Annotated in this window: 36 protein-coding genes and 1 pseudogene (1 of these 37 only partly in view); 34 read left to right on the top strand and 3 right to left on the bottom strand. The window is 43.3% G+C overall.

Going from position 1 to position 44804, the window contains the following annotated elements:
* The 6 genes from UQ64_RS32075 to UQ64_RS11590 all read left to right on the top strand — a co-directional run.
* On the top strand, window positions 1-1229 hold a 1229-nt coding region (locus tag UQ64_RS32075; protein ID WP_245237932.1), incomplete at its 5' end, for a galactose-binding domain-containing protein.
* 232 nt (window positions 1230-1461) lie between these two features.
* On the top strand, window positions 1462-4074 hold the full coding sequence (ppsA, locus tag UQ64_RS11605) for a phosphoenolpyruvate synthase (protein WP_060623617.1): 2613 nt from the start codon (window positions 1462-1464) through the stop codon (window positions 4072-4074).
* A 226-nt stretch (window positions 4075-4300) separates the two neighbouring features.
* Window positions 4301-4678 carry a VOC family protein gene (locus tag UQ64_RS11600; protein ID WP_060623616.1) on the top strand — a complete coding sequence of 126 codons (378 nt, stop codon included), beginning with the start codon at window positions 4301-4303 and terminating at the stop codon, window positions 4676-4678.
* 166 nt (window positions 4679-4844) lie between these two features.
* A complete protein-coding gene (locus UQ64_RS32865) occupies window positions 4845-5060 on the top strand; it encodes a FadR/GntR family transcriptional regulator (RefSeq protein ID WP_060623615.1) in 216 nt (71 codons plus the stop codon).
* A 72-nt stretch (window positions 5061-5132) separates the two neighbouring features.
* The gene (locus UQ64_RS32860) at window positions 5133-5264 is read left to right on the top strand and encodes an FCD domain-containing protein (RefSeq protein WP_425339585.1); all 132 of its coding nucleotides are present in this window, start codon (window positions 5133-5135) and stop codon (window positions 5262-5264) included.
* Window positions 5265-5309: 45 nt separating this feature from the next.
* Complete coding sequence (locus UQ64_RS11590; RefSeq protein ID WP_060623614.1) at window positions 5310-6092, top strand: ABC transporter ATP-binding protein; 783 nt, start codon at window positions 5310-5312, stop codon at window positions 6090-6092.
* A 72-nt stretch (window positions 6093-6164) separates the two neighbouring features.
* Here the strand turns inward: UQ64_RS11590 and UQ64_RS11585 are convergent, their stop codons facing one another.
* Window positions 6165-7142, bottom strand: a complete 978-nt coding sequence (locus UQ64_RS11585) for a biotin--[acetyl-CoA-carboxylase] ligase (RefSeq protein ID WP_060623613.1) — start codon at window positions 7140-7142, stop codon at window positions 6165-6167.
* A 247-nt stretch (window positions 7143-7389) separates the two neighbouring features.
* On the opposite strand from UQ64_RS11585, the gene UQ64_RS11580 reads away from it, so the two are divergent.
* Window positions 7390-7941, top strand: a complete 552-nt coding sequence (locus tag UQ64_RS11580; RefSeq protein WP_060623612.1) for a biotin transporter BioY — start codon at window positions 7390-7392, stop codon at window positions 7939-7941.
* A 125-nt stretch (window positions 7942-8066) separates the two neighbouring features.
* Here the strand turns inward: UQ64_RS11580 and UQ64_RS30020 are convergent, their stop codons facing one another.
* Window positions 8067-8390, bottom strand: a complete 324-nt coding sequence (locus tag UQ64_RS30020; protein WP_209445758.1) for a hypothetical protein — start codon at window positions 8388-8390, stop codon at window positions 8067-8069.
* A 175-nt stretch (window positions 8391-8565) separates the two neighbouring features.
* Between UQ64_RS30020 and ltrA the strand changes: the two genes are divergently transcribed.
* The 22 genes and pseudogenes from ltrA (at window position 8566) to UQ64_RS11465 (ending at window position 37807) form a co-directional block, all read left to right on the top strand.
* Entirely contained in the window at window positions 8566-9828 is a 1263-nt protein-coding gene (ltrA, locus tag UQ64_RS11575) for a group II intron reverse transcriptase/maturase (protein WP_060623611.1), read from the top strand.
* A gap of 148 nt (window positions 9829-9976) precedes the next feature.
* Window positions 9977-11410 (top strand): AcpB/EbpR/MafR family transcriptional regulator, encoded by a 1434-nt coding sequence (locus tag UQ64_RS11570; protein ID WP_060623610.1) that lies wholly within the window; start codon window positions 9977-9979, stop codon window positions 11408-11410.
* Between the two features lie 161 nt (window positions 11411-11571).
* Window positions 11572-12279, top strand: a complete 708-nt coding sequence (gene deoD, locus UQ64_RS11565; RefSeq protein ID WP_060623609.1) for a purine-nucleoside phosphorylase — start codon at window positions 11572-11574, stop codon at window positions 12277-12279.
* Window positions 12280-12323: 44 nt separating this feature from the next.
* Entirely contained in the window at window positions 12324-13628 is a 1305-nt protein-coding gene (locus tag UQ64_RS11560) for a purine/pyrimidine permease (RefSeq protein ID WP_060623608.1), read from the top strand.
* 15 nt (window positions 13629-13643) lie between these two features.
* Window positions 13644-14825, top strand: coding sequence for a NupC/NupG family nucleoside CNT transporter (locus UQ64_RS11555; protein ID WP_060623607.1), 1182 nt, complete (start codon window positions 13644-13646; stop codon window positions 14823-14825).
* A 214-nt stretch (window positions 14826-15039) separates the two neighbouring features.
* Entirely contained in the window at window positions 15040-16743 is a 1704-nt protein-coding gene (gene treC / locus UQ64_RS11550; protein ID WP_060623606.1) for an alpha,alpha-phosphotrehalase, read from the top strand.
* A gap of 50 nt (window positions 16744-16793) precedes the next feature.
* The gene (gene treP / locus UQ64_RS11545; RefSeq protein ID WP_060623605.1) at window positions 16794-18764 is read left to right on the top strand and encodes a PTS system trehalose-specific EIIBC component; all 1971 of its coding nucleotides are present in this window, start codon (window positions 16794-16796) and stop codon (window positions 18762-18764) included.
* Window positions 18765-18927: 163 nt separating this feature from the next.
* A complete protein-coding gene (gene treR, locus UQ64_RS11540) occupies window positions 18928-19647 on the top strand; it encodes a trehalose operon repressor (RefSeq protein ID WP_060623604.1) in 720 nt (239 codons plus the stop codon).
* Window positions 19648-20226: 579 nt separating this feature from the next.
* Window positions 20227-21672: an MFS transporter gene (locus UQ64_RS11535; protein ID WP_060623603.1), complete on the top strand. Its 1446-nt coding sequence runs from the start codon at window positions 20227-20229 to the stop codon at window positions 21670-21672.
* 117 nt (window positions 21673-21789) lie between these two features.
* Window positions 21790-22140, top strand: coding sequence for a metal-sensitive transcriptional regulator (locus tag UQ64_RS11530; RefSeq protein WP_060623602.1), 351 nt, complete (start codon window positions 21790-21792; stop codon window positions 22138-22140).
* Between the two features lie 132 nt (window positions 22141-22272).
* Window positions 22273-23196: a hypothetical protein gene (locus UQ64_RS11525; protein WP_082651081.1), complete on the top strand. Its 924-nt coding sequence runs from the start codon at window positions 22273-22275 to the stop codon at window positions 23194-23196.
* Window positions 23197-23429: 233 nt separating this feature from the next.
* Entirely contained in the window at window positions 23430-23687 is a 258-nt protein-coding gene (locus UQ64_RS11520; RefSeq protein ID WP_060623601.1) for a glutaredoxin family protein, read from the top strand.
* Window positions 23688-24199: 512 nt separating this feature from the next.
* Window positions 24200-24388 carry a hypothetical protein gene (locus UQ64_RS11510; RefSeq protein WP_060623599.1) on the top strand — a complete coding sequence of 63 codons (189 nt, stop codon included), beginning with the start codon at window positions 24200-24202 and terminating at the stop codon, window positions 24386-24388.
* A 208-nt stretch (window positions 24389-24596) separates the two neighbouring features.
* The gene (locus UQ64_RS11505) at window positions 24597-25394 is read left to right on the top strand and encodes an AraC family transcriptional regulator (protein ID WP_245237931.1); all 798 of its coding nucleotides are present in this window, start codon (window positions 24597-24599) and stop codon (window positions 25392-25394) included.
* 208 nt (window positions 25395-25602) lie between these two features.
* Window positions 25603-26907 carry an NtaA/DmoA family FMN-dependent monooxygenase gene (locus UQ64_RS11500; RefSeq protein WP_060623597.1) on the top strand — a complete coding sequence of 435 codons (1305 nt, stop codon included), beginning with the start codon at window positions 25603-25605 and terminating at the stop codon, window positions 26905-26907.
* Between the two features lie 25 nt (window positions 26908-26932).
* On the top strand, window positions 26933-27982 hold the full coding sequence (locus UQ64_RS11495) for an NAD(P)/FAD-dependent oxidoreductase (protein WP_060623596.1): 1050 nt from the start codon (window positions 26933-26935) through the stop codon (window positions 27980-27982).
* A 25-nt stretch (window positions 27983-28007) separates the two neighbouring features.
* On the top strand, window positions 28008-28952 hold the full coding sequence (locus UQ64_RS11490) for an ABC transporter substrate-binding protein (RefSeq protein ID WP_060623595.1): 945 nt from the start codon (window positions 28008-28010) through the stop codon (window positions 28950-28952).
* A gap of 133 nt (window positions 28953-29085) precedes the next feature.
* Window positions 29086-31008, top strand: coding sequence for an AraC family transcriptional regulator (locus UQ64_RS11485; protein ID WP_060623594.1), 1923 nt, complete (start codon window positions 29086-29088; stop codon window positions 31006-31008).
* Window positions 31009-31228: 220 nt separating this feature from the next.
* Window positions 31229-32041, top strand: a pseudogene (locus UQ64_RS11480) (amidohydrolase family protein); the annotation flags it as partial.
* 332 nt (window positions 32042-32373) lie between these two features.
* Window positions 32374-32862, top strand: coding sequence for a YfbM family protein (locus tag UQ64_RS11475; protein ID WP_060623593.1), 489 nt, complete (start codon window positions 32374-32376; stop codon window positions 32860-32862).
* 409 nt (window positions 32863-33271) lie between these two features.
* A complete protein-coding gene (locus UQ64_RS11470) occupies window positions 33272-36565 on the top strand; it encodes a chitinase N-terminal domain-containing protein (RefSeq protein ID WP_060623592.1) in 3294 nt (1097 codons plus the stop codon).
* Between the two features lie 249 nt (window positions 36566-36814).
* Entirely contained in the window at window positions 36815-37807 is a 993-nt protein-coding gene (locus tag UQ64_RS11465) for an alpha/beta fold hydrolase (protein WP_245237930.1), read from the top strand.
* An 81-nt stretch (window positions 37808-37888) separates the two neighbouring features.
* On the opposite strand, the gene UQ64_RS31255 is transcribed toward UQ64_RS11465, so the two are convergent.
* Window positions 37889-38524, bottom strand: a complete 636-nt coding sequence (locus UQ64_RS31255) for a TetR/AcrR family transcriptional regulator (protein WP_167348471.1) — start codon at window positions 38522-38524, stop codon at window positions 37889-37891.
* A gap of 79 nt (window positions 38525-38603) precedes the next feature.
* Here UQ64_RS31255 and UQ64_RS11455 point away from each other — a divergent pair, with 79 nt between their 5' ends.
* The 5 genes from UQ64_RS11455 to cydD form a co-directional block, all read left to right on the top strand.
* Window positions 38604-40451 (top strand): zinc-binding metallopeptidase family protein, encoded by a 1848-nt coding sequence (locus UQ64_RS11455; RefSeq protein WP_060623591.1) that lies wholly within the window; start codon window positions 38604-38606, stop codon window positions 40449-40451.
* A gap of 61 nt (window positions 40452-40512) precedes the next feature.
* Window positions 40513-41364 carry a GNAT family N-acetyltransferase gene (locus UQ64_RS11450; protein WP_060623590.1) on the top strand — a complete coding sequence of 284 codons (852 nt, stop codon included), beginning with the start codon at window positions 40513-40515 and terminating at the stop codon, window positions 41362-41364.
* A gap of 499 nt (window positions 41365-41863) precedes the next feature.
* Window positions 41864-43225, top strand: a complete 1362-nt coding sequence (locus UQ64_RS11445) for a cytochrome ubiquinol oxidase subunit I (RefSeq protein ID WP_060623589.1) — start codon at window positions 41864-41866, stop codon at window positions 43223-43225.
* Window positions 43222-44238, top strand: coding sequence for a cytochrome d ubiquinol oxidase subunit II (locus UQ64_RS11440; RefSeq protein WP_060623588.1), 1017 nt, complete (start codon window positions 43222-43224; stop codon window positions 44236-44238). Before UQ64_RS11445 ends, UQ64_RS11440 begins: the two co-directional genes overlap by 4 nt.
* A 68-nt stretch (window positions 44239-44306) precedes the next feature.
* Window positions 44307-44804, top strand: the start of a protein-coding gene (gene cydD / locus UQ64_RS11435) for a thiol reductant ABC exporter subunit CydD (RefSeq protein WP_060623587.1). The gene runs 1335 nt beyond the window's last position; only the first 498 of its 1833 coding nucleotides appear in the window; its start codon is at window positions 44307-44309; its stop codon lies beyond the right edge, outside the window.

Raw genomic sequence — 44804 nt, 5'->3', positions numbered from 1 at the left:
CACAGAACAAGCCAGGCCTGAAGGTTGGTCTTGCTTTCGCAGACCATCCCGACCAATTTGTCTTCCTTAACGTGAAGGATAAAGCCTCGTCAGGCTGGACTACCGAAATATTGAATTTAACCCCATACAAAGGGAAACGTATTGTTGCGGTGTCACTATACTTTGATACAAAGGACACGATTAAGAATTACAACATTCAAATTGGCCAGCTCTCTATCCAAAATACCAATGAGTCCATTAAACCGCTGTCGGCGGTTCGCGAACTTAAGGTTACTCAATCCGATTTCCGTAATGGAATTTATGGAGATGCTAGATTACAGTGGAAGCAGCTTGATCAACAGGTGAAGCAATACGAAATCTATCGTGTACTGCCAGATGGCAGTGAAGTGCTAATGGGTGCAACAACAAATCATGTGTTCTACGTTCCTGAGATGAGAAGAATAGACAAGGAAACGGTCACAGAATTGAAGGTCGTAGCGATTAATGGAAGATACGAGCAAGGTCAGTTCTCCAGCGTGAAGATTAGCTGGCCGGCTTATCCGAAGCCAATTGCAGGATTCAAGGCCGATCGGACCCTAGTGGCACCAGGGGAGAGCGTAAACTTCACTGACCTGTCGACAGAAGTGACAGAAGGATGGTCATGGAACTTCGAAAGCGGAAGCCCAGCTGTTAGCACCTCGAAGAACCCGTCTGTTACGTTCAATCAGGAAGGCGTGTATAGCGTGACACTGACTGCAACTAACAGCTCGGGGCAGGACACAATTACGAAACAGGCACTCATAACAGTAAGCAAGGAAGCTGGTGCGGTGAAGAATTTAGCACTTGGCAAAACTGCAACAGCCGATCATGCATGCGGTGACAAGGAGGGCGCACCAAATGCCGTTGACGGTAAAGTGACGGATAATAGCAAATGGTGTGCACTTGGAAATCTGCCTCATTGGCTACAAGTCGATCTAGGAGCCGAGCATCAAATCAGCACTTTTATCATCAAGCATGCTGAGAGTGGAGGAGAATGGTCTGGCTTTAATACTAGCGATTATACCATTCAGGTGAGCAACGACGGAACGAACTGGACGGATGTCGTAAATGTGCAAGGAAACTCGGCAGCTGAGTCGACAGACGCAATTGCGTTGGTGAAAGCTCGTTATGTAAAATTAATAACTCTTAAGCCCACGCAAGGTGCCGATACAGCAGCACGAATCTATGAGTTTGAAGTCTACGGGATGTAATTAAGTTCGAACTGTGGTTTTTGAATAATAAATCATAGCGGTAAACAAAAAAAGAACCTGAGTAGTTTCTCAGGTTCTTTTATATTGCATATAAAAAGACACGATGATATAATCGGATCACGACTACGAAAAAATATAAAGGCATAGATAATGCATTCTATATTTATAATATACCATGCAGCTAAACTCTTGTCAAATTTTTTCTCATTTTAATGGTTAGGAGAGATATTGTATGAGTTCATTGGTTCTCGGTTTTCAGGAAATAGAAACAACACAGCTTTTGCTCGTTGGCGGAAAAGGGTTGAATTTAGGGCGATTATCGACTATCGAAGGAATAAAAGTACCAGAAGGATTTTGTGTTACAACAGTGGGCTACCAAAAAGCCATCCAACAGAACGAAAAGTATCATACCTTATTAGATCAACTATCCATGCTAAACGTAGACGATCGAGAGCAAATTGGTGAAATCAGTAAGAGGATTCGACAACTCCTTATGGAAGTAGAAATTCCTTCCGATGTTGTGACAGCAGTTACTCACTATCTCTCCCAGCTTGGTGAGGAACATGCATATGCAGTGCGTTCTAGTGCTACTGCGGAGGATTTACCGCATGCTTCATTTGCGGGTCAACAAGACACCTATTTAAATATCATCGGCCAAGAAGCAATTTTACAACATATCAGTAAATGTTGGGCGTCTCTATTTACGGACCGCGCTGTAATCTACCGAATACAAAATGGTTTTGATCACAGTCAAGTTTATTTATCCGTTATTGTTCAAAAGATGGTTTTTCCTCAGGCTTCAGGGATTTTATTCACAGCTGATCCGATGACTTCTAATCGAAAGCTGCTATCTATTAATGCCAGTTTTGGACTCGGCGAAGCTCTGGTCTCTGGCTTGGTATCTGCCGATTGTTATAAAGTACAGGAAGAGGAAATCGTCGATATGATGATAGCAACCAAAAAAATGGCTATCTATGGCTTAAAAGAAGGTGGAACAGAGACCCGGAAAATCGATCTCCATCAGCAAAAGATTCAAACACTTACGGAACAGCAAATTTTACAACTGGCTCGAATAGGTAGAGAGATTGAAGCTTATTTTGGTTGCCCGCAAGATATTGAATGGTGTTTGGACCTTGATACTTTTTATATTGTTCAGAGTCGGCCGATCACTACTTTATACCCGATCCCTGAAGTAAATGATCAAGAAAAACACGTTTACGTATCTGTCGGTCATCAACAAATGATGACGGATCCCATGAAACCACTAGGGTTGTCTTTTTACCTGTTAATCACTCCTGCACCTATGCGTAAAGCTGGTGGAAGGTTGTTTGTTGATGTTACACATATGCTGGCCTCACCTGTCAGCAGAGAAAATTTCTTAAATACCCTTGGAAAATCCGATCCGCTCATAAAAGACGCACTTATGACCCTAATTGAGCGAGAATATATAAAATCGTTACCAGATGATAGAAAAGAACTGAGCCCTGGCAATAGCTGTAAAAGTAGGTCGTCTGAAGGTTTTCAAGCACTAATCGAAAATGATCCGGCAATCGTTTCTGATTTGATTAAGAACAGTCAAACATCGATAAAAGAATTAAAACAAAACATCCGAACGAAATCAGGAGCAGATTTATTTGATTATATTCTCGAAGATCTCCAGGAATTAAAGAAGTTCTTATTTGACCCACAAAGTACAAAGGTTTTTATGACCGCTATGAACGCTTCGTCATGGATCAATGAAAAAATGTACGAGTGGTTAGGTGAAAAAAACGTAGCAGATACGCTTTCTCAATCTGTACCAAACAACATTACTTCGGAAATGGGTCTGGCGCTACTAGATGTTGCAGATGTGATTCGTCCTTATCCGGAAGTAATTGATTATTTACAACATGTAAAAGATGATAACTTTTTGGATGAACTGGTTAAGTTTGATGGTGGACAGGAAACTCAAGACGCTATCTATGCTTATCTCAACAAATACGGAATGCGGTGTGCCGGTGAAATTGATATTTCAAGAACTCGTTGGAGTGAAAAACCAATTACACTGGTCCCTATGATTCTCAGTAATATCAAAAACTTTGAGTCTAATGCTGGCAATCGGAAGTTTGAGCAAGGGCGACAGGAAGCTTTAGATAAAGAACAAGAATTATTAGATCGATTGAAGCAATTACCGGATGGTGAACTAAAAGCTGAAGAGACAAAACGAGTGATCAGTTTAATTCGGAATTATATCGGTTATCGTGAATATCCAAAATACGGCATGATTAATCGCTACTTCGTTTATAAGCAGGCTTTACTGAAAGAAGTCGAACAACTAGTAGAAGCGGGTATTATTCATGAGAAAGAAGATATATTCTATCTCTCTTTTGAAGAACTTCACGAAGTCGTACGCACAAATTCACTGGATTATCAGATCATCAGTAAACGAAAAGTAGATTACATTTTTTTTGAAAAACTAACTCCGCCTCGTGTAATCACGTCTGATGGTGAAATCATTGCGGGTAAGTACAAACGAGAAAATCTGCCAGACCAAGCGATTGTTGGTCTACCTGTTTCTACCGGAGTTATAGAAGGAAGAGCACGTGTCATCTTAAACATTGAAGATGCTGATCTGGAAGATGGAGATATATTAGTCACCGCCTTTACTGACCCTGGCTGGACATCATTGTTTGTATCTATTAAAGGCCTGATCACCGAAGTTGGCGGATTGATGACCCATGGAGCCGTTATCGCTCGTGAATATGGCTTGCCAGCAGTTGTCGGAGTGGAAAATGCAACCAAGCTGATAAAAGACGGGCAACGGATTCGCGTGAATGGAACAGAAGGGTATATCGAAATATTGTAGAGGTATTTAAAAATAAAAATAATTATCTATGTTCTCTTTCACTTATCTGAAATTCGGTTTAATGTAGGAAAAGAAAGTAAATAATATGGGGATATGTACAACCTCCGGAGACAATGGCATCTTGAATTTTACAAAGAGAAGTTCAATCAATATTCCTTGACGTGAATATTCGCAATGAGGTATATTTTAAAAGCAGTAAATAATCCGACTAAGGAGAGTATAAATTATGATTAATAAAATTGGACAGATTATGTTATATGTGAATAATCAAGAAGAAGCTAAAGATTTCTGGACAGAAAAGCTAGGGTTTGAGGTGATTTTGGACGAAACTAATGGCCCAATGAGATTTATCGAGGTTGCTCCTAAAGGTGCAGCCACTAGCATTGTTCTTCACAATAAAGAGCTCGTAGCCCAAATGAATCCTGAAATGAATCTCGGAACACCTTCTTTAATGTTCTTTTCGGATAACTTTGATCAATTGAATCGTGAATTGAAAGACAAAAATGTTACGGTAGGCGATATTGTAGAAATTCCCGGTGGAAGAGTTTTCAATTTCGCAGACAGTGAAAACAACTACTTTGCTGTAATGGAAAAAGGTCAATAAAATAAAGTGAAACATGTAAGAGGGCTATAGTTTAATAAGATACATCAGCAGCTAATCAAAATGATTAGCTGTTTTTTTCATCCCTTATCTGACATCTAAAACTTTAAATTCTCACTTGTTAAGTAAAGAATATCATGTTATTCTGCAAAAAAGTGGAGATGATCAGATGTTTGAAAAGGGATCGTTCCGCCCCGTTCAATCCACTAAGTTAGTGGACGATGTTGTGAATCAAATACAACAAAAAATTTCAACAGGGATAATCTCACCAGGAGACAAATTACCTCCAGAACCTGAATTAATGCAATTATTCAATGTAGGGCGATCAACGATAAGAGAAGCAGTCCGTGTGTTAGTTCATGCTGGACTATTGGAGAAAAGGTAGGGGTTTGGAACTTACTTAAAATCCTGTCCTATTATTCAAGAACCACTTACCCATTGTTTACATCGTGCAGAATTGATCGAGGTCTTCGAAGCTCGAAAAATGATTGAATTAGAAATCGTAAGATTAGCGGCTCTACGACATGATGACACTGATTTATTCAACATGCGAAAACATTTGGATACTAGAGATATAGCTTCTTTCTGAGCTTTAAGTTCAATTTAGACATTCATAAGGAGGGGGAATTGGGGCATGATTATATCACTCCAAAATGTATCATGGCAACGTGATACAACCATGATCTTGCGCGATATGAATTGGGAAGTGAAGCAAGGACAACACTGGTGTATCGTCGGACTAAATGGATCAGGCAAGACGACAATGCTAAACGTAGTGAACGGTTATATATGGCCGACGACTGGGCAAGTCGAAGTGCTAGACCATCGCTTCGGCGATGTGGATCTTAGGGAGCTACGTAAACGAATCGGTTGGGTCAGCACCTCCCTACAGCAGAAGTTATACGGTCATCAGACTGCACTGACTATCGTCCTCAGCGGAAAATTCGCGACCATCGGTTTATATGACAAGACGAATGAAGAGGATCAAAAGCAAGCCGAAGAGTTGATGGGATTTCTAGACTGCTCATCCTTAGCCGCTCGTACATACGATACCTTGTCGCAAGGTCAGCGTCAGAAAGTTCTCATTGCACGCGCACTTATGGCCAATCCAGATCTATTGATCCTTGATGAGCCATGCACAGGACTCGATATTTTTGCCCGAGAACAGCTGCTGCAAATGATCGAGAAGATTACGAAGCAACCCGGCGGACCAACTTTACTGTATGTATCGCATCATATCGAAGAGATAACGCCATGCTTCACACATACGCTGTTAGTGAAGAACGGCGAAATCTACAAAGGGGATGAGACGGAAAACTGCTTGCAGGCGGATGTGTTGAGCGATTTCTTCGATACCCCCGTAGAAGTCCAGGAGCATCACAATCGCAAGTGGCTTACACTTGCCGGTGATAAGTAGGATACGCTGAATGAACATTTTATTTGAATACAAAAGGTGTCTAGCCATTGCTAGGCACCTTTTGTTATTGAGCTAAATTTTAATGCTGACTTCTCCGCTTGAAAGATATTCCTCGTCACCATTTTCATATCTGACTTTCAAATGGCAATCGTTATCGATATCAATGGCTGTTGCCTTAAGTTGTTCATTATTCTTTATCACTGTCACGGGTTTGCCAAGTGAAATCAACCGTTTTCTATATTCGGAAAGAAACAATCTGTCCGTTAAATGCTCATAAAATCCCATGAAATGGTTTAGCACTTCTGCTACCAGTCGGTTGCGGAGATCACCATAAGAATTGTTTTCAGAAATTACAGATGTAGCAATTTCGGTAAGATCGTTGGGAAAGCCTTGGGAAGGTAACGCTACATTGATACCAATGCCGAGAACAGCATAATCAAGCCAGCCGTTTTCCAGTGACACGGATGCTTCGGTAAGGATCCCGCACACTTTTTTACCTTCCATGAAAACGTCATTAACCCATTTAATCTGTGTTTCATTACCGGATACGCTTTCGATAGAAAGGGCAACAGCAACAGCTGCGCAAGTGGTTAGCAGAGCGGAATCTGTTGCTGACAACTTGGGACGCAGCAGGATACTCATATAGATCCCCGTTCCCGGCGGAGAAAAGAATTTTCGGCCCATTCTCCCGCGGCCAGCGGTCTGTTCTTCCGAGAGGATCACCTTACCTTCAGCTTCTCCACTTGAAGCAAGGCTTTTTACAGCTTCATTCGTTGAAGCTAGTGTCTTAAAGACTTCTACACGTAACTTTTGCCCCTGGGTATCCAGATATTTTGAAATTGCACTGGCAGATAAGATATCTGTTTGAGGTGACATGGAATATCCTTTATTGGTTACAGCTTGTATGGAATATCCGTCTGTCTGTAACGATTTTATGGCTTTCCAGACAGCGCTGCGCGTCACGGATAACTGAACGGCTATTTCCTCGCCGGAAAAATATTCACCCTTATTACTGTCGAGCAAGGCAAGAATATGTTCTTTTACTGTCATGAACTTAAACCTCCAAAAGTATCACTCTCCGACCAAAACCCATCGAATATATTAACATCCAACGATTGCGACTGAATACTCTAATTCTATATAACAACTGGAAAAACTCAAGCTTGGTATTTCATTCTATTGTAAACCAAGAATAATATTGTGGTTTACAATAGAAGATATCTCTATTATAATTCAGCTTACTGGACGTATCTACTAACCAGAATACAATCATTTATATCCAATGGAGGTCAATTTTTTGAAGACAAAAGAACTTATTTATGCTGCATTATTCGCAGCACTTATTGCGGTGCTGGGCATGATTCCACCCATCCCCCTTGGCTTCATCCCCGTTCCGATCACTGCCCAGACGCTTGGCGTCATGTTAGCTGGAAGTTTTCTGGGGAAACGGATGGGCGCGCTCAGTCTAGTCATTTTCATCATTCTGGTAGCCATTGGACTGCCTGTACTGACTGGTGGTCGCGGCGGAATCGCGGTGCTCATTGGTCCTTCTGCAGGATACATATTTAGCTTCCCGATCGCGGCCGGTCTTATCGGCTGGTATTCTGAAAAAATCTGGTCGAAGGTCCGAACTTGGAAGCTGATAACGATCAACTTGATCTTTGGTGTATTACTAGTGAGTCTGATTGGCGCCCCTATCATGGCATTGATAACCAATACATCGATCTGGGCTGGTCTTGTCGGAGCATTGGCCTTTCTTCCGGGAGACATCATCAAAGCCGTTATTGCAGCCGTCATAACGATGCAGCTTAAACCAATCAGCCCTATTGAAGAAAAAGCGCAGATGTGATATGAAAATTTGAATATTTTTTTTCTTGAAACTCGGGTAAATGAAACCCGAGTTTTTTTATGTGCGCCCAGCATGGGCGCTATCTATAGGGTTGAAGTCCCGAATGGCGAAGGCAGTAGTAGCCATTAGTCTAAGGCAAGGGTGTCCACTGTGAGGTGGAATCTGAAGGAAGCCGGCGGCAAATCTCCGGTCTGAGGAACACGAACTTCATACAAGGCTAACGTAGGCTGGATGAGGTTGCATAACAAACCAAAGTCCATACTGTCAAAGGCATACGAGAGTAAATGAAGCAGATAGATGGAGAGGAAGATAGCGTCCTTACCTGGGGAGATCTGTGCGGTAGGCGAAGCCACTTCGTAACCCTGCTTGTGAGAGCAGGCTGAACGCACAGAAGTCAGCAGACGCCATAGTACGCAAGCTGTTGCAACAGCTGCGGAAGGGCTGAACATGAAATAGGTATTTGTACATCCAGGCGTTCAAGATGAGTAATGAAAGCAGAAAAAAAATCCGAAAGGACCTGACTGAAGAAGGAAACGGTGAATCCCGTGGGGGAGCTTCAGCAGGGCAGAATTCATCTCTGGCACAAGAGGAAGATACAAATCACGTAAAGAGAGGTAAAAAAAAATGTTGGAGCAACTGTTGTCACGGGAAAATCTTCTGCAAGCCTTAAAGCGTGTTGAAGCGAATAAAGGAAGTCATGGCGTAGATGGGATGTCCGTAAAATCCTTACGAGAACACATCGTACAAAACTGGCAAACCTTGCGACAAGCGATAGAAGAAGGAACCTATGAACCGAGCCCCGTGCGTCGAGTCGAAATCCCGAAACCCGGTGGCGGAGGCGTTAGGTTATTAGGAATACCTACCGTGACAGACCGAATGATTCAACAAGCAATCGTTCAGGTACTAACCCCATTGTTTGATCCAGAGTTTTCTGACCACACTTATGGATTTCGTCCGAGAAGGCGAGGACATGAGGCGGTAAGGAAAGCTAGAGAATTCATGAAAGAAGGCTATCGATACGTCGTTGACCTGGACTTGGAGAAATTCTTTGATCGCGTCAACCATGACCGACTGATGATGAAGATTTCGGCTAAAGTGAAGGACAAGAAAGTTCTCCTGCTGATTCGAAAATATCTTCAGTCAGGAGTGATGGAGAACGGGTTAGTAAAACCGACAACAGAAGGGACACCGCAAGGAGGTCCACTCAGTCCGTTATTATCTAACATCGTGTTGGACGAGCTCGACAAGGAACTCGAGAAACGTGGACACCGCTTCGTTCGTTATGCGGACGACTGTAACATCTATGTGAAAACACCAAGAGCAGGAGAGCGAGTGAAGGCATCCATCACTGTATTCATTGAGACAAGACTAAAACTAAAGGTGAACCAAGCGAAGAATGCGGTGGACCGCCCATGGAGACGAAAATTTCTTGGGTTTAGCTTTAGTCACGATAAAGAGCCGAAGGTGAGGATAGCGAAGCAGTCCTTGCAGAGAGCGAAAACTCGAATTCGGGAGATCACGTCCCGGAAGAAAGCGATGCGAATGGAAGAGAGAATCCAGGAGCTCAATCGATACTTGATGGGATGGCAGGGATATTTTTCGCTGGCGGATACGCCAAGTGTCTTTAAAAGGATGGATATGTGGATTCGAAGGAGATTGCGAATGTGTCTCTGGAAGCAATGGAAGAACCCGAGAACCAAAGTCAAAAGGCTTATATCTTTAGGCGTGCCTAAGGACATAGCATATGAGTGGGGAAATACTCGGAAAGGGTACTGGCGAATTGCAGGGAGTCCAATTCTGCAACGTGCATTGAATAACCAATATTGGGAATCCAATGGATTAAAGAGTGTATTGGACAGATACAACTCCTTACGGAATATTTCATGAACCGCCGTATACCGAACGGTACGTACGGTGGTGTGAGAGGCCGGGGGCTCGCCGCCCCCTCCTACTCGATTGAAAAATAATATGGTTATAGATGTGAATTTGTTTATACTATAAAAATTAAAATGAAATTGAAATAGGGTGGATAACAATGGATAAGGGATTTAATTTAGCTAGCCAACTATTAACGCTGCTTGATACGGAACAAAGATGGTTTACCTTAGCCGAAGTGGAAAAAAGTTTAGGGATCTCAGATAAGACAATACGGAAGATGGTGGAGGAAATCTGTAAGCAACTACCCTCTACTGTAACCATTGAAGTTTCTAGAGGTAAGGGAATCGTTCTTCTACGTGATGGGCAAAGTACGATAAGTGAAGTGATTTCTTCTATGTTCAGACAAACCATTTTTTATCGGCTGATGAATTTATTGTTTACGAATGTTGGTCGAATGTCTGTGGAGGAGCTTTCTGAAGCCATGTTTATGAGTACCTCATCTTTGAAGAAGCTGATTGTGGAATTAAATAATAATGATCTAAAAGCGTATAAGTTACGCATTAGTTACTCTACACCTGTGATCAAAGGGAATGAAATGAATATTCGATATTTTTATTGGAATTTATATTGTGATGCATATGAGTTTACAGGATGGCCCTTTGTGAATGTCAATTTTGCTTATATAAATCAGTTGATCACAAATATAGAGAATGAGAATAACATTGTATATTTTATCAATTCCAAAAGGAGATTGTCCTTTTTGTTGGCAATTGTAATAGAAAGAGCTGTTAAAGGAAATTGTGTAATAATCGACGAAAATGCATACCCCTGGGAAAAGGGGATGTTTTATATACCCGTGAGAGCCATAGCAGAGCGCCTTGAAGAAAAGCTGTCCATCGAATTTCCAAAGAGTGAAATATTCTTTATGCAATCCATGGTTAGTCTCAGCCAATATCATTATTATGAAGGGTCAGAGATCACTCCGATGAAAGAAGTCGAATTACATAAGGATAAAGAAGAATATCAAATGGGGAATCTGCTTCTAATGTTGTTGGCAAAGGTATACCCGAACTTGGATGTGCATGAACGATTTATCTTGGAGATTTACGGGTTCTTTGACAAGCTATTAATCGAAAATGCCATTCCGGAATGGATGATGATTTCAAAAAGTCATTTAACAACATATGTAGAGCAGGAGTGCCAGCAAATTTATCAAGAATTGCAAACCTGTATGCAAACGTGGAATAAAACTTACCCTTCCGTTCTATATAATCATTTTCATTTAACAAAGCTAACCTTAATTGTTCGTTCAAGTTTACGTTACAAGAGTAAGAGGGCATTCTTAGTGATCGGGGAAGAATTTTCAATTCGTCATTACATAGCAGATTTGATAAAGAAGGAAATAGGGGATCAGCTGATCCTTAATACATCCATAATGAAGGGGCTAACTGACGAGATCATGCAGCAAAATAATATTGATTTTGTCATTAGTAATATCCCGGTTGCACTAAAGACCGTACCTGTTGTTATTATTTCTACGATCCCCTCTAAAAGAGATTTGGACAATATTCGTAAAGAATTGCTTTTATAATTTGACCAATTATTTTCCGTTACCTACGTAAGTTTTTGGTCTAGTTTGAAATGTTAAAAAACCTTATGCTCAATCTAGTTTCAAAACTGATTTTACTTGAGGGCAAGTGGAAAGCGATTTCGGTAAACCTCAGTTTACTATTAAAAGTTGGAGGAAGAACTATGAGTAGGCATTTAGGTGCAAATAAGGGAGAAATAGCAGAGCGCGTTTTGCTCCCAGGAGATCCTTTACGTGCAAAGTTTGTAGCAGAACACTTTTTAGAGGAGGCTAATTGCTATAACGAAGTAAGAGGGATGTATGGATACACTGGATTATACAAGGGCGTGCCTATGTCGGTTCAGGGGACAGGGATGGGAAATCCATCGATGAGTATTTATGCTACAGAATTGATCGTCGATTATGAAGTTAAAAAATTGATTCGCATTGGTACATGTGGGGCGATGCAGGAAGAAATCAAAATACGCGATATTATATTAGCCCAAGCAGTGTCTTCAGACAGTAATATGACGGAGAAGATCTTTCATGGTTGTAATTTTGCATCTACAGCAGATTTCTCATTGTTAATGAAAGCGTATCAACAAGCACAAGCTAAAAATGCAAATGTTTTTGTTGGTAACATCTATAATTCCGATGAATTCTACCGTGAAAATTTAGATCGACTTCACAAGTTTATGGATTTCGGTGTATTAGCGGTAGAAATGGAAAGCACAGCCCTATACACTTTAGCCGCTAAATATGGTGTAAAAGCGTTATCGATTTTGACAGTGGGCAGTCAATTATTAAGACAGGAACACCTAACTCATAAAGAAAGTGAACATTCCTTTTATGAAATGGTAGAAATTGCTCTTAACACAGTCATTGATGGCTGATTTATTCATTAGAGCATGGTGTTAGAAAAGAGAGTGAGAAAGAAATGAAGGTAATACTGTCAGGATTGCAGTGGATGATTTTTATGATCGCTGGTGCAATTGCTGCACCCATTGCTATCGCAGATTTATATAACTTAACGCCCCTTGAGACCTCTGGCCTCATTCAGAGCACCATGATTACTTTAGGGATAGCTGGATTTTTACAAGGCCTGATGGGTCATAAATTCCCTATTCATGAAGGTCCGGCAGGGTTATGGTGGAGCATTTTTACTATTTACGCAAGTTTAGTGGGGGGACTATATTCTTCTAACAATGCTGCTTTACAAGCTTTAAGTGGGGCTATGATCATTAGCGGTGTGTTATTTATCCTCATATCAGCATTTAAGCTAATGGATAAAATCGCTCGTCTATTTACACCAACCATCACTTTTATTTATTTACTTTTATTGATCTTTCAACTAAGTGGACCTTTTATGAAAGGGATGATGGGGATCACCTCAACCCACACCATGTTAGATGTAAAAGTATTCATCCTTAGCGTGATTGTGGTTTGTATTACCTTTTGCTTAGGCAACAGTCGCTTTGTAGTACTCAGCCAGTTTTCAATAATTTTCAGTATATTGTTAGGCTGCGTATTATTTATAATCTGCGGTAATATACCAGTGTTTTCTCATGCGGATACTTTATTTAAGCTACCGATAATATTCCCATTTGGCAGACCTCGATTCGATGCTGGTACAATCACTACAGCATTTTTATTAACTCTGTTATTAATAACCAATGCAGTTGCGTCCATCCGTTTGATGGAGACTGTTATGAAACAAAAGCAAGTGGATCATCGTCGTTATTTGCGCGCCGGGTTTACTTCTGGAATTACGCATCTTATTAGTGGTGGTTTAGGAGCGGTCGGCTCAGTCCCAATTTCGGGAGCGGCGGGATATGTTGAACAAACAGGGATGAAGGAGCGCAGATCATTTTTAATTGGATGTAGCTTAGTGATCTTGATATCCTTATTTCCACCAATGATGAATGTTATATCAGCGATTCCAGCTCCTATAGGCTATTCCGTTACCTTCGTCATTTTTGTGAAGATGGTCGGACTAGCACTAAAGGAATTGAGGAAGGTTATTCATGAAGAACGAACATTTATTGTTAGTGGATTTTCCCTTTTAGTGGGTGTAGGTTTAATGTTTATCCCTTCATCAGCTACGGCCCATTTATCTCAGATCGTGATAGCCATTTTAAATAATGGATTAATATGCGGAAGTCTGTTGGCGATTATTTTGGAACAAGGGTTAATGTGGAAAGATGCATTTCGATATGAGGATTCCAAGAAAATTAACCGATAATTTGGAGGGCTAAAAATGCATTATCTAATTTCTATTGCTGGTTTGGTTATTGTTCTATTACTGGCATGGCTAGGAAGTAACAATAAGAAAAAGATTAAATATCGTCCAATCATTGTAATGATTGCTATTCAGATAGGTTTGGGATTAATTATTCTAAAAACAAGTATTGGAGAATTCTTAATTAAAGGGTTTGCCGATAGTTTTGCAAAATTACTTGGATACGCCAATGAAGGGACTGACTTTGTTTTTGGTGGGATTGCAAATGAAGGGGCCCATACATTTTTCCTTTATGTTTTGATGCCAATTGTTTTTATGTCGGCATTAATAGGGATATTGCAACATTACAGAATACTCCCGTTCATTATCAAGTATATTGGTTTGGTACTAAGTAAAATAAATGGCATGGGCAAATTGGAATCTTATAATGCTGTTGCAGCCGCAATTGTAGGACAAAATGAAGTGTTTATATCGGTGAAAAACCAACTTGGATTATTGCCAAAACACCGCTTGTATACATTATGTGCGTCTGCAATGTCAACGGTATCCATGTCAATTGTTGGTTCATATATGACGATGCTAGAACCTCGTTATGTAGTAGCTGCATTAATATTAAATCTATTTGGCGGATTTATCATTTCATCCATCATTAATCCGTATGAAGTTACACCTGAAGAAGATATTGTTGAAGTTCAGGTAGAAGAAAAACAAACATTTTTTGAAATGCTAGGCGAATATATTATGGATGGATTTAAAGTAGCTATAGTAGTTGGGGTAATGTTGGTTGGTTTTGTTGGAATCATTGCTTTAATTAACGGGCTCTTCAGTGGCATTTTCGGTATCTCGTTTCAAGGAATTTTAGGGTATGTCTTTGCACCCATTGCCTTTCTTATCGGTGTGCCTTGGCATGAAGCTGTTGATGCAGGGAGTATCATGGCGACAAAGCTTGTTGCGAATGAATTCGTTGCTATGCTTGACTTTGTTAAGATCCAAGACGGCTTAAGCGGGCGTACTACAGCCATTGTCTCCGTTTTTCTAATCTCATTTGCTAACTTTGGGTCCATTGGTACCATTGTGGGTGCAGTGAAAGGATTGAATGAAAAACAAGGGAATATTGTGGCACGATTTGGATTGAAGCTGTTATTTGGCGCCACACTTGTAAGCGTTTTATCCGCTTTGATTATCGGTATCATATTTTAGTTAAACTAAGCTGATTTTCGTCATCGTTAGGATTCTGTAGAAGATATTCTTGTATAAAAAGCCGCTAACTTAGCGGCTTTTTTGTTGTGATTATAGAGTCAAATAGCAAAAGTATTGACAACCTGTATATACAGGTTTAAACTGTGTGAGTGTTTGAACTTGTATATACAGGTTTAATATTTGACATAAAGTAAATCTTTAGGAGGTGTTCAACTTGAGTCAGTCCCAGTATTCGGAATGGTGGCGCCGGTCCACGGTGTATCAGGTATACCCGAAGAGCTTTAAGGACACTACAGGTAACGGAACAGGAGATATTAAAGGACTTATTGAAAAGTTAGATTATTTGCAGAATCTTGGAATCGATATTGTCTGGTTACAGCCGGTTTATGTCTCGCCACAACATGATAACGGTTACGACGTTGCGGATTATGAAAATATCAATCCGGATTTTGGTACGATGGAAGATTTCGACGAGCTAGTAAAGGAACTACACAGACGTGAAATGAAGCTAATGATTGATATCGTGGTTAACCATACATCAACAGAACATGAGTGGTTCAAACAGTCCATTTCAAGTAAGGATAATCCCTACCGTGATTATTATATTTGGAAGGACCCGGCTCCAGACGGCGGCTTCCCCAACAACTGGCAGTCGAAGTTCGGGGGTCCAGCTTGGCAGTTCGACGAAGGTTCGGGACGATATTACCTTACTCTCTACGATAAAACCCAGGCGGATCTGAATTGGGAGAACGAGAAGGTACGCAGAGCGGTGAATGATATGATGCTATTCTGGGCTAAAAAGGGTGTGGACGGCTTCCGTATGGATGTAATTAATTTAATCTCCAAGGATCAGCGCTTCCCCAACGATGACGGAAGTGTTCCACCAGCGGATGGACGCAAGTATTATACTGACGGTCCACGGGTCCATGAATACATCAAAGCGATGCATGAAGAGGTATTTGGACCGTTTGAGATGGTGACTGTCGGGGAGATGTCCTCAACTACACTGGAGCATTGCATCCGGTACTCGAGTCCAGAAGAGCGGGAGTTTTCCATGACGTTCAATTTTCATCACTTAAAAGTCGATTATCCGAATGGTCAGAAGTGGGAGCTGATGCCTTATGATTTTGAGGCGATGAAACGTTTGTTCACACACTGGCAGACTGGAATGCAGAAAGGGGGGGGCTGGAATGCATTGTTTTTTAACAATCACGATCAACCGCGTGCCCTCTCCAGATTCACTGATGATAAGGTCTACCGTGTGGAGAGCGCCAAGTTGCTTGCGACAACTCTGCATGGCCTTCAGGGAACACCTTATGTCTATCAGGGCGAAGAAATCGGAATGCCAAATCCGGTATGGAATAGCATTGATGAGTTCCGCGATATCGAGTCATTGAATATGTACCGCATTTTGTGTGAACAGGGGAAAAGCCCGGAGGCTGCCCTGAGCATTCTTCAGGAACGTTCACGAGACAATTCCCGTACGCCGATGCAGTGGGATGACAGCCGAAATGCCGGATTCACTACTGGTACTCCATGGCTGAAAGTTGATGAGCGGTATTCGGACATCAATGTGCAGAAGGAACTGGAAAATCCCGCTTCCATCTTCCATCATTACCGCAAGCTGATTACACTACGCAAGGAGTATGGTGTATTCACAGAAGGTGTATTCAAGAGACTCGATGATGGACATCCTGAAGTGTTCGCTTACGCTAGAACAGGAGATGGAGAGGCGCTTGTCGTGGTCTCGAACTTCAGCAGTAAAGAAATTACCTTCCGTTTTGAAGACAGTCACTGGACAGAGTTATTACCAAGTGGTAGGGACGAGCTCCTGATTGGGAATACAACAGATACACCTGCATTAACACAAGAGCTTCAGCTTAGTCCTTATGCTTCATACATGTGGTTAATCCGCTAACGAGGTGTACTTGAGAAGGAGCACAAATCAATTATGTAAGGAGTGAAAATATGGCTATAGACCGCAAAAATGTTGAGGATATTGTACGGGCAGTTGGCGGCAAGGAGAATATAGAGGTTGCGACACATTGTGTAACAAGGCTGAGATTCTCGCTTTATGATGAGAGCAAGGTGGATTCGGAAGCCTTGGACCGCAACGAACTCGTAAAAGGACAATTTTCTAGCCAGGGGCAGTTTCAGATCGTTATCGGACCGGGAACTGTAGATAAAGTATACGATGAAATGATTCAGATCACTGGCGGTTCTCGTTCTTCCAAAGATGAAGTAAAATCCGCTGCTGCCAGAAAACAAAATCCGCTGCAGCGTGCGATCAAGACGCTGGCTGATATATTTATTCCGATTCTTCCTGCTATCGTAACCGCAGGTTTGCTGCTTGGGATCAATAATATTTTGACCGGACCTGGTATCTTCTTTGATAACCAGTCGCTGGTGGATGTCTATCCCGCATGGAAAGACATTGCAGCGATTATTAATACGATTGCCAGCACAGCCTTCACCTTTTTACCAGCACTTATCGGTTGGGCAGCTGTTACACGTTTCGGCGGTAGTCCTCTGCTCGGGATCGTATTGGGTCTAATTCTCGTGCACCCAGATCTATTAAGTGCCTACAGCTATGCAAGTGCTTCCACTGAGGGAACGGTTCCGACTTGGAATTTGTTCGGCTGGCATTTGGAGAAGATCGGTTATCAGGGGCAAGTATTGCCAGTACTGGTTTCGGCCTATATTCTGGCAAGGCTGGAGAAGTTCCTCAACCGCCGGGTGCATGATTCCATAAAACTGCTGGTTGTTGCGCCAGTGACTCTGCTGATTACAGGTTTTCTGGCCTTCACCATAATCGGACCGTTTACGTTTGGTATTGCCAATGCCATCACCTCCGGCCTAATCTTTGTATTTGATCATTTTGCGCTCCTTGGTGGCTTGATTTACGGTGGATTCTATGCGCTTCTGGTCATCACTGGTATGCATCATACCTTCTTGGCGGTTGATGTGCAGCTCATCGGCAGTGAGGGCGGCACTTTCCTCTGGCCGATGTTAGCGCTATCCAATATTGCACAAGGCGCCGCAGCACTGGCAATGATGTTCGTAGTCAAAGAACAGAAGGTAAAAGGCTTGGCGGCAACGTCTTCCGTCTCTGCATTTCTCGGTGTGACGGAGCCGGCGATCTTCGGGGTAAATATCCGCTATCGTTATCCTTTTATCTTCGGGATGATCGGCTCAGCGATTGCCGGCATGCTCCTAACTGTTAATCAGGTTCGCGCTTCTTCCATTGGTGTAGGCGGGATTCCCGGATTCCTTTCGATATTCCCGAACCAATGGGGCGTATTCTTCATTGGCATGGTTATTGTTCTCATTGTGCCATTTGTCGCCACTGTACTCTACGGCCGTTCTGTGACGGGGCGCTCCGAAAAGAACTCAACCGCAAAAGCTACTAGAACTGTGAGCGAAACAGACAATTTGAACAGCCGCCCTACAGTTCAAGAGTCACAGGAATCCGTGAATATACTGGAGCTTCTCTCTCCGCTCAGTGGAACTGCAGTATCCCTGGAACAGGTGCCCGATCCTGCCTTTGCTGAGAAGCAGATGGGCGAGGGCATTGCAATCGAACCTTCTGAGGGGAAAGTATATGCACCTTTTGATGCTACAGTAGCACATGTGATCAAGAGCAAACATGCGCTTATACTGGAGCATGCCAGCGGTGTTCAGATACTCATCCACGTCGGAATTAACACGGTGGCGCTTAAAGGCAGCGGTTTTACCTCCCATAAGAATATCGGCGACAAGGTGCATGCAGGCGAGCTTTTGCTGGAATTTGATATGGAAACTATCCGCGCTGCAGGTTTCCCGTTGATTACTCCAATCATTATTCCTGCAGGTCAGGATATGGTGGAGAAGATTGAGGAGAGGACTGGACCAGCTGCAGCTAGACAATCTAGCATCTTGACTATTCATCTCAAAGGTTAATACAGGCTATATTGGCAAAGACTTTATATTACAGAAAGACAGCCCCTGTTGGCTGTTTTTCTGTAATATAAGAATTCATATGTTCCACGCTATAAATTCCCCTCCAATTGAATGCGATGCTTCCAAAGGCATGACGTGATACAATAAAGGGCGGTGATCAAAATTGAGAGAAAATAAATATTTGCAAATTTATAATGAATACAGCAACCAAATCCATTCGGGACAACTGCTGCCGGGAGCCAAGCTGCCTTCCGAAAGTGAACTCGCTGAAGCTTACGGCACTTCGCGAGAGACCGTGCGCAAAGCGCTGAACCTGCTCTTCCGTGAAGGATACATTCACAAGATTAAGGGCAGAGGCTCTTTTGTGCTTGACATGACCAGAATGGATTTCCCCATTACCGGTCTAATTTCATTTAAAGAGATGGCCGATACGCTGGGTGCTACCTCACGGACACTAGTGAAGGAGACGTTGAATGAGCCTGCAGGCTCCGCGCTCGCCAGACATCTGCAGATTCCGCATGAAGCTCTGGTTTGGAAGGTTACTCGTGCCAGAGAGATTGAAGGTGAGCGGATCATTTTGGATAAAGATTATTTCCGAGCGGATATTGTTCCATTCCTAAGCAAGGAAATCGCTGAAGGCTCACTCTATGAATATCTGGAGCAGGAGATGGGGCTTAAGATTAGTTATGCGAAGAAGCTGATATCCGTCGAGCCTTCAACCGAGGAGGATCATAGTCTGCTCGATTTGAAGAATTACACGCATATTGTAGTAGTACGAAACTATGTTTACCTGGAGAACACGATGCTCTTCCAATATACCGAGTCCAGGCATCGGCTGGATAAATTTCAGTTCGTGGATTTTGCTCGGAGGGTGAGACGGTAAGCTCAGCTTAATAGGGGTGTCCCAGTTTGGGATACGCCTTTTTTTCCAAAAAGGCATTATATTACCGATACAAGAAGGCTTGAGAAGTTCATTTCTACGTTCGCAAATAACGATATATTAAGAAAAAGGCTGCCCTCAGAGGCAGCTTTTTTATATGGCGTTCTATACAACAAGCTACCCCTGGCGATTCCTCATTACTCATAAAGCATCTCTCATGTTTTTATATGATAATTATAGTTAATCGCTTCTGTGAAAAATAAGAGGAAGAGAGATTTATTCCAGTCTTTCTCTTAATGAAGTAGAGGGATAGAGACAATAAAACGCCTAAATCGTAATGACGTGGATATGGAAAGTTGATTTCAATTTTCTTACGGTTGAAGGCAAAACCATAAATCGTCTTCTGGGTGCCAATAAACAGCCTTTTAATGAACATTTTCCTAGTTCAGTTTTTGAAATGCTTCTGGAACTGAGGAGAATACGAAAATTCACTCTTGACTTTATAGGGTAGGGGGGTATAGTATTACTGCGTTGGTATTAAAAATTTTAATTATTGGTTACAAAAGGAGGAGGAAGAAAGTTATGAATAATCAAGCACAGACTTTACCGCAAGCCGATCCCAAACGCTGGATGGCGCTGGCCTTACTATGTCTTGCCAATTTTATGGTGATCATGGACACATCCATTATCGGCGTTGCACTGCCAGCCATCAAAGAAGCGCTCGGCTATACGCAGGCAAGTTTACAGTGGGTGTTTAACGCGTATGTCATTTTCTTTGGCGGATTATTGTTACTTGGTGGTCGATTGTCCGATCTATTTGGTCAGCGCCGCATATTCATGTGGGGATTTTCCATTCTAACGTTAGCTTCCTTGCTGGCAGGACTCGCTTGGAACGAGGAAGCGCTTAATGTTGGTCGCGCCCTACAAGGATTTGGTTCCGCATTAATAGCCCCATCCGCGTTAACGATTGTTATGATGCTCTTCGGTGGCAACCCCAAAGAACTAGGGAAAGCATTAGGCTTCTGGGGCGCATCAGCTGCTGCTGGCGGTTCAGCCGGTGTGTTCCTTGGCGGGGTCATTACCGAGTGGCTCAGCTGGCAATGGACCTTCCTCATCAATGTACCCGTTGGCATTATTGCATTACTCTTGTCGCCTGGACTTTTAGCCAAGGGAATGCGAAGAAAAGGCAGCATTGACGTCATTGGCTCCATCTTCGTCACAGCGGCTTTGGTTTTGGTGGTATATGGCATTGTTACTGCAGAACACAATGGATGGGGAGCGCCATCCACGTTGTGGACGCTTATTTCAGGAGGCGTGTTATTTATCCTGTTCCTGATCGTTCAGGCAACTAAAAAAGAACCGCTTGTTCCACTGAAGATTTTTAAAACACCCAATCTGGCTGCTGGCAATATCGCGCTCATTATGCTGGCTGGGAGTTGGATTCCGCTGTGGTATTTCCTCAATCTCTATATGCAGCAGGTGCTAAAGTTTTCTGCTTTCGCCGGCGGAGTCAGCTTACTGCCGATGACGGTCCTAATTACTATCTTCATGATTTTGATTACCGGTAAATTAATCGGAAAATTCGGAATAAAAGCAAACTTGGTCATTGGATTGATTGCACTCGGGGGTTCGATGCTTCTGTTCGCTAGCAATACGCCGGTTGATGGGAACTTTATCGCCAACGTGCTTCCAGCTTCCTTGCTTGGTGCACTTGGCATGTCACTTGCCTATATTCCGGCTACGATGTCCGCCATGTCGGGGGTTAAACCCGAAGAAGCAGGGCTTGCATCGGGTCTCGCCAATACGAGTTACCAGATTGGGTCAGCTATCAGTTTGGCCATCATGGTTGCGATTGCGGGTTCAACAACTGCTTCCCAAACCGGTATTGACCCGGTCTCCGTGCTAAACGAAGGCTTTCAACAAGCTTTTATGTGGTCCGGTATCGTCGCTCTTGCAGGTGCTGTGCTAGCGTTTCTATTTATCCGTTCACCTAAGCAGGGTGAAGCAAGTGACAAGGTAGCTATGTAACTAATGAATCGAGCTCCAGTGCCTAATCAACGGAGTTGACAGGACTCCATCGAATTAACAAACTTATATTTTATGTATATAGGGGTGTGGAGTATTTTAAAAGAAAGGGGGATTCCGATGAGCAAAGAATCGATACTCTTTGAACAAGTGATACAGCAAGATCCGGGCTTTTGCTCACCTGGAGAGGATAAGCGAAAGAGCCATCATTCCGATCAAGCCAATAGCGATCTGCTCAACCGATTGAATCGAATCGAAGGACAGGTCCGTGGCATTAAAGGCATGATTGAGAAAGATATTTACTGTGACGATATGTTGAATCAGATCTCTTCGGTGCAAGCATCATTGAATGATGTCGGGAAGCTAGTACTTGAATATCATATGAAAAGTTGTGTCATCGAACGGATTCAAGTAGGGGATACGGAAGTATTAACGGAATTCATGAAGACGATCAATAAACTGATGAAATAAAGGTCGGACCGCTTCAGTAATGATACGGCTTTTATGCCATCATTATTATAGGGTAAGGGGGCTTTGCGGCTGCAGCGTGTCAAGATGCGCTCTGCATCTTCGAATTTATATTGAAACGGGGTTGCTATAACCATGAAGAAGAAGATACTCCTCGTCGCTGCTGCGGTGGTCGCTTTTAGCGTATTGGCTGCATGCGGCAAAGCGGAGGACAAGAAGCCAGCAAACGGAAATAACCCTGCCGGTCATGCAGCAAGCAGCGGGCAAGAGAGCGCCGAGAAGCATACAGGAAATGAGAAAGAGGAGGCGGGAGACATGGAGCACGGAGGTAGCCACGGCAATCATAGCGAAGCTGCGAAGCCTGCATTGGAGGATCTTAACGTATCGTTTACCTTCCCCACAGGCGCCGCAAAAGCAAACGAAGAAACGGAATTGACTATTCAAATTACGGATAAGGACGGGAAGACGGTCAATAAGTATGATATCAATCACGAGAAATTGCTTCATCTCATCATCGTCAATCACGATTTGTCATTCTTTAACCACATTCATCCCGAGTTTAAAGGAGACGGCACATTTACAGTAAACACTTCGTTCCCGGCTGGAGGTGAGTACAAGGTGTTTGCGGACTTTATTCCCACTGGCGGTGCCAATTCCACGCTTAGCGAGTGGGTGAAGGTGGAAGGCAAGGAAAGCAAACATGCCGCGATTACGCCCGAAGGGAAACTGGTGAAAGAAGTGGGTGGCAAGGAAATTGAACTGGCCTTGAGTGATACGAAACCAAACGAAGAAGTGACATTGACCTTCAACATTCGCGATGCGAAGACGAAGAAGGGGATTGATAACCTGCAGCCTTATTTAGGAGCGGTCGGCCATGTTGTGATTCTATCGAAAGATGCGAATCAATATCTTCATGTTCATCCAATCGATGAGAAAGCTACGGGACCGGACGCGAAATTCGCGACTTCTTTTCCACAAAGCGGGACGTATAAATTATGGGGACAATTTCAGCATAACGGGGAAGTGTTCACCGTACCATTCGTCGTTGATGTGAGGTAAGGCGAATGATCATGGGATAAAAGACGATACTGGCGGTATCATCTGCTATTCAAGTCGGGGGAAGTCGCTTTACGCCGAATCTGCTTACCAAGATAGGTATGATTTGTTCCTGTCGTATCCACGCGATCGATTTATACAAGGAGCAGGCGAAAGGGAAAGAAAAGTTTAGCATGTTGTGGACCGAATTAAATCGAGCAGTTAAAACAAATTAACGCGTAAAGGAGCGAACATTTATGCTGAAAATCGATTCGAAGACACCGATCAAAATTTACACGATTCCAACTTGCAGCGATTGCCGATTTGCCAAGCGCTACTTTAATGAGCATCAAATTCCCTACATCGAATTCAACTGCGAAGAAGATGTGAATTATGCGAAGGAAGTGCTGGAGCTGACAGGTAAGCAGATCGTACCGACCATTGTCATTCAAGACAAGGTGTTCGTTGGTTTCTCTGAAAACTTGAACGAGATAAGCAATCTTCTGCAAACTTGACTTCTAAAATGATGGAAGTATGGTATGCAAAGGAGATTAGCGATGAGTGCCCTTCCTATATAAGGAAGGGTTTTTTTGAATAGAGCAATTATAAAAATGTCATCGACCTCCAATGTCTAGAGTTATTTATGTGGTAAAATTAGGATAAGTGAATATTGGGAGGCGTGTAAATTGAGTCTCGAACTTGTGATGATCATTTTGTTACTGTTCTTAAATATTCCAGTTTATAAATTTTTGTATCGCGTGTTCTTTGTGGATAATGATGATTATAACGAAACAGTTAGACATACTTTTACACCTAACATCATTTCATTATTCCGAGGAGAGTATTGGAAGGATAGAATGAATACGACAAGACTTCATTTTTTTATAATTATTTGCGTTGGGATAGTTGTTTTAGAATACCTTGTTTTGAATAAAGTATTTGAAATTCTTGCATAAGCACCGCTCTATTATGGAAAACTTATGTAGTGCGAATTAACAGCATGATTCCATTTTGGGAGGATAGCATTATGACAAATCAGGATCCGCAGGAGCTTCTTAAGAGTAAACACAAGCTAGATGAGCAGAAAAGGCAGTTCACAAATTTCGCCCGAAGTGTTTCCGGTCATGGTGAAGTAGAAGCAGGCCAGGAATTCAGTAATGACCGAGTGCCTGACGATCAAAACCGCATGAAATCTGTTGAAAACAGACAAAATTGATCTTAAAAAAGCTATAAAAATAAGCCGATCCTTTTCTGGATCGGCTTAGAAAATGATTTTTACGTTGTAATGTGTTGTTTCAGTAGAAAAACTGTTCTTCTAGCAATTTTGCACACTATTGTCTATACTATTTTAAATAAATATCAGAATTGGATCTGATTTTAAAAGAAGCATGATGCTAGGAAGCAGGTGCAGAACATTGATAAATTTGGACAAATTAGCAAAAGCATTTACTAAAGGTGTCTATGAAATAGAAGATAGAAGCCGCTTAGTCATCCAGCCCAAAAGTTTATTAAGTGAATTCACCACCGTTAAGCATGGATTTCTGTTTATCATTCGCGGGGGAGCCAGAATACGTGTGAATGGAACGGTATATGAATTACGTCCAGGATCAGTTTTTCATGCGGCTCCAGGCATGCAGATGGATTCGCAGGTTATAGGACAATCAGAGCTCGAGTATTACTCACTTTTTTATAAACTGGATATGCCAGAAGAAATGAATAGTACTCACGAATTTGACTCTCATTTCAAGCTGGAGCCGGGAGCGAATCTAAAAATTATTGAGTTACTAATCATGCTCCATCAGAATGCCCATCCATTCGGAGAAATTGGAAAGCTGCGTATCAAGGAGCTGTTCTTAAGCCTAATGCATCAGGTTCTGATTGCTTGCAGTTACAAAGAGAACGACAGTTCTCCGAATCAAAGGATGGTAGACGAAGCCCTTGCGTACATTGAACTCCATTATATGAATTCACTTACACTTGGTGAGTTAGCGGAACGGCATGCAATGAGTACCAACCGCTTCTCTTACTTTTTTCACAAATATACGGGCCTGCGTCCCATCGACTATGTCGTTAATTATCGTATGGAACGAGCTTGTGACTTACTTAAAGCAGGCAATTTTCCTATCCACGAGATTGCGGACCGTGTCGGTTATGACAATCCGTTGTATTTCAGCCGATTATTTAAAAAGAAATTCGGTGTTTCTCCCTCTGCCTATAGATAATATACATATCGAGTTTCTTATACTTGAATTAAGTCTGCAGCTACTGGTGATGAACCGGAAGTGCAGACTTTTTTTATTTAGATTAAATAATGATGCATGTAGAATTTGAGATTTGTACATTTGAATTTATTTAAATTTTTGATAAACTCACCTTTGTAACTGAGAATCATTATCAGTGATTTGATTTATAAATGAAAGGCTGGTAGATATGACAGGAAACAGACAATTATGTATTGGCTTGTCCTTAAATACAACCTGGATGAAAGGAGACGGCTGGCGGCACCCGGATAGCGGAGTAGAAAAGATGGGGTCTATTGATTATTATATTGATTTGGCAAAAATGGCGGAGAATTCTAAGCTCGATTTTCTTTTTAGGGCTGATTATCTGTATGTTAGCCCGCAGATGTTAGGAGACTCCTCTAATTTTGGCAGTCCAGACCCTGCATTGTTTTTTGCAGCGATAGCCCGTGAAACCGAGCGGATCGGACTCGTAACGACGATTTCTACCACTTTTAACCCGCCGTATGTTGTTGCAAGACAGCTTCAGTCCTTACACTGGCTGAGCAATGGACGTGCCGGCTGGAATATTGTCACTTCTATTGAAGGCGCCGATAATTTCAGCGATTTACCTATGCCGTCACCGGAAGAGAGATATGCCAAAGCAATGGAGTTCACAGATGTTGTATGCAAGCTTTGGGAGAGTTTTCCGAATGAAGCGATTGTTATCGATCGTCAGTCAGGTATGTTTTCAGATAAGGATAAAGTGACTGCCATTAATCATTCCGGTGATTTTTTCAGTGTAAAAGGGCCGATTACTTTGCCTGCTCACAAGTCAGGAACGCCTCCGTTATTTCAAGCTGGTTCTTCGGATATTGGACGGAATTTCGCCTCTTCTGTAGCTGATGCTATTTTTGCGGCAATGCCGGATATCGAATCGGGAGTGGAACTAAGGAATGATCTGAGAAGAAGAGCGGTTGAACAGGGGCGTGATCCGGATGACATCAGAGTTTTGCCGGGCTTATATTTTTTCCTGGCCGATACGCGCGAAGAAGCACTTGAATTACATAAGACAGCACATGCGAATTTAAGTCTTGAACGCAGACATGCTGCGCTTAAATCGGTGTTGGGTCTTGATTTAAGCGGTTTTCCCTTAGATGGGCGCGTAACTGCCGATATGCTACCCGATCCCGGTCAGGCCGTCCGCAGTCGGACACATGCCGAACTGTTGCGGCGCTATATTATAAAAAACCAGCCCACAGTGAAAGAGATCCTGGACAGGCCGGAGGTTGTCGGATCTGCACATTGGGTATCTGTCGGGACAGTCGAGGATGTACTGAACGATATTATTGACCGGTTTGAAGCGGGGGCTATAGATGGTTTCATCGCCCTGCCAGGCGGTTCAGAACAATCTATGGAGTTGTTTTTTGAGAAGTTGGTGCCGGAGCTGGTTGAAAGAGGTTTATTCCGGAGCGAATATACGGGAAGCACTTTCCGTGAGCATTTAGGGATTTAAAAAAGAGAAATGAGGCGATTGAACGATGAATGAAGAGGAATTGTTTGATGTTACGATTATTGGCGGCGGTCCGGCCGGATTATTTGCTGCATTTTATAGTGGACTCCGTGAAATGAAAACCAAAATCATTGAATTCCAGCCCGTACTTGGCGGCAAGGTGCATGTCTATCCGGAAAAGATGATCTGGGACGTAGGAGGCTTACAACCTATTCTTGGCTCGCAGCTTATTGAACAAATGATTGCTCAAGGGATGACGTTCCATCCGGAGGTTGCTTTTAGTGAAAAGGTCACATCCATCTCGAAAGATGAAGCAGGTTACTTTATTTTACACACGGCCGCAAATCGGAAGCATTTCACTAAAACTGTGATATTGGCCATTGGAGGAGGCATTCTGAAGCCGATCAAGCTCGAAATCGAGGGTGCTGAAAGATTCGAAATCACAAATTTGCATTATACGGTGAAGTCACTTGCCCGCTTTAAAGAGAAGACTATCCTAATATCGGGAGGTGGCCATTCTGCTGTTGACTGGGCGAATGAACTGGCTCCGATTGCCAAAAAGGTGTTTCTGACGTACCGGAAAGAGAACTTAAAAGGGCATGAAGCCGATATTTCACGCTTGGCAAACAATGGCGTAGAGTGCTTGTTAAATACTTCAATCGAAAAATTGATTGCCACACCGGATCATGAAAGAATAGGGACTGTACTGCTTAAAAGTAATGACAACGGAGAGGCATTAGAGCTGTCTGTCGATGAGGTCATCATTAATCACGGTTATGAGCGCGACAAAGAACTGCTTGTTAACAGTGAGATTAAAATTGATCTGTGGGAAAACCGTATTTCAGGCTCAGCAATGAGCGGGACATCCGTGCCGGGTATTTATGCGGCAGGTGATGTTCTACATCATGATGGCAAACTGCACCTGATCGCGGGGGCATTCCAGGATGCTGCCAATGCGGTAAACCAAGCCAAACAATACATCACACCGGAGGCACATTCGTCCGGGATGGTGTCTTCGCATAATGACCTGTTCACGCAGAAAAACCGTGATTTAATGAAGCATTTATACAGACAGTAATGATAACAACTCAAGGGGGAGCCAAATGAATAGACTATTTGGATGGATTGCATCCTTAATTATACTTGCAGGATTACTGGCTGGATGTTCCGAAACTTCAGTCATACCTGCACCTGAGGTCGGCAAAATCGAAGAGGCGGGATGGCCAAGAACAATTGCGGATGCCAGCGACAATGGCGTGGTGCTCAAGACACGACCTGAGCGGATAGCAGTGCTTCATCCCTTGTATTTAGATTACTTTTTTGCTCTAGATACTCCTCCAATCGCATCAACTAACGCAGCTGAAGCTATGAAAGATTTCGCTACTTTACAGCCTTATGCCGGAACTGCTGAGATTATTGATTTGGGCAGCAGCAATGCGAATCTGGAAATGATCATGGATGCAAAGCCTGATGTGATTGTAACCTTCAAGGGTTCTGTGGATAATTATGAGGAGTTGAATAAGATTGCACCTGTCATCTTAATTGACTACACCGATACCTGGGAAAAAACGACGATGCTGTGTGCTCAGATTGTTGGTAAAGAGACGTTAGCGGAACAAGCCATTAAAGAAACCCAAGAAATGATTGCAAATACGAAAAAGCAGTTAAGTAGTCTTGAGAATAAGACCTTTGCCTTGCTGCGAGTCGACGGAAAAGCTAACTTTAATGCTCAAGGCTCTAAAAACACAATGTACTACAATCAAACTGTGGGCTTTGGGCTGTTGCCACCGAAGGGATATCCTGAAGAGGGAGGGGCACTTTCTCTGGAGGGGATATACAGCATGAATCCTGATTATATTATTATCCAGCATGATATGGATATCGCAAAGGCAGCCATCAAGGATAAGGAAGCTTCGAAAGCGTGGAACTCACTTGAAGCAGTGAAAAACAATCATGTTCTTATCTTTGATAATTCACTAAATAGCGCAAGTATACTAGCTGTCCGTTTGGCCGCAGATCATTTTCTGCAATTGGCGGCAGAACAATAATTTATTATCAAAAATCCGATTGACGCTTCTGGGCGCAATCGGATTTTTGTTATTAAGATAAATATCTTGACTGTTATCGATAATGGTTATCATTTATGATGAGTATTAGACAGATAACGGAGGGGTAGTCATTATGCGCAAAAGCAATCAAATATTGCTTTGGGATCAAGCGACGGTCAAGTTATTGGATGTGCGCCATATTGAAAGGGTTCAAGGCGAAATTCTTCATAAGTATAAGATTCCTGCCAGTATATTTTTACTTTCGGTACATGGGAGCGCTCAAGTTCAGTTAGATCAGTCTGAATTTTCTTTTACAGGATTTCAAGTCCTGCATAGCGGGAAAGGGGCGACACTCAATATTGTTCCGACAAGCAAGAATTTTGTTTACTATATCATCTATTACCGTGCATCGATTCAAGAAGAGGATCTGTTCCAAACACAATATTGTTTTTCCCCTGATGCACCCATTTTACTTTATAACAAAATGCAATTGATGCATCAAAAATGGAACGAGCAAGAAGAGAGACTCAATGTAAGATCACTCTTTTATCAATTCATTCATCAGGTTTTAAAAGAATTACATAGAAAAGAGACTGAAGTGAAACAAACAAGTGTTGCAGTCCAAGTAATCACCTATATCCAGGAGTACTATGCGGAGCCAATTACATTAGATTCTCTTGCCGAAGTATTTAATTTCAGCGCTTATCATTTGTCATCCTTGTTTAAAGAGTACACAGGTATGAGTCCGATTGATTACTTAATTCGTTTTCGGCTTGAACTTGCAACAGAGCTTTTAAAGTCAACAGATGCTTCTGTCGGGGAAATTTCAGCAAGCGTTGGTTATAAAGACGTTTATTATTTCAGCCGAATTTTTAAGAAAAGAAAAGGTGTATCACCTGCTCATTTTAGAACAAGAGAGATACAGCGACCTAAAGTTGCTGAAAGTCCATCAAACTTCCCCACATCCTCTATTTTTGAATACATCATTCAACAGTATATTAATAATGATAATCATTATCATGATACAGAAAAAGGGGAATTACATATGTTTAAAATGTCAAAATCTCAGACGACTGCAGCTTTGCTGCTTTGCGGTTCTCTATTATTAAGTGCGTGCTCAAGTGGGACAGGCATACCAGCCAAGGAACAAAGTGAGGGCAATGGAACCGCAAAACAAGTAACATCAGAAGAAAGTTCGAACACTCGAATAGTATCAACGCCTAAGGGAGATGTGGAAATACCAGCAGAGCCGAAAAGAGTAGCGGCTGACCAATATATGGGGCATTTATTGAAATTAGGAATTGTTCCAATCGGTGCAAGAACGTTTATGCTTGATGAAGGTTGGATGGAAAAGGCGGAAATTCCAAAAGAAACGATAAAGAAAATTGAAGATTTAGGTGATTTCCCTTTAAACCTGGAAAAATTAACGATGCTAGATCCGGACTTAATTATCGGTTCGATCGATGAGAACATAGAACAATATGAGAAAATTGGAACGACTGTTTTTCTGCCTTATTGGGAGGGGTTAAAAACAGCAGGGCCGCTTGATAAATTTAGGGGTGTAAGCAAGATCTTCGGAAAAGAAAAAGAAGCAGAAGAATGGATTACGGAATACGAACAGAAAGTAGCTGAAGCTAAGTTGAAACTCGCCGGGGTTATAAAGGAAGGGGAAACCGTCTCGATTGTTCAGTTTTCACAAAAGGCGGTGTACGTCTTAGCGGCAAAGGGAGGAAATTATGGTTCTTCCACTATATACGATATGCTGCAGCTGCCTCCAACAGAAAGTGCAAAAAATATGGCGGAGGGGTTTGAATCGATTTCACTTGAAGTTCTTCCAGAATACTTAGGTGATTATATTTTTGTTTATAATGGTGATGCGGATGCAACCAATAAAGCAATGGAAAGTAACATATGGAAAGGCATCCCTGCAGTGAAAAAAGGCAAAGTATATTTGTATGATGATAATTATCATGATGAATTCGTAATGGAGGATCCTTTTTCACTAGAGCTACAGCTTGATACGATTGTGAATTTATTACTTGGGACTACTAAATAGTTTAATAGGCCGTTCCTGATAGGAAGTGAGATACTCCGAAAGTGAGGTTATCCGGTTGCACATAAGGCTTTGCCTTATGCAACTGCCTTGGTCGACATCATACAAGCAAAAATTCCAAGTACAGCATTCAAAAGAGGATTTTAATCAATGGATATTAATGACATTGTCATCCATAGGCTTTTCTAAAATAATAGAGTGTAATTGAATACTGGTGGCCTTCCTGACGCATGAAGACGTCAAAACGCGTTCCAAAACTGCACTGAAGTGGCAGATCGCGCAGGGTATCCAGCATGTACGAACACATGTGGACGTCACTGATCCTAGCTTGACGGACGTTAAAGCGATGCTTGAAGTGAAAGAAGAACTGGCACCATTCATTGACATCCAGCTTGTCGCTTTTCCACAGGAAGGTATTCACTCCTACCCGAATGGCGTGGAATTACTAGAAGAGTCGCTGAAAATGGGCGTTGACGTAGTGGGTGGTATTCCACAGACATCCATTGCGACGAAATCGATGACGAGCAATCCCGTTTCTTGGAAGTCGTAGCTAAGAAGCCTACGAGCGCGGGCTTGGTTCCCGCACGACAGCAAGCCACACGACAGCGATGGGGTCATACAATGATGCATATACGTACAAATTGTTTAGATTACTGAAGCTGGCCTTAATGTATGCTTCGGTCATGATGATATCTTTGATCCATGGTATCCGCTAGGCACAGGTAACATGCTTCAGGTGCTGCACATGGGCATTCATGCTTCTCAGTTGCTCGGATACGATCAAATCGTTAATTCGATCGATCTTATTACGAAAAATAGTGCAAGAACGTTGAATATGGAGGATATGTACGGCATTGAAGAAGGTAAACCTGCCAACTTCATCGTTCTTGAAGCAGAGAACGAGTATGAGACCATTCGTAAACAGGCCGGAGTACTTTATTCGTTCAGAGCCGGCCGCAAAATCGCGGAAACAAAGCCACGGGACACTTCGATCATTCTTGAGAACGGTTCGGAGAAGATTACTTTCAATAAATAATAGAATCAAGCATGCGCTACATCACGCAGAGCTTGCGTTTTAGCCGAAAATCCCCTCATGTTAGACAGGGCTATAAGAGATCACATAATCGAGAACTCTTCCTGCATGCATGAGGGGATTTTTTTGTTTCTTGTGTAGGACACAGCTTATGAATCAGTACTTCAACACAGTAAAATTTGCTGTACATTGAAAAGAGAAAAAAAGTGGGAATTTATATATATTGGTTGTGATAACCGTTTTTCAATAGACGATGTTTCACTCAGCTAACAGGCAGTTTACAATAGCAGTGTATGGAAATTTATGGGGTTAAACATGGAAAGAAGGTTGAGAACATGGGAATGCGTGGATATTACTTTGCAATGGATGACAATCTGGTGCAGAAAATCGCAGCAGGAGACATTGCATTGAAGAGTTTGAAAATAGACGATTATCCCGGACTGGACATTGATAGATCCTGGGAGGCGATTCACTACTTGCTTTGTGGAGGTATTTCCGATGGAGATGCCCCTCTTGGCTATGTTGTTCCACTGACGTCAGATAGAGGCATCGATTTTGGCTCATACGGGGCGTTTTCCTTACGTGCCGAGCAAGTTGCAGAAGCGCTTCAGGCTATGTCTACGCTGGATGAAGCACAGCTCCGCTTGCGGTATGATTTCCTGGCCATGGTCAAGAACGAGGTATATCCTCTTGAGCCTGATACTGTTTCAGACGAGGATGAGGATGAGTTCTTTGCTTACATACTTCAGCATTTTAACGAAATCCGGCGTTTCTACAGTCAAACTGTAGCCAAGGGCAATGGTCTCATCTTCTATATTTTCTGATTCCAATAATTTGAATCATTCAGGGGCTAATATATCAAATAGTGCTAAACTAACGTGAAACTTTAGTTCAATTAAACAGTGACAGTCTAGGACTATATTTTTCGTCCTTTGCTGTCGCTGTTTCAATTCTAGGGTCAGTCGAATACTTTACTTGCCGCTGACAGTTGTTATATTTTTGTAGAAACACTTAGGACGTTCCGGACCAAAACTCCAGTATGACTAAGACTTTTTTCATAGCTTATTTTCAAGATTCGACCTTGTTTACACCCACTGTATAGGCCGAAAGTATAAATTTACAACACTTTACATAAATCTATGTTTTTCCTAATCCTTATGAGATAGCATATTAGACGAAAGCGGTGGACAATTATGGAAAAATCCGCCGATCTATATCATAAGGAGGAAGGTTATGAAGGAGAAGCATTCAGGTTGGAAAAAGAAGCTGCTAAAAAGCATGCTGGTTGCATCTGTTGCGGTACCTCTGCATTTGTTCGCATACGGAGCCGGCTCGGCGATATACGCTGAGGGGCCAAGCGACCCCGCGCCATTCATTGAAGCCAAAGTGGTCAACGAGCATGCAGGCCAGAAAATTCTGTTCGACAATACCCACGCGCAGACAGCCGGAGCGGCTGACTGGGTTATCGATGGTGCTTTTTCCGACTTTGGCAATGCGCTTGCGCAGGAAGGCTATTACGTCAAGGAGCTTCGTAAGAGCACTCCGATTACGCTAGGCGATCTTTCCAGCTATGACGTCTTCGTCGTGGCCGAATCTAACATTCCATATAAATCCAGCGAGCAGGCAGCTATGGCGGAATACGTGGAGAACGGCGGCAGCATCTTCTTCATTGGCGATCATTACAATGCGGACCGCAATAAGAACCGTTGGGACGGCAACGAGGCATTCAATGGTTACCGCCGCGGAGCTTGGGACAACCCGACCAAAGGCATGAGCACCGAAGAGGCCGGTACCGCAGCAATGCAAGGCGTGGTCAGCTCCGACTGGCTGGCAGAAGAGTTCGGCGTCCGGTTCCGCTTCAATGCGCTCGGTAACATTAATGCGACCAACATTGTGGCTCCCGATCAGGCTTTCGGTATTACATCAGGAGTATCAAGTGTAGCCATGCATGCCGGCTCCACACTGGCAATCCTCGATCCGACCCGGGCGAAGGGCATCGTCTATCTGCCGAAAACCAACAATGCTTGGGGCAACGCGGTGGACCAAGGTGTCTACAATGGTGGCGGTGTAGCGGAAGGTCCTTATGTGGCCGTGGCGAAAAAGGGTGCTGGCAAAGCCGCCTTTCTAGGTGACTCCTCCCCAGTCGAGGATGCCACACCGAAGTATTTGCGCGAGGATACCGGTGCCAAAAAAACGACTTACGATGGTTTCAAGGAGGTTGACGATGCTGAACTCCTGGTGAACACCGTTAACTGGCTCGCCGAACAAGAGAGTTATACTGATTTCACCAAGGTAAGTGGCCTGACGCTGGATCAGCCGACACAGCTGCTGCCGTTCGAAGAGCCGGCACTTTCCACCGAGCCGCAGCCAGAGCCATGGGCCGCGCCGAACGCCGGATATAAATGGTATGACCGCACCACCTTCAAGGCGGGCTCCTTCGGCGGACCTGCGGCTACAGCAAGTGCGGTGTACAATTTCACACACCAGACGGTGCTGCCGAACGCGCAGAATTTCCAGATTCGTGTCAGCGCAGATAATCTCCCTGCCAATACGAGCGTATCAGGCTTCCAATTGGGCATCTACCAGGTGAGTAGCGGTGCCCAGATCGCCAAGATCCAGAACAGTGACGGCACTTGGCCGAGTAGTTATGCTTACAGCGCCAACTTTAGCCTTACATCAGACTTGAACGGTCATGCCTACAAAGATCTGACCGTGCAGATCAAACCGGGCACCACGGCTGCATCCAACTTGCGTCTGCGCCAGAACGGAACGAACCTGAAGACCGAATCGGTAACACTCGGTAACGTCCCAGCAGAACCGCTTCCGGACGAGGAAGATCCGATTCCGGCGACTGTTTCCATCGGCGAAGCCCGGACCAAGATCGTCGGATCCTTGGTGACGGTTGAGGGCGTCGTAACGACTGAGCCGGGTATTTTCGGCGGGCAAACCTTTTATCTGCAGGATGAGACAGGCGGTCTTTATGTCTACCAGAGCCAAAGTGGCTTCCATGCCGGCGACACGGTCAAGGCAACAGCGTCCACGGCACTGTATAATTCGGAGCAGGAGTTGACCGAAGTTGTACAGATCGAGAAGACTGGCACTTCGGAGCTGCCCAAGGCCGTTGCCGTATCAGAGGTGAACGATACCAATCAAGGTCAACTGCTCAAGCTTAAAGATGTGACAGTGACGAATATTATCACTGCCGCTCCAAGCGGTTCCTTTGAATTTGACGCTGTCGCCGATAGCGGGACAAGCAATCACATCCGGGTGGATGCCCGGACGGGCGTCACGAAAGACAGCTTCCCTTATGCGGAAGGACAGAAGCTCGATATTACGGGCGTAGCCGCGATCTTCAAAGACGTATACCAACTCAAGCCTAGAAGTCTCGGAGACTTCAGCATTGTGGAAGAAGTGGAGGCTCCGGTAACGATGGCGACGCTGTCGGCGAATCCGAACGCTGCCGGCTGGTTGAACCAGCCCACTGAAGTGACCCTGAAGGCTGACTCCGATACAGCTAAGGTTTATTATTCACTGAACGGTAGCACGGAAACCGTATACAGCACTCCGTTGGCCGTAAACAAAGATGGACGGCATACGCTGTCTTACCATGCGGTTTCGGGCAAGGGCAAGGTAGAAGAGACTAAGACACTGAGCCTTAATATCGACACGGTTTCACCGACAGCGGAGCTGACGGAGTCCGGTCATGCGGTCGGCGATGTGGAAATGGAAGCCCAGCTTAAGTTTGTATTGGCTGCCGAAGATCACCTGTCTGGCGTGGTCACCAAGCAGCTTCTGCTGGATGGACAACCCATAGCCGACGGACAGATCCTGAACGCTGCGGAGCTGGGTGCCGGGTCCCATACTGTAAACTACGTCGTAACCGATGCCGCAGGCAACACTGCCGAAAAGAGCTACACGTTCCAAATTACTGGCGGAGCGGCACTCGCAACTGACAAGCCTGGACAGCCGGTGTTGTCCTCGAACAGCGGCTACGGTGGACTCAGTGAAGGCAACTTTACCGTCACCATGAACCTCTGGTGGGGCAATAACGCTACCAGCTACAAGCTATATGAGAATGGCACGCTGATCGATTCCAAGTCTCTGAAGGATGTATCTCCGTCCGCCCAGACGGCAAGCACAGCGCTTCACGGTAAGCTGAACGGCACATATATATACACAGTGGAGCTAACCAACAAATACGGCACAACCAAGAGCCAGCCGCTCACAGTGACGATCCGCGACGCCGCTCCGGGCAAGCCAGTCCTGGCCCATGACAACTGGGACGGAGACGGCTCCTATAAAGTAACGATGAATCTGTGGTGGGGCACTAACGCTACAGAGTACCGCCTTTATGAGAACGGGCAACTGATCGACACGCAAGCGCTAAACACCAACACGCCTTCGGCGCAGAGCGCTTCGACTGACGTCTCTGGTCGTGCTTCCGGTATGTATGAATACCGGGTGGAGCTGGTTAATACAGCGGGAGAGACCATAAGTGATACCATCAAGGTAACCGTCAGCAATTAATATAAGATGAGCGTTTAAATCTTGTGCGAAGTATTCCAAGGTGTTGCATATGAAAAAATATATGTAAAATCATACGATTAGAACAACCTAGGGTTCACGCCTTAGGTTGTTTTAGTTTTGATTTCAATTCATTTATGGCTTGTTCATATTCCGTTCATATTGTCGTCACGAAGAGTACATCTTGGTTGATTACACTGTGAATATGTCGTCAAAGCGGCACTTCAGATACAGGGACAAGGAAGGGAAGAGATGAACGTGGCAAATATGGTGGAAATAAAAACAACTGGGACTAAGAGCACTAAGAGCCACAAGAAACGGAACCTATGGTTAAAAATAATCGGAGGTATTGTAGGGGCGCTCGTGCTGTTCATAGGCATCGTTTTTATCGTTGATGCAATCAGCGATGGGGTAGAGAAAAAGAAAATCGAATCCTATGGCCAGTATGTCAATGTGGATGGGAAAAAGATGAATGTACTCATTCAAGGCAGCGGAGAACAAACCGTTGTACTCCTACCGGGACAAGGAACCCCGTCACCTGCACTTGATTTCAAATTGCTGATCGATGAAATTACCCCTAATTATAAAGTCGTGTTAGTCGAGCCTTTCGGTTATGGTTTGAGCGATGAAACCGAGAAGGAAAGAACGACGGAGAATATAGTAAGTGAGGTTCACGAAGCTCTGCAGCAACTGGGTATTGACAGATACATTCTAATGGGACATTCCATCACGGGACTTTACGGAGCATCCTATGTGAACACCTATCCAGATGAAGTTCTTGCTTTTGTCGGCATCGATAGCAGCGTTCCCAATCAACCCGGGATGGATGTCAAATTACCTTTGAAATCGATGCAATTTCTTCAAAAATCAGGTCTGATGAGATTGATCCAAAAAGTGAGCGGAGATCCGTATGAATCGCTTGCATTCGATGAGCATACCAAAGAACAGATGCGTTTGATTTCGAATCAAGTCGCGGGCAATCCAACGTTGATGAATGAATTGAGCCATCTCGGTTCCAATTTCAAAAATGGACAACAACTCACAATCCCAAATAATTTGCCGTTGCTTCTTTTCGTTCAATCGAATAATGAGCACAATAAACAGTGGATTCCCCTGCATGAGGAGCAAGTCAAACAATCCGCACAGGGCAAAATGATACCGATGGAAGGTTCACATTACCTGCATCATACAAAATACAAAGAAATCGCCGAGGAATTCAAAGCTTACATGAAACAAATCCAATAGTATGGTTGATAATTAAGCTGCGGAGCCGAAATTGGTTCCGTGGTTTCTTTGTTTTTACATTAAAAATACGATTTTTAAACCTTATTCCTGGGACATTGGCGTATAGTATACATCAAGACAAATCTTGGTCATTTCGTCAATGGATTTTGCAAAGTCGGATTGTATCCATTTGAGGAGAACATTATAGAGGGCCCCCGCTTTAAAGTATATTCGGTACACATTCTCATCGCTTTTATCGTGAGCAGTAGAGAGCATCATTTCATTCAAGCAATCCAGAATCACATGATCCAACTTTGCGCTTTGAAGTGCTTTGTAGATGTTACGCTGTTGAAAAATAACTTCAAAAAGCAATTTGATGAATTTTCGAGGTTCATTGGCTTTGCCTGTTATTTCATTGGTGTAAGGCAAGAGTTTTTGATTGATTTCGAATATAAGCGAATCGACCAAATCCACCAGGATCTCTTGCTTGGAGGAATAGTTGTTGTAATAGGCCGTTCGAGAGACCCCTGCGCGCTTCACAATATCGGTGATGGTGATTTTGTTAAAAGGCTGTCCCTGGATCAAGAAGACTAATGCCGTGCAAATAGCTTCTCTTGTCAAACGGTTGGTTTCTTTATTGGAATGATGCTGAGAGGTATTTGGACTGTATAATTCATGATTTGAGATGACATTTCCCCTCCGTTTGTACATTCTGGTGTTCGTTTTATTGTTTTTCATGAGTCTTTTCAATATGCTAATACCATAAGGCATTACAAATGTAATGTCAAAATAGTAGTTAGTCAAATGGGAGGGCGTCATGTTAGGAAACTTATATAGACGATTGTCAGCGGTGCTGCTTTTGATCCTAGCACTCTGTACTACGGTATTCATCGGCAAAGAAACGGTAATCTCGATAATCGCCATTATCTTTTTGTTAGCAGAATTAGGCATCTCTTTTTTGCTTTTAAAGAAGCGTGAGAAGGTACATGTGGTATTTATTAGTGCGATGGTGGCAGAAGGGCTATTCTTACTAACAAGAGAATTTTGGCTGCTTGCGCTCTCTATCCTGCTGCTGATCGTAGCGGGCATATGGAGAGGACTCTTTGGGCAAAAGGGGAGCAGAAGAGTCACTCCGTTTCTAGTGGTTCGTAAAGTGTTATTCAGCATTGCTGCTCTTATCGTTACTGCATTTTGGGGAATTGGAATCTATGCAAAACCTATTACAACACCTGTGGCATTAGCAGCTGATGCGGCTGTGACGATCGATGAACGTAAATTGGATTCTGCAGCAGTGATGCTGAAGGATATTGAAGTGATGAATTCTTTTGGAAGCCGTACAACCGGCTCAGAGGGTCACAATCAATTTATAAAATGGCTGGAGCAGCAGGCAACGGATATGGGGCTGCAAGTATATCGCGATCGCTATACTTTTGACCGATGGGAAGAAAAGAGCAGCTCTTTAATGATTGATCAGCAGTCAATTCATGTCTCTTCAGCTTTTCCTTATTCCGGGGAAACTGACGAAAAAGGGGTAACAGGGGAGCTGGTATATACGAAGCGTAGTGAGTATGACCAGGCCAGCGGAAAAATTGCTGTCATTGAAATTGAGAATTTTAGAAATTTTCCAATTGGGATCGTTATGAACATGCGGGATTCATCTCCTAAGGAAAGCCAGATTGCCCCAAATGAAGGCGATCTAGTCCTCACTACAGCTTTAAAAGAGGCTAAATTGGAGCAAGCGAAGGAAATGGGCGTGAAAGCTGTTGTTGTAGTCTGGAAAGGGGTATCTGATGATAAGGTTGAAAAGCAATATGTGCCTTTTACTACCGATTATGCTGGAATCCCTGCGATCTGGGTCAATGAAACGGAAGGGCAAAAGGTGATAAGTGCAGCTCAGGCGCATAAAGAAGGTACGGTTATTTTAGATGCGGAAATACAAAAAAATGCCCCAACAGAATCCTTTTATGTGAAAATTGACGGTAAAAATAAAGACGAAGCGATTATCGTAAATACCCATACGGATGGGATAAATGTGGTGGAGGAGAATGGCGCTGTGGGCATGCTGTCCATGATTCGTTACTTGCAGCAGGAGCAGCCGGAACGTACGATGATTTTCGCTTTTGTGACAGGGCATTTTAGATTACCGGTTTTCAAAGGGTCCTCTCAAGCGACTTCCACTTGGATGGAGGGGCATCGAGAGCTCTGGGATGGCGAGAACGAACATATAAAAGCTGTAGCTGGAATTACGGTTGAGCATTTAGGCAGCATGGAGTGGAAGGACGATGATACTGGGCACTATGGACCAACTGGACAAATAAGTACAGAATATACTTATGCGGGCAATGAAATGATGGCAGCCATTTGGCTGAAGGCTATTGAAAAGACAGACGGCACGCGTACTGTATTATTGCGTGGACATAACAAGTTTGAGTTTGGAGAGAGTCAGCCCTTACTTGAAGCAGGGATACCGGTGATTGGTTTCATTCCAATGCCCGACTATCTGCTCGTGGATAGTGACAACAGAGAGATGGACAAATTTGATGCAAAGCTAATGCATACGCAAATTGTATCGTTGCTGAAGGCGGTCAAGCTGGTGGACGGAACGGAGACAACTAAGCTTGGGAAATCAGATGGGTATTCTTTTTTCTATGGTCGTACTAAATGATAAATTGGAAATTGGCTGATGATTAAGAACATAGTACTAAAAGAAAAGGAGTAAAAACTACATGTTGATCAAAAGTGTTGAGGATCTTGAATTACAAGAGTTTACAAATTGCTTTAACGAAGCCTTCTCAGATTATGTAATTCCATTTCAAGTTTCTGCGGAGCATTTAGCTGATAAATTTGCAGGTGCGGGAGTTAATTATCAGATGTCGTTTGGTGCTTTTGATCAAGATAAGCAGGTTGCATTTGTTATGCATGGTATCGGTGACCGTAACGGCGAAAGAACTGCATTTAATACCGGTACAGGAGTCGTTCCTTTATATAGAAGGAGACGGCTAGTCGAACAAATTTATCGTCATGCTTTTCCCATCCTTAAAGAGCATCATATTCAAAAATGTTTGCTTGAAGTGATCCAAAGCAATGATAAAGCTATAAAAGCGTATAGCGCCATAGGATTTCAAATCCAAAGAGAATTGGTTTGTTTCAAGGGGCGTATTGATGTAACCCTTCCGGCCGATCATAAACATACATTTATTACTACGGTTAGACTGGAAGAATTCGATTGGACAGCGGTACATTCTTATTGGAATTTTGAACCTTCTTGGGAACAATCTGTTCATGCAATTTTACGAAACCCGCATTTATACGATGTGGTCACGATAAGGGAAGAGAATAAGATTTGTGGATACGCGGTAATAAAATCGGCCACTGGAGCAGTTCTGCAGTTCGGTATTTTGCAAGAAAAAAGAAACAGGGGATTTGGACGTTCCTTATTTCATTGGATTGGAAAGAGACATTCCATCATCACCGTCAATAATGTAGACAAAAGAGATACAAATTCTATACGTTTCCTTCAAAGCGTTGGTCTTGACGTATATATCGAGCAATATGAAATGGAGAAAGATTTGTCATGACGAAGATGACATCGGCCATCAATACGATAATTAATTCAAAAACACTGATGATTTGAGTCAGTGTTTTTTTGTTGCATAAGGGGGTATATCTTGTGACACCACATATAAGCTAATGAATCAATAGCTCCTTCGGGTGCTTTTTGTGTTATTCACCGAGTTGTTAGAAAGATTTGTCCCTTTCTTGAACGTTTAGGGAAGAAGAGATGTCAGCGATTGAATTACTAAAAAATTAAGATATGATAATTTTAATTATTGGGTCACTATATTAATTTAACTGCTTCTGTATCAGGTAAAAACAGGCTCGCCAACTCTTGATTTGTGAAAATTTTCTCTTTTTTACATAGCAAAGATCGAGAAACGTCATACTAAAACGAACAGGCAACGATGTCGCTGAGCCTTGCTAAACCTGATATTAAACGCAGCCCAACAGTTAGCAGGTCTAATCATAAGTATCAATTTATGACGAAAAATGAACAGAGTTTGAAGGGAGCAGTAAAGAATGGCAATTGATACGGTGCTATGGAGCAGGCTGGTGACAGGCTTGACTCTCGGGTTCCACGTTATTTTTGCGACGATTGGCGTCGGTATACCGCTGATGATCGCTATTGCAGAGTTCATCGGGATCCGCAAGAAGGATCCACATTATACACTTATGGCGAAGAGATGGTCTCGAGGATTTGTTATTTCTGTAGCGGTTGGTGTCGTGACCGGAACAGCGATTTCACTACAACTGGCCTTGGTGTGGCCGAATTTTATGAAAATGGCTGGGAATGTCATTGCACTTCCGTTATTCATGGAAGTGTTCGCGTTCTTTTTTGAGGCCATCTTCCTGGGCATTTATTTGTATACGTGGGATCGGTTCAAAAATCCGTATATCCATTGGCTGTTGACGATTCCGATTGTCGCCGGGGCAGGCATGTCTGCGGTTTTTATTACGACGGTAAACGGATTCATGAACCAGCCTGGAGGCTTTGTCATGGAAGCAGGCCAATTCACAGCTATTGATCCGGTGCAAGCGATGCTGAATACGGCGACGTTCTCCAAGGTGTTCCATGTATTAAGCTCGGCCTATTTGACAGGCGCTGCCTTGCTAGCCGGGATTGCAGCCTTTGCAATGCTGAGAAAAGGGGTGTCCACATACCACAAAAAATCCTTGAATCTCATGATGGCGGTTGTTTTGCTGTTCGGCTTGCTGAACACGTTAGCCGGAGATGTGTCCGCCAAGTTTTTGGCTGAGCATCAGCCGGAGAAGCTTGCAGCGGCAGAGTGGCATTTTGAGACAGGTAGCGGTGTGGATTTGGTTTTAATGGGATGGTTGAATGCAGAGCATGAAGTTCTAGGGGCACTTCATTTGCCTAAGCTGCTCAGCTTCCTAGCCTTTGGAGACTTTAATGCAGAGGTAACGGGGCTCGAGGAATTCCCCAAGGAAGAATGGCCACCGCTTCTCGTTCATTACCTGTTTGATTTAATGGTTGGAATCGGATTTGCTCTGCTCGCAATTTCGGTCCTATATTTTTTGTTTGTGTTCAAAAAGCGCAATGCGCTAAATAAATGGATGTTAAGCATCCTCGCATTGATCGCACCGCTCGCTTTTCTGGCTGTTGAGCTGGGCTGGTTTTATGCAGAAGTTGGGCGACAGCCGTGGATTATCCGTGGATATATGCGTGTTGAGGAGGCTGCCACATCTTCACCGAATGTAAGAATTATATTCTTCGCCTTATTGCTCTTGTACATCGTACTCGGCAGTATGTGTGTAATCGTGCTAAGACGCTTGTTCAACAATAATCCGGCAGAAGTTGAGATGGAGAAATGGATGAAGGATCATCCTAATCAATCTACGGATAAGGGGGGCACTGCATGATGAGTTACGAATTAATTGGCATCTCGGTGCTCTGGCTGTTTTTGTACGGCTATTTAATTATAGCTTCCATTGATTTTGGAGCGGGTTTCTTCGCCTTTTATGCACGTTTGACGAAGCAGGATCATCTCATTAATCGTCTGATTTCCCGTTATTTATCACCCGTTTGGGAGATCACAAATGTATTTTTTATCTTTTTCTACATTGGCATCGTCGGATTTTTTCCAGACACAGCCTATTATTATGGCTCCGCGCTGCTTGTTCCAGGAAGCATTGCAGTTGTTCTTCTTGCCATTCGCGGTTCGTTCTATGCTTTTGAAAATTACGGTTCCAAGAAAAACATAGTATATCTATTTTTGTACGGAGCTACAGGTTTGCTTATTCCAGCTTCGTTGTCAGTGGCGCTAACTTTGTCTGAAGGCGGCTTTATTGTGGAGCAGGGTGAGACGGTTTCTCTGGATTACTGGGCGCTGTTTACCAATCCGTTATCATGGAGCATCGTTGGACTGGCAATCGTGTCCGTTTTGTTCATTAGTGGCTCATTTCTGACATTTTACGCTTCTCGGGCAGAGGATCATTCCGCGTTGAAGCTGATGCGGAACTACGCCCTGTTTTGGAGCACGCCGACGATAATTCTCGCGCTGACAGCATTTATCTATTTGGGTCAGCATAATGAACGGCATTTTCAAAATATGATGGATTTATGGTGGTTGCTGGCACTTTCCATTGCTTTTTTCATGACCGCGATGTGGCTGTTATATAACGGACGACGTTATGGATTAGCTTTCATATGCATCATGTTGCAATTTTTCTCTGCCTTTTTCGCTTATGGGATTGGGCAATATCCTTATATTCTTGATCCATATATCACGATTCAGAGCAGTGCAACTTCACCAGCAATGGGCTTAGCGTTAGTTGTTGTGTTTATCGGTGGTCTGTGCCTGCTGATCCCATCCCTTATTCTGGTCTTCAAACTCTTCCTGTTTGATGCGGATTATGTAAAAGGGAAAAAATAAAGCTGATTGATCCATTTCGGCGTGTTTGAGGTTTCTCTACAAGCCTATAGATAAAGGAGGTGTGATCTGTGAATAGGAAATCCAGTCTGATTTCTCAGCAAATGTCTTCACAAAGGAAAAATATGGCCCTCCTCGCGCTCATTTCGCTCGCGCTTGGCACAGCTATTGTAAGTCAGGCTGGGCTGCTTGCTGAAGCAGTCCAACGGATTTTTGTGGAGAGAGCTTCATTTTCATCGGTTATCCTGTTGCTCGGCATTCTTCTGGCTGTTATGGCTGTACGCACACTGTTGTCGTATGGAAACGGTAAAGTTGGCTTGCATATGGCTGCGACAGCCAAGACAAATATGCGCGCAGCCGTGCTGCAAAGCTTGACCCATGCTTCCATGCCTTCAACCCTTCGTGGACAGACAGGTGGGAAGGTCAGTATTGCTCTGGATGCTGTGGATGAAGCTGATAGTTATTTCAGTCAGTACATGCCGCGAATGATGGAAGCTGCTATCATCCCAATTCTGATTTTGGTCGTTACATTTATCCAACATGCCAACACAGGTTTCATTCTATTGTTT

It is taken from the genome of Paenibacillus etheri (genome assembly GCF_001012825.1).
GTDB lineage: Bacteria > Bacillota > Bacilli > Paenibacillales > Paenibacillaceae > Paenibacillus_AQ > Paenibacillus_AQ etheri.
This window is presented reverse-complemented; position numbering and strand designations above follow the sequence as displayed.

Coding starts and splice junctions, on each gene's coding strand:
- ppsA (WP_060623617.1), top strand. CDS start 1,462: ATGAGTTCATTGGTTCTCGGTTTTCAGGAAATAGAAACAACACAGCTT.
- UQ64_RS11600 (WP_060623616.1), top strand. CDS start 4,301: ATGATTAATAAAATTGGACAGATTATGTTATATGTGAATAATCAAGAA.
- UQ64_RS32865 (WP_060623615.1), top strand. CDS start 4,845: ATGTTTGAAAAGGGATCGTTCCGCCCCGTTCAATCCACTAAGTTAGTG.
- UQ64_RS11590 (WP_060623614.1), top strand. CDS start 5,310: ATGATTATATCACTCCAAAATGTATCATGGCAACGTGATACAACCATG.
- UQ64_RS11585 (WP_060623613.1), bottom strand. CDS start 7,142: ATGACAGTAAAAGAACATATTCTTGCCTTGCTCGACAGTAATAAGGGT.
- UQ64_RS30020 (WP_209445758.1), bottom strand. CDS start 8,390: ATGTTCAGCCCTTCCGCAGCTGTTGCAACAGCTTGCGTACTATGGCGT.
- ltrA (WP_060623611.1), top strand. CDS start 8,566: ATGTTGGAGCAACTGTTGTCACGGGAAAATCTTCTGCAAGCCTTAAAG.
- UQ64_RS11570 (WP_060623610.1), top strand. CDS start 9,977: ATGGATAAGGGATTTAATTTAGCTAGCCAACTATTAACGCTGCTTGAT.
- deoD (WP_060623609.1), top strand. CDS start 11,572: ATGAGTAGGCATTTAGGTGCAAATAAGGGAGAAATAGCAGAGCGCGTT.
- UQ64_RS11560 (WP_060623608.1), top strand. CDS start 12,324: ATGAAGGTAATACTGTCAGGATTGCAGTGGATGATTTTTATGATCGCT.
- UQ64_RS11555 (WP_060623607.1), top strand. CDS start 13,644: ATGCATTATCTAATTTCTATTGCTGGTTTGGTTATTGTTCTATTACTG.
- treP (WP_060623605.1), top strand. CDS start 16,794: ATGGCTATAGACCGCAAAAATGTTGAGGATATTGTACGGGCAGTTGGC.
- UQ64_RS11535 (WP_060623603.1), top strand. CDS start 20,227: ATGAATAATCAAGCACAGACTTTACCGCAAGCCGATCCCAAACGCTGG.
- UQ64_RS11530 (WP_060623602.1), top strand. CDS start 21,790: ATGAGCAAAGAATCGATACTCTTTGAACAAGTGATACAGCAAGATCCG.
- UQ64_RS11525 (WP_082651081.1), top strand. CDS start 22,273: ATGAAGAAGAAGATACTCCTCGTCGCTGCTGCGGTGGTCGCTTTTAGC.
- UQ64_RS11520 (WP_060623601.1), top strand. CDS start 23,430: ATGCTGAAAATCGATTCGAAGACACCGATCAAAATTTACACGATTCCA.
- UQ64_RS11510 (WP_060623599.1), top strand. CDS start 24,200: ATGACAAATCAGGATCCGCAGGAGCTTCTTAAGAGTAAACACAAGCTA.
- UQ64_RS11500 (WP_060623597.1), top strand. CDS start 25,603: ATGACAGGAAACAGACAATTATGTATTGGCTTGTCCTTAAATACAACC.
- UQ64_RS11495 (WP_060623596.1), top strand. CDS start 26,933: ATGAATGAAGAGGAATTGTTTGATGTTACGATTATTGGCGGCGGTCCG.
- UQ64_RS11490 (WP_060623595.1), top strand. CDS start 28,008: ATGAATAGACTATTTGGATGGATTGCATCCTTAATTATACTTGCAGGA.
- UQ64_RS11485 (WP_060623594.1), top strand. CDS start 29,086: ATGCGCAAAAGCAATCAAATATTGCTTTGGGATCAAGCGACGGTCAAG.
- UQ64_RS11475 (WP_060623593.1), top strand. CDS start 32,374: ATGGGAATGCGTGGATATTACTTTGCAATGGATGACAATCTGGTGCAG.
- UQ64_RS11470 (WP_060623592.1), top strand. CDS start 33,272: ATGAAGGAGAAGCATTCAGGTTGGAAAAAGAAGCTGCTAAAAAGCATG.
- UQ64_RS11465 (WP_245237930.1), top strand. CDS start 36,815: ATGAACGTGGCAAATATGGTGGAAATAAAAACAACTGGGACTAAGAGC.
- UQ64_RS31255 (WP_167348471.1), bottom strand. CDS start 38,524: ATGAAAAACAATAAAACGAACACCAGAATGTACAAACGGAGGGGAAAT.
- UQ64_RS11455 (WP_060623591.1), top strand. CDS start 38,604: ATGTTAGGAAACTTATATAGACGATTGTCAGCGGTGCTGCTTTTGATC.
- UQ64_RS11450 (WP_060623590.1), top strand. CDS start 40,513: ATGTTGATCAAAAGTGTTGAGGATCTTGAATTACAAGAGTTTACAAAT.
- UQ64_RS11445 (WP_060623589.1), top strand. CDS start 41,864: ATGGCAATTGATACGGTGCTATGGAGCAGGCTGGTGACAGGCTTGACT.
- UQ64_RS11440 (WP_060623588.1), top strand. CDS start 43,222: ATGATGAGTTACGAATTAATTGGCATCTCGGTGCTCTGGCTGTTTTTG.